This is a genomic window from Nocardia sp. JCM 38205 (assembly GCF_058222935.1).
The window spans coordinates 1,440,935-1,485,917 of sequence record NZ_JBYHFL010000001.1 but is presented as its reverse complement, the minus strand read 5'-3'; the positions used below and the strand labels follow the sequence as shown (position 1 = coordinate 1,485,917).

The window sequence follows — 44,983 nt, the reverse complement described above, 5'->3', positions numbered from 1 at the left end:
TCATCCACCCCGCCTCCACCACCCACTCCCAACTCACCCCCGACCAACAACTCGCCGCCGGCGTCACCCCCGGCCTGGTCCGCCTCGCCGTCGGCATCGAAGGCATCGACGACATCCTCACCGACCTACGCGCCGGATTCGACGCGGCTCGATAGATCGCGCGCGCGGATTCGGTTGCGTCCACACCGAATCCGTTCCCCGCGAACCCGTATCGCGTACCGGTTGGTGAGGGGACCGGTGCGTCACCGGCCGATGCCGGTGTGACGGCCGCGGGAACACGCGGCCAACTGGCCGGGGCATCCATTCCGTCGGCGTACTGCCGGAAACCGGCGGGATGGACCCGGCCGAACCACGCGCGGATGCGCCCGCGAAGGCCCGGCTCCTGTTTGAATCCGAGGAGACGGTCCTGGTCGGGCGCAAGGTGGGAGGTCGTGGTGCGGAAGGTTTCCTCGCTGTTCCTAGCGGCACTGGTCGCGCTGATGTGCGGATGTGGCGATGCCGGGACGACGGCGCCGCCGAGCACCTCACCCGCGGCCGTCGATCCCCTGCGGATCAGCTACGGCGAGACCGACGACAACTTCGGCGATCTCTATCTCCCCGCGGGCAGCTCCGGCGACCTCCCGGTGGTCGTGCTCGTGCACGGCGGCGGCTGGGAACAGGTGCACGATCTGAGCTATACGGCGGTGCTGGCCGAGGATCTGGTCGCCCATGGTGTGGCGGTGTGGAATGTGGAGTACCGCAGGGTCGGCGGGGTGGGTGGTTGGCCGACGACACTCGCCGACGTCGACGATGCGACCGAGTCGCTGGCGACGGTGGTGCAGCAGCGCGCCGGTGGCCGGCTCGACCTGAGTCGGGTACATGTTGCCGGGCATTCGGCCGGCGGGCACCTGGCGGCGTGGCTGGCCGGGCGGCACACCATCGACGGCACCGATGCCCCCGGCGCCGACCCGAAGGTGCGTCTGGCCGGCGCGACCATCATGGCCGGGGTGCTGGATCTGCGGCTGGCCGCGATCACCGGCCACGACCGGTTCGTGCGCGATCTGCTCGGTGGCATGCCGGACGAGCAACCCGACCGCTACCGGATCGCCTCGCCCATCGAGCATCTGCCGGTGGGGCTGCCCGTCACCGTCGTCCACGGTGACAACGACGGCACCGTCTCGCCCGACCAGAGCCGCAACTACGCCGCGGCCGCCCGCGCGGCAGGCGATCCGGTCACGCTGCACCTGGTGCCCGGCGGCGGTCACGCCGACTTCGGCGACGTGCATTCCGCGGCCTGGGCTGCCGCGAAAACCGCACTGCTGGACCGGCTCGGCGCCTGAACCGGCCCGCCCACGGCCTACGGACGGGTTCAGCAGGTCGTGGGCCCCGGATCGGCGCCCGCGGTGACCGCGACCAGCCAGGCGACCGTGGCCAGTTCGGGGACCAGCTCCGCGCTGATGTGCTCGGAGGCCGGAACCTTGTGGTAGCGCAGGTTCACCCCGCGCTCGCAGTAGCGGCGCACCACATCGTCGATGGCCAGTTCGGCGGGCAGCAGCTGATCGGTCCACGAATGCCACATCAGCAGCGGCATGTCCGGGGTGTTCGCCGGATGGCCGAGGCTCGCGTCCCGGAGCACCTGCTGGACCACGGGGTCCGACAGGGCATCCGGGGAGGTGAGGTACTCGCGCACCGGACGCAGCAGGGTGGTGGCGACGGTGGTGTAGAGGCAGCGGTCGGATAGATCCGCGGCGACCTTCTTGCCGTCGGGGGTGAGGTAGCGATCCAGTACGGCGGCCATCTCCGGGTATTCGCGGGCCAGGCCGAGGATCGCGAGCCAGCCGGTGAAGTTCGCCTGCGGTTGCGTGCCCGAGATCGCGAACGGTGCGATCGCGGCCTTGTCGCCCGGGATACCGCCCTGAGCGCTCGCGCGGATATTCAGCTCGGGTGCGTAGCCGCGGTGCTGTTCGGCCGCCGCCGCCGAGGCATTACCGCCACCGGAATAGCCCCACAGGCCGACCGGCGCCGTCTCCAGACCGAGCCCGGCCCGCTGTGCGGCGCGGATGCCGTCGAGCACCATCCGGCCCTCCGCCGGCGACATGATGGCGTTGTTCTTTCCGTCGAAATCGGTGATCACCACCGCCGTACCCGCCGCAAGGAACTGGCCCAGCAGCGTCGTCTCCTTCATCAACCCGGCTCGCAGCGTGTAGGAGGGATTGCACTGCTGGCCGAGGCTGTCGATGGCTTCCTGATACGAGATCAGCGGGCGCGGCCCCGGGCCGAGCCACGGGATGCCCGGCATCAGCACCGTCGACGCCGTCGCCAGCGGTTCGCCCTGCGCGTCGCTGGAACGGACCAGCAGCTGGGTCGCGTGCACTGGAATGGGCACTCCGAGCAGATAGGTCTGCACGACCCGGGTCCGGATGACGTCGCCGTTGCGGTAACCGGCCAGATCGTCCGGGTCGGCGTACCACGGGTCCTGCTGCGGCGTCGGGAGCGGAATCGCCGGGTACACCTCGGCCTCGTTGGGCAACGGCGGCAGCGGGATATCGGCCGTCGCCGGTGCGGCGACGGCGCTGGTCGCCGCCAGCGCGGCCAGTGCGAGGCAGCGCGCGAGGCGACGGCCACGAGAGTGGTTGGGCAGCATGGACAACTCCGTTCGTCGCCTCCAAGCACACCGCGCGGGGGTATCGGCCGGCTATTCGCAAAGTCCAAGTCTTCGCCCCTGGCAGCTTGTGCATCTGCCCAAACGCAGCCCGTTTACCATTCCCGGGTGAGCGGATACGAGCACCTCGACACTTCGACGCTGCCGCCGCGGCAGCGTGACATCCTCGCCACCATCCAGCGGTGGGTGCTCGAGCGTGGCTATCCGCCCAGCACCCGCCAGCTCGGCGACGCGGTGGGGCTGCGGTCGGCGTCGTCGGTGTCGCGGCATCTGAAGGCCCTGGAGGAGAAGGGTTTTCTGCGTCGCGGGGAGGCGATGGCGCGGCCCATCGATGTGCGGCTGTTCCTGCGCGATACCGAACAGCGGGTCGCGGCCGAAGGCACCGTCGCGGTGCCGGTCGTCGGTGACATCGCGGCGGGCGCGCCGATCCTGGCCGAGGAACACACCGACGACATGCTCACCATCTCGCGCGAATTGGTCGGTCGCGGCACGGTATTCGGGCTGCGGGTGCGCGGCGATTCGATGATCGAGGCGGCCATCTGCGACGGCGACATCGTGGTGGTGCGCCGGCAGCAGGAAGCCAACTCCGGCGATATCGTCGCCGCCATGATCGAGGACGAGGCCACGGTGAAGGTGTACCGGCGCCGCAACGGGCACGTGTATCTGGAACCGCGCAATCCCGCCTACGACGTGATCGACGGCGATCGCGCGGTGGTGCTCGGCAAAGTCGTGTCGGTGATGCGGCGGGTCTGAGCCGGGGCGCCCGCGCCGCCTGGTCGCGACTGCCGGAGATAGCGAACAGGCGGCAAATTTATCTGTTCGTGACCTGCGAGTGGATAATGAGCAAAGGCTAGGCTAACCTTTTGGCTTTGGTCCGCTAGTTGCAAGGTAGAGCGCGATGAGATCGTCCGGCGATGTCGGTGAATCCCTGCCGTTGACGTCGGCGCAGCGGGAAGTCTGGTTTGCCCAGCAGCTGCTGGGCGAGGTTCCGCTGACCACAACGCAGTACATCGACGTCGTCGGACCGCTCGACCGCGAGGTCTACCAGGCGGCCGCGCGGCAGGCGGCCCGCGAGTTGGGCGCCTACCTGCGATTCGACGTCGAGCTCGACGGCCAGGTGCGGCAGTGGATCGACTACGACCAGTACGACGAGATCGGCTACCTCGATCTACGCGACGAACCCGACCCCGAATCCGCCGCGAGCGCCTGGATGCGCGCGGACCAGTGCACCCCGTTCGACCTGCGCAACGACCCGCCGGTGCAGACGACGATCCTGCACATCGGCCCCGACCGGCACTTCATCTACGGCCGCGCCCACCACATCGCCCTCGACGGTTACGGCGCCATGCGGTTGCAGCAGCGCCACGCCGAGCTGTACGCGGCGATAATGCGCGGCCAGCAGCCGCCCGCAGGCACCGAGCACGCGCCCGCCGACCTGGTCGACGCCGATATCGCCTACCTGCACTCGACCCGGTACGAGACCGATCGCCGATACTGGGCCGACAAGGTCGACGGCCTGCCCGAACCGGTGACGCTCGCGACCAGGCCGGGGCCTCCCGCCGCGCAGGCCATTGTCGTGGGTGGCGCGCTCGAACCGCAGCTGCACACGGCGCTGGAGCGGGCCGCGGGCGCGACCGGAACCGCCGCCGTGCTGGTGGCCGCGCTGGCCGGATACCTCGCCCGGATGACGGGTGCGCCCGAGGTGACGCTGAGCCTGCCGGTGACCGCACGCACCACAGCCGTCCTGCGTCGTGCCGGCGGCATGGTGACCAATGTGGTGCCGCTGCGCGTGGGCACCGGGCCCGCGACGTCCATCGCCGAGCTGTTCGCCGCCGCGCGCCGGGAGTTGAGCGGGGCGCTGCGCCATCAGCGGTTCCGCGGCGAGGAGGTCGCCAGGATCGCGCGGCGCGGCCCGGACGCGGGCGGATTCGGCCCGGCCGTGAACATCATGAACTTCCGTGCCGGCGTCGATCTCGGCGCCGCGACCGGCACTCTGCACCTGCTGTCCACCGGGCCGGTGGCCGACCTCGCCCTCAACATCTACCCGGCCGCCGACACCGGCCTGCGGGTGGAATGGGAGGCCAACCCGAACCGGTACACCCGCGCGGAGCTGACCGCCCAGCACCGGCGTTTCCTGGACTTCCTGAGCGAACTCGTCACCGCACCCGCCGACAGCGCCGTGCATGCCGTCGAGGTGCTGCGGCCGCAGGAACGGCGGCGGTTGGTGCCCTGGCAGGGATCCGACGCGGTGCCCGCGGTGCCGATGGCGGAGCTGATCGCGGCGGCAGTCGCGCGTAATCCGGACGGCACGGCCGTGGTGCACGGCGATCGGCGCTGGACCTACGCGGAATTCGACGCCTGGACCGACCGGCTCGCGCGTGCCCTGATCGCCGCGGGCGCCGGACCGGAGACCCTGGTCGCGATGGTGCTGGAACGTTCGGCGGAATCGGTGGCGGCCGTGTGGGCGATCAGTAAGGCCGGTGCCGCGTTCGTGCCGATCGATCCCGGCTATCCGGCCGAGCGCATCGCGCACATCCTCGGTGACAGTGCGGCCCGGCTCGGCGTGAGCACCGCGGCGTTGCGGGCGGGCCTGCCCGAGTCCACCACCTGGCTGCTGCTGGACGATCCGGCGACCACCGCCGGAATCGACGCGGGACCGGTCACCGATGCCGAGCGTCGGACCCCGCTGGACCCGGCCCATCCGGCGTATCTGATCTACACCTCCGGCTCGACCGGCACACCGAAGGGCGTCCTGGTCACCCATGGCGGCCTGGCCAATCTGGCCGCCGAACGCCGCGACCGCTACGACCTGCATCCGGGTGCGCGCACGCTGCATCACGCCTCGCCCGGATTCGATATGGCCGTCGGCGAGCAGTTGTGCGCGCTCGCCGGCGCCGCCACCCTCGTCGTCGCGCCGCGGTATGTGGTGGCCGGCGAGGATCTGGCCGAGCTGATCCGCCGCGAATCGGTGACCAACGCGATCATCACGCCCGCCGTGCTGGCGACGCTGGACCCGGCGGCGCTGCCGTCGCTGCGGGTGCTCGGGGTCGGCGGTGAGGCCATCCGCGCCGATCTGGTCGAGGCCTGGGCGCCGGGACGGCTGATGCGCAACGGGTACGGCCCCACCGAAGCCACCGATATCGCCACCATCGGCGAACTGGTCGCCGGCCGTCCGGTCACCATCGGCGCACCGCTGCGCGGCTTCGGCGCACTGGTGCTCGACGCGTTGCTGCGGCCGGTGCCGCCGGGGACGCCCGGTGAGCTCTACATCGGCGGCCCCGCACTGGCACGCGGCTATCACGGTAAGCCGGGCCTGACCGCGGCCCGTTTCGTGGCCGACCCGTATCGCCCTGGTGAACGGCTCTACCGCACCGGCGATCTGGTCACCGTCACCGAAGGTCGCGATCCCGCGCTGACCTACCACGGCCGCACCGACTTTCAGATCAAGGTGCGCGGGCATCGCATCGAACCGGGCGAGGTCGAGTCCGTCCTGACCGCGCGCCAGGAGATCGCGCGCGCCGCCGTCACCGTGCACACCGACGAGCGCACCGGACCACATCTGGTGGCCTACCTGGTCCCCGCGCCCGGCGCGAGCGTCGACCTCGACGCACTGCGGGCCGAACTCGCCGACGAGTTGCCCGCCTATCTGCGTCCGGCCGCCTACACCGTGCTCGACGCGCTGCCGCTGACCGCCAATGGCAAGCTCGATACCCGCAGGCTGCCCGCACCGGTCTTCGGCCGCACCGGATTCCGCGCACCGGCCACGCCGTCCGAACGCCGGGTGGCGGCGGTGTTCGCGCAGGTGCTCGGCCTCGAATCGGTCGGTGCGAGTGCGGATTTCTTCGCCCTCGGCGGCACCTCGCTGACGGCGACACAGGTCGCGGCGCGGCTCGGCACCGGTGTGCGGACGATCTTCGACGCCCCCACCGTGGCCGGTCTGGCTGCCCGCCTCGACACCCGCGCCGATGACGCACCCGCGCCGGCGATGCGGCCGCGCCCGGAACGCATCGCGCCCGCGCCGGCCCAACTGCGGCTGTGGCTGCTCAACCAGCTGATGCCGGAATCGTCGGCCTATCACCTGCCGGTCGCGCTCGGCCTGCGCGGGCCGCTGGATCCGGTGGTGCTCGCGGCCGCGGTCACCGCCGTGCTGGACCGGCACGAGGTGCTGCGCACGGTCTACCCGGAGACGTCGGCGGGGCCCTATCAGCGAATCCTGGCGACCACGCGCGCGGCCGAACTGATCGACCTCGCGCCGGTAGAGGCCGAACGCCATGATCTCGATCGGCGGCTGTCCGAACTCGCCGGCGCACCCTTCGACCTCACGCGCGATCTCCCGGTGCGGATGCGGTTGCTCCGGCTGGACGCCGAGGAGCATGTGCTCGCGCTCGTCGCCCACCACATCGCCGCCGACGGCTGGTCGTTCGGCCCCCTGATCGCCGATCTGACCACCGCCTACGCCGCGCACGCCGCCGGACGCACGCCCGGCTGGTCCGCGCTGCCGGTGCAGTACGCCGATTACGCACTGTGGCAGCAGGATCGGCTCGGCGAGCGCACCGACGCCGACTCGATCGCGGCCCGTCAGCTCGCGTACTGGACTCGCACGCTGGCCGGGGCGCCCGCGTATCTGCCGCTTCCCGCGGACCGCGACGGCGCGAGCGAAGGCCCCGGCGGCACCGTCGATATCGAACTGCCTGCGGTGACGGACTCCGCTCTGGCCGAGCTGGCCCGACGCCACGACGCCACCGTCTTCATGGTCACCTACGCCGCCTATATCGCACTGCTGCACGAACTGTGCGGCAGCACCGATATCACGATCGGCACCCCGGTCGCGGGCCGCGGCCATCCCGCGCTGGACCATCTGGTCGGCATGTTCGTCAATACCCTGCCGGTGCGCGTCGCGGTCGAGCCGGGGGAGCCGTTCACGGCGCTGCTGGCCCGGGTGCGCGAGGCCGCGCTCGCGGCGTTCGACAATGCCGACGTCCCGTTCCACCACATCGTCGAGGCGGTGAATCCGCCTCGTGCCGAGGGCCGTTCGCCGTTGTTCCAGACCGTGTTCTCCTTCGAGAACCTGCCGGCGCTGCCGGCTCTCGAACTGGTCGGCCTCCGGGTGGAGGTGCTCGACATCCCGCGGGACACCACCCATTTCGAACTCGCCCTGACGGTCCGGCAGGCGCCGGGGCGCGATGGTCTCACCGCCGAATTCCGTTATGCCACCCAACGTTATGACCGGTCGACGGTGTCCGATATCGCGCTGCGGTTCCAAGAGATGGTGGCGCGCATCGTCGGTGATCCGGCGAGCGCGATCGGTGGGCCGCGACGAGCGAAGGATGGGCTCGCCTCCTCGGCCGATCGGCAACCGGTCGGAACAGCCGGTGCCGGGCCTGCGCGTCAGCCCATCGCCGACGCCGGCTCCGCCGCCGTGCGCGGGAACGCTGCCGCCGCAGGCGAACCCGGCAACCTGCCGACCACCGACCGCGAAATCGCCGTGGCCGCGGTGTTCGCCGAGCTGCTCGGCACCGACGAGATCACCCTCGACGACACCTTCTTCGACCTCGGTGGCACCTCACTGCTCGTCTTCACCCTGCGCACGCGGCTGGCCGAACGACTCGGGATCGAGGTCGACCCGCGCACGGTATTCGAGCAGCCCACGGTGCGGGCGCTGGCCGCTGTCGAGCCGGCCGCCGAGCGCGACGACCGCTGGGTCGCCGAACTCGTCGCCGACACCCGCCTCGACCCCGCGATCGATATCGCCGGCCTGGTGCCGCCGGTGGACACCGGCGACGTCCTGCTCACCGGCGCCACCGGCTTCCTCGGCGTCCATCTGCTGCGGGAACTGCTCGACCGCACCGATTCCCGCATCTGGTGCCTGGTGCGGGGCCGCGACCACGCCGACGGCTTGCGCCGGATCACCGCCGCGCTGGCCCGCTATCGGCTGCCCCACCACGATCTGGCCGACCGAGTGGTGGCCGTGCCCGGTGATCTGGAGCAGCCGCGACTGGGACTGAGCGAAGCCGATTTCGCCGATCTGGCCGCCCGGATCAGCGTCATCCACCACAACGGCGCCCGGGTCAACCATCTGGAGTCCTACGCGGATCTGCGCGCGGCCAATGTCGGCGGCACCACCGAGGTGCTGCGGCTGGCGACGACCGTCCGGATCAAACCGGTGCACTTCGTCTCCACCCTCAACGCCGTACTCGGCACCGAAACCAGCGGAGTAGTGCTCGAGGACAGCGACATCCCCGCCGCCGAGGTCACCAGACACGGCTATGTCGCCGCCAAATGGGTGGCCGAGCAGCTGGTGCTGGAGGCGGGTGCACGCGGCGTGCCCGTCGCGGTCTACCGGCCCGGCCTCATCTGCGGCTCGGTCGAGACCGGCGTGATGAGCGCCGACGATTCGATGTGGACGATGGTGCGCGCGGCCGCCCTGCTCGGCGTCACGCCGGACCTCGGCGATACCGCCGTTTCGCTCGCCCCGGTCGATTACGTGGCCCGCGCCCTGGTCGCCATCGCCAATACCGGCCTGCCGGACTCGGACCGCTATCACCTGGTCAACACCACTCCGACCCGGGTGGCCGAGATCCTCGACGGGCTGGTGCGGATGGGCTACCGCATCGATACCGTCGACGTGGACGCGGCGAAGCAGCGACTGGCCGAACAGGCCGTCGACCACGACGACTTGATGCGCGCGACCCTGCTCATCGGCAACTACGCCGATCTCGGCGATTCGGGCGTCGCCGATGTCATCCTCGACGACAGCCGTGCGCGCGAGGCCCTCGAGCCGGCCGGGATCAGCTGCCCGCCGATCACCTCCGAGGTCATCGACCGCTACCTCGCCGCCTTCCGCGCCGACGGTGTGCTGCCCGAGCCTCAGGAGGTCGAGCGGGTCTCGACGTAATCCGCCGTGGTCTGCTGCTTGCGTGAGCGTGCGAACGCCACGGTCGCGATGCCCGCCGGGATGTTCATCAAGAATCCGTAGACCGCGGCGGGCACCGCCATCGCGTCGTTGTTCAGCACCGTCGCCGCGACCGCGATGGCAAGGGCGGCGTTGTGCACACCGATTTCCATGCTCGAGGCGATCGCGTCCTCGTGGCGCACACCGAACAGCCTCGGCACGCCGTACCCGATGCCGAGCCCGATGGTGCACAGCAGCAGCGCGATCGCGCCGAGTTCGCCGACATGGTCGGTGAAGGCGTCGAATTCGGAGAACAACGCGGCGCAGACCACCAGCACCAGCACCACTCCCGAGCCGATCTTGACCGTGCCCTGCCTGCGCAGCGCCCACGCGGTCCACCGGTTGCGCACCCACATGCCCAGCGCGACGGGCACCAGCACGATGGCGAAGACCTGCAGGAATTTGGCCGGTTGCAGCCCGAGGCCGGCGCCGTCATCGAGGAAGACCGAATACGACAGGCCGACCACGACCGGCAGCGTGAACACCGCGAGCACCGAGTTGATCGCGGTGAGCGTCACATTCAACGCCACATTCCCGCCCGCGAGATGGCTGAACAGATTGGCCGACGAACCACCGGGGGAGGCGGCGAGCAGCATCATGCCGACCGCGAGCGCGCCGTCGAGCCCGAAGATCCGCACCAGCCCGAAACAGATGATCGGCATCACTACCAGCTGGCAGGTCAACGCGACGACCGCCGCCTTCGGATAGGTCACCACCCGAGCGAAATCGGCGACGGTCAGCGTCAGCCCGAGGCCGAACATGACGATGCCGAGAGCGATCGGCAGCGCGACCGCGAAAACAGTTGAGCCCATGCGCGTCCTTCCGAAGCCGGCCCGTCGGCCGCTCGCCGATGGTGTCATATCGCGATGCTCGGTGCCGTCCCCAGGACCGGAGAACTACTGTGACGCGCCCCATTTCAAGCCACTGTGTCCGGCGTCACATTTCGTCGCTGAAGCGCAGGTCGGCACGGCGGTTCTCCTACCGGGTCTGGGTAGCGGGGTGTTTACTGCCGACCGGGAACGGGTAACGAAGTTCTTCGTGTCGAGCCCTCGGCCACCACTGCCGCCGATGGGCTGATCGGATCAGTGCCGGTCGAGCCAGCAGGGGTGGTTCGGCGGCCGGAGAGGACGTGCTCGTGACGGACCGGACACCGGAAGCCGGGCGAATCAAGAGATCGGTCGCCGCGTCGGCGATGGGCAATGCCACCGAGTGGTTCGACTACGGCGTCTACGCCGCGACGGCCACCTACCTCACCGATGCGTTCTTCCCGGGCGACCTGGGGACGCTCGGCACCATGCTCGGCTTCGCCATCTCCTTCGTGCTGCGCCCGCTGGGCGGCATGGTGTGGGGCCCGCTCGGCGATCGCATCGGCCGCAAGGCCGTCCTGGCCACCACGATCCTGCTGATGGCCGCGGCCACCGGTCTAATCGGCGTGCTGCCCACGCACGGCCAGGTGGGTGTGATCGCCCCGATCCTGCTGATCCTGCTGCGGGTGATCCAGGGCTTCTCCACCGGCGGTGAATACGGCGGCGCCGCCACCTACCTCGCCGAATGCGCCAACGATCGCAAACGCGGTTTCCTCGGCAGCTTCCTCGAATTCGGCACCCTGGGCGGATTCGTCGGCGGCTCGGCCGTTGTGCTGGCCTGCCAGCTCGCCGTCGGCTCGGAGGCCATGCACGACTGGGGCTGGCGCATCCCGTTCCTGCTGGCCATTCCGCTCGGCCTGATCGGGTGGTATCTGCGCGCCAAGCTCGACGAATCCCCGGTCTTCACCGAGGTCGCCGAGAACCCGCACCCGCCCACCGGGCTGCGCGAGCTGATCAGCCACTACCCGCGTGAACTGCTCACCCTCGCCGGATTGGTCGTCGCACTGAACGTGGTGAACTACACCCTGCTCACCTATCAGCCGACCTACCTGCAGAAGACCATCGGCCTCGACGAGTCGACCACCACCACGATGATGCTGATCGGCCAGCTGGTGATGATGGTGTGCATCCCGTTCTTCGGCGGCCTGTCCGACCGGGTCGGGCGCCGCCCGCTGTGGCTGGTCTCGCTGGTCGGGCTCGCGGTGCTGGCGGTGCCGATGTATTGGCTGATGGGGGTTGGCACCGGCTGGGCCGTGCTCGGCTTCGTGGTGCTCGGGCTGTTCTACATCCCGCAGCTGGCCACCATCAGCGCGACCTTCCCCGCCATCTTCCCGACCCACGTGCGCTACGCGGGGTTCGCGCTCGGCTACAACGTGTCGACGGCGGTGTTCGGCGGTACCGCGCCGCTGGTGAACGAGGCCGTCATCGAATCGACCGGCTGGTCGCTGTTCCCGGCGTTCTACATGATCGGCGCCACCCTGATCGGCCTGGTGGCCTGGGCGTTCCTGCGGGAGACGGCCGGCACTTCGATCCGTGGCACCGAGGTGCCCGACGCGAACACCGACGAGATCCCGCTGCCGGTGCGGGTGGCCACCGCCTGATCCGCCTGATCCGGGGGCGTCAGTGGGCCAGCTTCAGGCCCACCACACCGCCGACGATCAGCACCAGCAAGCCGATCTTCAGCAGGGAGACGCTCTCGGTGCCGGTGGCCATCGCGTACACGACGGTGAGGGCAGCGCCGATGCCAACCCACACCGCGTACGAAGTGCCCACCGGCAGGGTGCGCATCGCGTAGGCGAGGCCGATCATCGAGAAGATGAGCGCGACGGCGAATACCGCCGAGGGAACGAGCCGGGTGAAGCCTTCGGATTTGCCGAGCGCGGTGGCCCAGACGGCTTCGAGAACGCCGGAAACGATCAGTACTGCCCATGCCATGGCGGTGTCCCTTTCGGAAATACCGTCTTGTCGGTGCCCGGGTACGGTTTCGATCGTCCGGTCGGCCGCTGGGAGGTGGCGGCCTCGTTTCTCATGATAACCACCTACCGCGGGAGGCTCCGCCATGCCAGTATTGGCGCAGTGCCAATATCGGGGTACCGAGGGCACCCATCTGGTCCGGGCACCACGTCCGGGCGTTCGAGTCTGTCGAAAGGACTGTTGCGCATGAGCGAGGTCACCCCTCCCTTCGCCGAGATCGTGAACGCGGCGATGGAGCACACCATCCCGATCGCGCACACCATGGGGGTGCAGGCGGTCGAGGTGCGTCGCGGATACGCGGCCACCACGGTGCCCGTGGCGGGCAACGGCAACCACTTCGGGGTGATGTACGCCGGCGTGCTGTTCACCGTCGCCGAGATCCTCGGTGGTGCGATCGCCGTCGCCACCTTCGACAACTCGGAGTTCTATCCGCTGGTCAAGGATCTGCACATCTACTTCCGTAAGCCGGCCAAGACCGATGTGCGGGCCGAGGCGACACTGTCCGACGCCGAGATCGACCGGATCGTCGCGGAGGCCACCGCGGCGGGCAAGTCCGATTTCACCTTGACGGCGGTGGTCACCGACGCCGACGGCGTGGTGGTCGCGGAAACCGAAGGGCTCTACCAGCTCCGGGCGCACGGCAAGTAGCGTGCGGGCGGGCGGTAGGCGATGGCCCGCCGCCCGTCGTCGATCGTCAGTTCCCCTGGTTCAACCGGATGCGCAGCACATCGCCGCCCTCGGTGCCGGCGAACACCGTCGAGTCCGGGCCGGGGGACACCGCGAGCGCGGTGATCGGCTGGGTGGTGGCCACGGTGCAGGTGGCGCCGGTGGCGACGTCCACGCGGGCCAGCCTGCCGGTCGCGGTGCTCACATAGAGCATGCCGTCCGGGGCGATGGTGAGATCGTCGGGCAGCGCGGGCGGATTCGAATGCGGCGACAGATCGGCCACCACGCTCGGATGCGCCGGATCGGCGATCGGCACCCGCAGCACGCGCGCGGTCGGACTCGACAGCAGCGTCACATACAGCGCGTCGTCGTGCGCCACCAGGCCGTTGAGGCCGAAATCCTGTGGTGCGGCTGCGGTCCACTCACGATCGATGCTGCCGTCGCGGCGCACCCGGATGATGCCGCCGCCGGTGTCGGTGATGTAGAGGTAGCCGTCCTCGTCGAACGCGGCGCCATTGGCCATGCCGATGTTGTCGACGAAGACCTCCGGCACCGGGTTCGCCGCGGTCGGGTCGAACCGGACCACGCCGCCGGTCTTCATGATCGTGCTGGTGGTGATGTTGCCGAAGTTGACGTACATCAGCCCGTCCGGGCCGGGCCGTACGGCGCCGGGGAAGGTGACCGGCACGGTGGCGGTGAGGTTGCCCGCCCTGTCGTAGCGCTCGACGACATTGCGGAAGATGCGCGAAACCCAGAGGTTGCCCTCGGCATCGAAGCCGACGTTCTCCGACCAGTCCAGCAGCGGGACCCGCGCCGCCGTCGCCGTGGACACCGCGGCGGGCGGGCAGGAGGCCGGGTCGGCGAGGGCGGGAGCCGGTGCCAGGAAACCGGCAGCGACCGCGAGCAATGCGGCAGCGGGTGCGCCGAGGAGGCGGCGGCCGGTGAAGCGACGGCGCGGACTGCGGGGTCCCGGATGCGCGTTCGGCAAGACAATCCCGTCTCTGCTGGTGTTCGGTGGGCCGAGCGGGATCGTAGGATGCCGGGCGAGGCCCTCGCAACCCGTCGGGATGGGGGAGCGGGGGCGCGCGGAGTTCGCGGAAAGGTTGCCGCCGTGCGTTTTTGCGCGCCGCCCGGACCTGCTCCCCCCTCTCGGAACAGGTCCGGCCGGCATCGATGACGATGCCGCCGGACTCTCGAGACGGGCTTAAGACCGGCTTAAGGGGCCGCAGGCCCGATCACAGCACGGCTTGGGTCTGGGTCACCTTCGCGACGAGTTTGTCGGCGTCGTCGCGGATTTCGGTTTCCACCACGATGAACTTGCGGCCGGGGTGCAGCACGGTGCTGGAGGCGACCGCGTGGCCGGACCGGATCGCGCGCAGGAAGTTCGACTTGGACTCCACGGTCGTCGTACCGCTCGCGCCCTCGGGCAGGTTGAGGAACGCGCAGACCGCTGCCGTCGCATCCGCCAGCGACATGAGCACGCCGCCGTGCATCGCCCCGCCGAGGGTGCACAGCGACTCGTCCCAGGCGAGCCTGCTGCGGACCAGGCCGGGACCGTGTTCGAGTACTTCGACGCCGAGCCGTTCGGTGAACGGCATGGACTGGTGGAACAGCTGTGTACCTTCGGTATCGATCATGATCTCGAGTGTGCCGGACGCCGGTCAGCCGATCTTGGCGATCACCGCACGCGGCAGCCGGGGGAGGACGAGATCGAACAGCCGCCACGGCCATCCGGGTACACACGCACGCACCCGCTCGGCCTCGATCGCGGCGACCATCGCGGCGACGCCCTTGTCCAGCGGGGCGATCAACCGGGTGTCGCCGGCCTGGGTGACCATCTCGGTGGCGATGAAACCGGGCAGCAGGGTGGTCACCGCGATCGGCGAGGTGCGCAGTTCGGTGGCCAGCCCATCGCCGAGCGCGGCCAGCCCGGCCTTGCTCGCCGCGTACGCGGCCCGCTTGCCGGGGAATCCCCGGACGGCGCTCATCGAGGAGACCAGCACCAGGTGGCCGGAGTTCTGCTCACGGAAGATCTCCAGCGCGGCCTCCGCCTGGGCCAGTGCACTGACGAAATCGGTGGTGGCGGTCGCCAGATTGGCATCGGCGCGACCGGTGCCGACCTTGGCGCCCTTGCCGATCCCGGCGTTCACGATCACTCGATCGAGACCATCGAGCTCGTCGCGGAGTTCGCCGAACACCCCGGGGATCGCGGCGTGATCGTCGACGTCGAGCGCGCGCACCGCGACGGTGATACCGGGGTGCGCGGCCGTCAGTTCGTCGCGCAAGGCCTCGAGCGCGTCCACGCGGCGCGCGCACAGCGCGAGATCGCGGCCCTTGGCGGCGAATTGGCGCGCCATGCCCGCGCCGAGACCCGCGCTGGCGCCGGTGATCAGAATCCTGGTCCTCGTCATGGTTCGACCCTAGTGATGCTGAACAGTGCTCGATAGCGACCGGCGAGCCGGTGGCATTCGATCAGCCGCGGGTCGGGAGGGCGCCGGCGGACCCGCTGTTCGGCGGCGTGGGCAATTGTCGCCACGGACCGCAATTCACCGTTCGGAAGGCCACATCGTGCGCTTCGATCAATACCCGGACCGGCCGTTCGCGGGTGTAATTGTTGGCCCGGACATATCGCATATCGGTGTTGTCGCCCTCGACCTTCCACAGCCGCCGCCAATCGCAGCCGTGTGCCGGGTCGGGTGTGCCGGGCGCTTCCCACAATCCGGGGTTGATATCGACGCCGACGATATAGACGCCGTCGTGCGGCATCTCGGGGGCCGGTGCGGCGGCAGCGGTCCCACCGCCGAGCAATGTGGTGACCGAAGCGATGGCTCCGGCGATGACCAGCGTGCCTGCACGCATGACGATGTCTCCTCGAATCCCGCAAGGTCGCCGCCGGGAAGCGGCCGGTCTGAGATCCCCGAATCTCCCCGGCAGATCTACCAGACGGGTGCACCCCCATTGGGCGATTCGGGGAATTTCGTCGATTCGCACAATTTCCTCGATGTGAGTGATGTCACCGAGGCCGCGATGCGCGATATCTCTTACATGACAGGTCGTCGCTCGGCTCGAATGGTTTCCGGATCCGCGTGTGGGACGCGGTGCGCTCGTTTGTGCACCGACGACGGCCTGGCCTCCGTGCTGGCCGAGGACCGCGCATTACTGCACTGGCGCGCCATGCACGCGCTCGGCGATCAAGGGCTGGCCGAGCAGGCCGTCCAGGAGACGCTGCTGCGGGCCTGGCGTTCCTGTGCCCGCTTCGACGAACGTAAGGGCAGCCTGCGGACCTGGCTGCTGGCCATCGAGCGCAATGTCCTGATCGATATGGCGCGGGCGCGCGCGAGCAGGCCCGGCGACACCGGGTGGGAAGAGGTCTCCGAACTCAGCGATGTCCGCTATTCGCATCCGGACTTCGCCGACGGCCTTGTCGACGGTTTGCTGGTCGACGATCTACTCGCCCGATTGACCGATTCGCAGCGCGCCGCGGTGGTCGAAGTGATCCTGCGGGACCGCGCCTATCAGGAGGTCGCGGCCGAATTCGGCGTCCCGGTGGGCACGGTGAAGACCAGGGTGCACTACGCGCTGCGCACCCTGCGGCAGCTGCCGCAAGCCGCCTGACCTGCGCTGACACCCCTTCCTCCGGCCCCCGGCGCGAAACGGTCGTGGCTCAGATCACACTTCCGTAACGAGGGTTGCGCTGCGGTTGCCGCTGTGACCAGAGTGAACCACTGGGTTTGGTGTTGCTAGTGGGAAGCTAGTGGGAAGGGAGGGGCGCTCCGTCCCGGAGCGCCGACCGCATATGAAGCCGAACTTCGTCAAGGCTGGTCTCTGCGCCGTCGTCGGTACGGCCATGGCGCTCGCTCCGTCCGCCGTCACCGCGACCGCCGCACCGGTATCGCCCGACATGGCCACCAAACTGGCGGGCAGAACCGTCTTCCTCGATCCGGGCCACCAGGGGCCGAACCACACCGAGAACCTCGCGCGCCAGGTCAGCGACGGCCGCGGCGGCACGAAGGACTGCCAGACCACCGGCATGACCACCGTCAACGGCGTCGCCGAACACACCATCAATTGGAACGTCGCCCAGCTGGTCAAGACCTCACTGGAAAGCCTCGGCGCCCGCGTCGTGCTCAGCCGCCAGGACGACAGCGGTTGGGGCGGGTGCATCGACGAGCGCGCCGCGGCCGCCAACGCCTCCGGGGCCGCCGTGGCGGTCAGCATCCACGCCGACGGAGCGCCCGCGCAGTATCGCGGGTTCCACGTCATCGTGCCGCAGTTGCCGATCCCCGACCCCGCGGCCGACCGGGTGCAGTCGACGGCCGGGTTGGCGGCGTCGAAGGCGATGCGCGATGCCTACCTGTCGTCGGGCTTCCCGTCGGCGAACTACGCGGGCGTGGTGGACGGCTTGCAGACCCGCGCCGACGTCGCCGGGCCCGCGTTGACGACCGTGCCCGATGTGTTCATCGAGATGGGCAACGGCGCCAACCCCGAGGATGCCGCGCTGCTGGAATCCGGCGACGGGCAGTTGAAGCACGCCATCGCCATCACCACCGGACTGGTGAGCTTCCTGCTCGGCGCACCGCCGTCGGCCGATACCCCGGTCGGGGCGCCCGATACCGGCGTCGATACCCCCGCGGTGGCTCCTGCGCCGCAGGACCCGGCTCCGACGACGACCTCTGCGGCGCCGACCACGACCGCCGCTGCGGAACCGGCCCCGGCCGGGGCGCCGACTCCCGCGCAGACCACCGCGCCGGCGCCGACCACCACCACGCCACCGGCGGCTCCCGCGCAACGGCCTGGCGTGAACAACTCCCGTACGGCACCCGGCTCCGACGCGCCGCAGACCCGGTCCGCGCCGGCGACCACGCCGAAGTCGACGCCGAGCACCACCAAGGCGCCGAGCGGGTCCAGCAGCACCTCCCCGGAAGCGCGGACCGGCGATTCCGACGACGGCGTCGTCGGCACCGTGATGGAACTGCTGATGCCGCTGGCGAAGGCGCTCGGCATGGACGACACCGCGATCACCGCGGAGCTGATCAACCTGGCCTACACGCTGGCCGCCGCCCTGTTCGCGCCGACGGACTGACCCTAGGCCGCATCCGGCCGTGGGGAGAGGGTGTCGGCGGATGCCAGTAGGGTGTCCGGGTGGCCCAGTCGATTCCTGTCGTGATCGTCGCCGGGTTCCTCGGGTCCGGCAAGACGACATTGCTCAACCATCTGCTCCGCGATAATCGCGGCACCCGGATCGGGGTCGTCGTCAACGACTTCGGCGCGATCAATATCGACGCGATGCTGGTGGCGGGCCAGGTCGACGCCATGGTCTCGCTCGGCAACGGCTGCGTGTGCTGTGCGGTCGACGTCAGCGAATTGGATGAGCTCTTCGACCGGCTCGCCCAGCCGAGCGCCCGCATCGACGTCATCGTGGTCGAGGCCAGCGGCCTGGCCGAACCGCGCAACCTGATTCGCATGGTGGCGGCCAGCGAGAATCCGCGCATCCGCTACGGCGGCCTGGTGGAAGTGGTCGACGCCGAACAGTTCCCGGCGCACCGGGAGCGTCATCCGGAACTGGCCGATCATCTGCGGCTGGCCGATCTGGTGGTGGTCAACAAGGCCGATCGGGTCGAACCGGCGCAGCTCGCACCGCTGCGCGCGGAGATCGCCACGCTGATCGAGCCTGCCCCGGTGTACGCGACCAGCCACGGCCGGATCGAACCTGGCCTGCTGTTCGACGAACCGTTGCGCGAAGCTCCGCGGGTGGCCGAGCAATTGAGCTTCGACGAACTGCTCGCCGAGCATCAGCACGATCCCACCGACGGCCACCGCCATCTGCACGACGAGTACCTCACCGTGTCGTTCACCAGCTCCCGCGATCTGGATCCGAGGCAACTGATCGGCTTCTTCGAGGATCCGCCGCCGGGATTGTTCCGCGCCAAGGGATTCGCCGCATTCGCGGTCGCCGGTGAGCATCGCAAGTTCGTTCTGCACATGGTAGGAAGACATCTCGTATGCGAGCCGGCCGCATGGCGGCGCGGCGAGGATCGCCGCAGCAGGCTGGTTCTCATCGGTGCCGGTCTGGATACCGAACTGGCGCTGAAACGCCTGAACGAGACGGTGCACGCCGGCGAGCAATTGCTGGACGAGGCCTCGATGCTGCCGGTATGGCGATACGTGCCGCACTGAGTCGGCGGCCGGATAATCCGAAATTGGCGCGTTTATCACCAATGTGGCGCAATAGGCGCTGGCGCGACCGTGCCGGTCGCACAAAACTCGTCATCATGTTCGTCGTGTCGCCGCACTAGGCGTGTCGCCTCGTGGGCCCCCGGTGCACTGCGGACAGTTTCGAAGTTCGCTTGTTGACGAGGGGAGAGTGTCATGTACGCGACCAGGGAGACTGCCACTGCATATGTGATCGCCGCGCTGGAGGCCAAAGGTACGGCCACCCGCTACGATTTCGACGTACCGGCCATTGTCGCCGCGTCCCACGCGGCCGCCAGAAGCTGGGACTTCCGTTCCCTCGAGGGCGGCACCTTCTGGCGCATCGCCGCGCGATTCCTGAAATAACATCCGGACCGGTGCAACGTCGCCGGCCCCGGGTCGGGTCGGCGGCGTTCAGTCCAACTGCTCGCACCGGCGATGCGAGCCGGTGATCGACCAGCGTCGCGCCGCCCGCCGCAGCGAACCCGGATCGGTGTACCCGAGCAGCTGAGCCTGCCGGGCCCGGGTGATCGGACCGGTCGCGGTGGCCTCCGCGAGCCGCGCCGCGCGCGCCCGGTCCACCTCCTGACGCCAGGTCGTTCCGGCCTCCATGAGCCTCCGCTGCAGGGTGCGTGGGCTGGTCGCCATCCTGCGCGCTACCGCTTCCAGCGATACCTCACCGACTTCCAAGGCCTTGGCCAGAGCCGTCGCGACCTGCTCCGCCCAGGTGGTGGCCAGCGGCGGAGGCGGCGGCAGCGCGTCGGCCAACGGCTTGAGCACCGTGGCGAGAGTGGGATCGGTGGAGGTGAGCGGCAGATTCATATCGGCGGCGCGGAAGGTCACCGCGTCGATGGGTGCCCGGAATTCGATATCGGTGGTGCCGAAGAGTTCGACAAAGGCGTTCAGCGACGGCGGTGGCTCGCGCCGCAGCTGCACCCGTATCGGGATCACCGGCGCGGCGATCACCAGGCGGCTGCGCGCCACGACGGCGGCCAGCCCCCACAGATGAATCCGGTCTCGGCTGTAGCCATCGGTGTCGACCATCTCGATCGACAGCGTCACTTCGTCGTCGTCCTGGACCAGACCCCAGCGATGGTTGGTGGTCACGGCGGTGACATACGGCCCGAGAGTGCGCAACCCGGAGCCGAGATCGGGTGCGGTGGAGAACAGGTAGTCGTACAGGCCGAGCGCGCCCATGCTGTAGCGGTTCGCCACGCGCAGCGGGACGGCCGGATCGCCGAGCTCGTGTTCGGCGACCTCCCACAGGCGCGCGAAGATCTCGCTCGGCACATACGCCTCGGGGCTGGCAAGGGCCCATGACGGGAGCCCGATGTCCCGGATCAGTTTGTCTCGGTCCAATCCGGCCGCAGTGAGTTCGCCGATGACGAACCGATGCAACGTGACTTGGTCAGAACGCATGCCCTCTCCTGCGGGAGACCTACAAGCACCTGACGGTCACCGTATACGGGCATCCCATGACTCGTCACGAAACGAGACCAGAGTTTACCCGAAAGAATCCCCGCGTAAACACGGAAAATCTGTCTCGTATGCGACATCTCGCGAGCGTGTCATCCTGTCGCGGTAACGACAATCCGGCCGTGGCTCGAGTGCTCCGCCGCAGGTCGAACGCTCAGCCGCAGGCGTTGACCCATTCCGATAACCCGTCCGCGAACAGCTGTCGCTTCCAGATCGGCACCTCGTGTTTGATCCGGTCCACCAGTTCGGCACAGGCGGCGAAGGCTTCGGCCCGATGCGGCGCGGCGACGGCCACCACGATGGCGAGATCGCCGATCGTCAGGCTGCCCACCCGGTGTACCGCGGCCACCGGCAGCCCGGAGGCGTCGGCCTGCTCCGCGCAGCAACGACGCAGAAAGCGTTGCGCGTCCGGATGTGCCGAATACTCCAGCGCCGAGACCGCCTGCCCACCATCGTGGTTGCGTACCACCCCGGTGAACACGACCACCGCGCCGTGCTCGGGGCCCGCGACGGCGGCGTCGACCACCGCCGGATCCAGTGGCCGATCACTGATCTCGGCCAGCCGCACCAGATCACCCGTTGTCATGGTCACCGCCTCCCGCGACCTGAGCCAGCAGATGCCCGAGCAACGGCTCGAGCACCGCGATACCGTCTTTGACCCCGCCGGGGGAGCCGGGCAGGTTCACGATCACCGTCCGGCCGGCCAGTCCCGCCACCCCGCGGCTCAATGCGGCGAGCGGGAACTTCGCGGTGCCGCGCTGCCGGATGGCCTCGGCGACGCCGGGCAGCTCCCGATCCAGCACGGCGAGGGTGGCTTCCGGGGTGGCGTCGGTGGGGGAGGCGCCCGTGCCGCCGGTGGTGACGACCAGCTCGGGCGCGTCACCCAATGCCTCGGCCAGGCCGGCCGCGATATCGGCGTCGGCGTAGATCAGCGGGCCACGTACCGAGAACCCGAGGCCGCGCAGCCATTCGGTGAGGGCGGGACCGGTGGTATCGGTGCGCGTGCCCGCGGCCGCGCCGGTCGAGGCGACCAGCACGACGGCGGACTTGCCGGGCCGCGCGGACTCGGTGGACACCTCGGTGGCGCGCGCATCGGAGGGGGTGGCGGGAACCACCCGATCGGCGCCGCCGGACTCGGCCGCGGGCCGTTCCCAATGCCCGTGCTTGCCACCGTCTTTGGTGAGCAGTCGGACTCCGGTCAGCACGGCCGCCGGATCGACGGCCTTGACCATGTCGTGCAGTGTGAGCCCAGCGACGGCCACCGCGGTCAGCGCCTCCATCTCGACACCGGTGGGCCCCTTGGTCTTCGCGGTGGCCTCGATGGTGATCGAATCCTCGGTGAACCCGAAGGCCACCTTTACCGAGGACAACGCCAGCTGATGGCACAGCGGAATCAGCTCGGAGGTCTTCTTCGCGCCCGCGATGCCGGCGATCCGGGCGGTGGAGAGTACATCGGCCTTGGGCATATCGTCGGCGCGCACCAAGGCGACCACCTCGGCGGTGGTGCGCAGCTCACCCGCCGCGACCGCGACCCTGGTCGTCTCGGCCTTGGCGCTCACATCAACCATATGGGCGCGGCCCTCGGCGTCCACATGCGACAACTCGTTCACAGCGACCACACTCGCACAGTCGCGCCGACCGGCAGAGCATCGACCTCGGCGGGCACATCTATGAGCACATCGGCCGCCGCCATGCTCGCGACCAGGTGCGAGCCGGGCCCGGACACCACCTCCACCGCGCGCGGCCCGCCCGCGGTGCGGGCCAGCCGGCCCCGAAGGAATTGGCGGCGGCCCCGTGGTGAACGGATGGCGCTCAGCAGGGGCAGTTCGAAGACCTCCACCTCGGGCAGCCCGGCCAGGCGGCGCAGCATCGGACGGGCGAACACCTCGAACGAGACCATCGCGCTGACCGGATTACCGGGGAAGCTGAGCACCGGAACGCCATCGACCACGGTCGAACCCTGCGGGCCACCCGGCTGCACCGCCACCGAGCCGAACTGCCCGCCCATCGGTTCCAGGACGTCCTTGACCACTTCGAAATCGCCCTTGGACACCCCGCCGGTGGTGAACACCACGTCGGCCGAACGCGTTGCGGCCGACAGTATCCGGCGGAACTGCGCGGGCTGGTCGCCGCTGTGTTCGACGCCGGCGACGGCGACGCCGTTCGCGGTGAGCGCGGCGGCCAGCGCGATGCCGTTGGAGTCGTAGATCTGGCCCGGCGCCAGCGCGGTGCCCGCGGGGACCAGTTCGTCACCGCTGGTGATCACCACCGCCCGGATCGGCTCGAACACCCGCACCGACGGCAGGCCGACCGCCGCCAGCGCGGCGATATGCCGTGGCGCGAGCAGCGTCCCGGCGGGGACCAGTTCGTCACCGGCCCGGACGTCGGTGCCCGGTTCCCGCACGAACTCGCCCCGGCTGCGCCCGCGCTCGACGACGACGGCACCCGCCTCGCCGCGCGCGTCTTCCACCGGGACCACGCAGTCGGCGCCCGGCGGCACCGGCGCACCGGTCATCACCTTGCGCGCGGTGCCAGGCGCCAGCGGCTCCAGGCCGGGATCGCCTGCCGCGACCACGCCCGACAGCGGCAGTGTCACCGGTGTGACGGCCACGTCGGCGGCGCGCACCGCGTAGCCGTCCATCGCGGAGTTACGGAAGACCGGCAGGTCGACGGGGGCGCGCACGGTGTCGGCCAGCTGCCTGCCCAGGGCGGCGGACACGGCGACGGTCTCGACCGGTCGCGCCGCGAGCGGACGCAGCAGCGTCTCGATGCTGTCGCGATATTCGTCGACGGACCGGACGGCGACGGTGGCGGACCGGGTAGTCATGCGCTCAGCCTAATCGCAGGTCGCGGCCATGGTCGCGGCCATCGTCTCACCCCTGGACCGCGGCGATTGTGAGGTGTGGCGACGGTGACGGCGCCGTGGTGCCCAGCGGCCGACGGGTCATAATGGAGGGGTGACGCTGGTCGAGATGGGCATCCCCGCCGTGCGGTCCGGGCGTCCCTCGCTCGACGGCCGCCCCGAAACACCGCTGCTGGTGGACCGATTCGGCCGCGTCGCCCGCGACCTCAGGGTCTCGATCACCGAGAAATGCTCGCTGCGCTGCACCTACTGCATGCCGGAAGAGGGCCTGCCCGCCATTCCGCACGAGGAATTGCTGACCGCCGCCGAGATCGTCCGGTTGGTCGCGCTCGCCGTGCGTGAGCTGGGCATATGGGAGATCCGCTTCACCGGCGGCGAGCCGCTCATGCGCCGCGATCTGGAAGAGATCATCGCGGGCTGCCATGCGCAGGTACCGCAGACGCCGCTGGCCATGACCACCAACGGGGTCGGTCTGGAACATCGCGCCGAGGGACTGGCGCGCGCCGGGCTCGGCCGGGTCAACGTCTCGCTCGACACCGTCGACCGCTTCGGCTTCGCCACCCTCACCCGCCGCGACCGGCTCGACTCCGTGCTCGCAGGCATCCGCGCCGCCCGCGACGCCGGCCTGGCCCCGATGAAGGTCAACGCGGTGCTGATGCGCCAGACGCTCGCCGGTGCGCCCGACCTGCTGCGCTGGTGCCTGGACGAGGGCTGTGAGCTGCGGTTCATCGAGGAAATGCCGCTGGACGCCGATCACGAGTGGGCGCGCACGAACATGGTGACCGCGGCCGAACTGCTCGAGGTGCTCGGCACCCGATTCGAACTCACCGCCGCCGGGCGATCGGATCCGTCGGCGCCGGCGGAGCGCTGGCTGGTCGACGGCGGGCCCGCGACCGTCGGCATCATCGCGTCGGTGACCAGGAAGTTCTGCGATACCTGCGACCGCACCCGGCTCACCGCCGACGGCATGCTGCGCTCCTGCCTGTTCAGCGATCAGGAGTTCGACCTGCGCGCGGTGCTGCGCTCGGGCGCCGATGATGCCGAGATCGCCCAGCTGTGGCGGGGCGCGATGTGGAACAAGTGGGCGGGCCACGGCATCGACGCGGCCGGTTTCGTCCCACCCGAACGGACGATGGGAGCCATCGGTGGTTGAGGTCCGCTATTTCGCCGCCATCGCCGACGCGGTCGGCAAGGACACCGAAACGCTCGACCTACCCGCCGGGGCCACCGTCGGTGACCTGCGCACCGCCCTGGCCCGCGAGTACGGCCCCGACCTGGACAAGATGCTCGACGTCTGCGCCTATCTCGTCGGTGACGAACTCACCCGCGATGCCGCCGTCGCGTTGCCCCCGCGCGTCGACGTCCTGCCGCCGTTCGCCGGCGGCTGACCGGTTTTCGCACGGGCGTGAGCGGCCGGGCAGGCTGATCCGCATCGATGTCGGCAGCGATGTCGAGAACCGCGATCGTCATCCGTCGTGCTGATGAGAGGGGTATCGGGCTCCTCCGATTCGAGGAAGGATGACGCCATGCAGTACCTGGCATTGCTCGTCGGGCGCGATGACGATCCGGAAGCACTTCCGGGCAGCGCGGAGTTCGACGCGGAGGTCCAGCGGTACGCGGAATTCGAGGAGCGGGTCGCCGCCGCCATCGCGGGCGGTGCGGCGCTGTATCCGTCCAGTACCGCGGTGAACGTTACCCGTGACGGTGACACCACACTGCTCACCGACGGCCCGTTCGCCGAGGGTGCCGAGGTGGTCGGCGGGTTCTACGTCTTCGACGTGGCCGACCTCGACGAGGCCATCGGACTCGCCAGGCAGCTCCCCGCGGTCGAGACGGGTGCGGTCGAGTTGCGCCCGCTGGTGCAGTGGACCCCGCACGACACACCAGGGGCCGATTGGTGGATGGCGCTGCTGTGGGATCGCGCCGACGCGGTGATCGTCCCGGACACCCCGGAATGGGCGGCCGCGCTCACCGAGCACCAGCGCTTCGCCGACCGGGTCGGTGCGGCGAAACGCGGGGGCGGTGCGCTGCGGCCACCGTCATCGGCGACGACCTTGCGCATGCGGGAGGGCGAACTGTCCATCACCGACGGCCCCTTCGCCGAAACCGCGGAGGTGGTCGACGGGTTCTATCTGTTCGCGGCCCCTGATCGGCAAGCGGCCTCGGAGATCGCCGCCCAGATCCCGCTGGGCGCCAAGGGGCGCACCGAACTGCGCCAGATCGTCGACCTCGGCCAGTAGTAGCACTGTGTCCGTGACCACCGAGCCGGCCGAATTCGATCGCGTCTACCGCGCCGAGTTCGGCCGGGCTGTCGCCACGCTCGCTCGGCTGACCGGCGATGTCGGTCTGGCCGAGGACGCCGTTCAGGAAGCGTTCGCCGACGCGCTGCGCACCTGGCCCCGCCGCGGCAGTCCCGACAACCCCGGCGCCTGGATCACCACCGCCGCCCGGCACCGGGCCCTCGACCGTCTGCGGCGCGAATCCTCCCGCGAGGCCAAGGAATACGCTGCCGCCCGACTCGCACCCGAGGACGAGGAGCCGGATGTGGGCTCGATCGCCGACGATCAGCTGCGCATGATCTTCACCTGCTGTCATCCCGCGCTGGCGCCGGAATCCCGGGTCGCACTGACCTTGCGGCTGGTGTGCGGGCTGCGCACGGCCGAGATCGCGCGGGCGTTCCTGCAACCGGAATCCACGGTCGCGCAACGCCTCAGCCGGGCCAAGGCCAAGATCCGTGACGCGGGCATCCCGCTGCGGGTGCCGCCCCCGCAGCTGCTGCCCGAACGCACTCCGGCCGTGCTGGCCTGCATCTACCTGGTGTTCACCGAGGGCTATTTCGCCACGTCGGGCCCTGAGGCGGTGCGAGATGAGCTGTGCGATGAGGCGATTCGGCTCGGCACCCTGGTGTGCGAGCTGATGCCGGACGAGCCGGAGGCCAGGGCCCTGCTGGCGTTGATGCTGCTGACCGACAGCCGCCGCGCCCAACGTCGCGGTGCGGGCGGTGAGCTGATTCCGCTGGAGGAGCAGGATCGCCGCCGCTGGCACCGGACGAAAATCCGGGCGGGCCTCTCGTGTCTGGTCGCGGCCGCCGAGGAGGGCGGCGGCGGAAAGTACCTCGCGCAGGCCAGGATCGCCGCCTCACATGCCGTCGCCCCGAGCTGGGAGCAGACCGATTGGGCCGCCATCGTTTCCGCCTATGACGAGCTGAAGGCCGGTGCCTGGACACCCGCGATCGAGGTGAATCGCGCCGTCGCCATCGGCTTCCTCGACGGCCCGGAGGCCGGGCTCGCGGCCCTGGACGAGATCGCGGACCATCCGCGGCTCGCGGGCAACCATCTCGTCTCGGCCACGCGTGCGGACCTGTTGCGCCGGGCCGGTCGACATCGTGCGGCGGAGCGGCACTACCGCCAGGCCCTGGCGCGGATCGGCACCGATCCGGCGGCGCGGTTTCTGCGACGGCGCCTGGATGAGGTGATCGCCGCGCAGCAGGCGCACCCGGAGCAGCCGGAGCCGTCGAACTAGCGGCCGCTCAGCGCGTCGCGCCGGCGGAGTTCGGCGAGTCGCGCGGCTCAGCGCCACCAGTCGTCGAGCGGGGTGACCGGCACCGTGCGCTTGTGCCGGGTCTTCAGGAAGATGTCCTCCACCCGCTGCGCCACCTCCGCGCTGACCTCTTTGCCCTCGAGGTAGTCGTCGATCTCGCTGTAGCGCAGGCCGAGTGCTTCCTCGTCGGGCAGGGCGGGGCGATCGTCTTCCAGATCGGCGGTCGGCACCTTGGACCAGACCGAGGCCGGTGCGCCGAGCTCCTGGAGCAGCGCCGCGCCCTGACGCTTGGTGAGGCCGGTGAGCGGAGTCAGGTCGACGCCACCGTCACCGAACTTGGTGAAGAAGCCGGTGACCGCCTCGGCCGCGTGGTCGGTGCCCACCACCAGCAGATTCTCCTGACCGGCGATGGCGTACTGGATCACCATCCGTTCCCTGGCCTTGATATTGCCGCGCACGAAATCGCGCAGCTTCGGCACCTGCAATCCCGAGGCGACCTCGGCGGCAACGGCATTGGCGCCGGGGCGCACATTGACCACTACCGACCGCTGCGGCGCGACGAAGTTCATCGCGATCCGCGCATCGGCCTCATCGGCCTGCACGCCGTAGGGCAGCCGCACCGCGATGAAGGTGGCCTCGACACCCTCGGCCAGCAGCTCCTCGGTGGCGAGTTGGCACAGCCGCCCGGCCAGCGCACTGTCCTGGCCGCCGCTGATGCCGAGGACGTATCCCTTCGCCGGTGTGGCGCGCAGATAGTCCTTGAGGAAATCGATCCGGCGCCGGACCTCGGTTTTCGGCTCGATGGACGGCTGGACGCCGAGCTCGGCGATGATCTGTGCACGCAGGTTCCCCATAGCCGCTCACTCTACTGGCGGATGGGGCCCCGCCACACGCCGAACGAGACCTTCCCAGTGATCGCCGATCTGCTCTCTGGTGTAGCCCTGAGCGCGGATCTGGTACAGCACCAGCGCGGCGCTCAGCGCGGCGAGCAGCGCATCGGCCAGCAACGGGATGTCGCCGGGAGTCACCGCCTGCCGCAGCAGCATCGAGACGTGGGTCTTGAGCAGGTTGTAGGGCCGTCCGCCGTACCGTTCGTCGGCCGAGCCCATCTCCGCCGCCCGGTGCAGTTCGCCCTCGACCTCGATGTCGAGCAGTCGCGCCCGCCCGAAGGCCACCAGTCGCTGCACCGGCGGGGCGCCCGGGCCCAGCGGCGGCGGCCCGAACATGAACGCCTCCTGGAACTTGCGTTCGGAATGGTCGAGCAGGGCGAGCATCAGCCCGGTCCGGTTGCCGAAGCGGCGAAAGACCGTGCCTTTGCCGACGCCGGCACGCTTGGCCAGCGCGTCCATGGTGAGTCCGTCGACGCCGTGCTCGCGCACCAGCTGCTGGGCGGCATCGAGCAGGAGCGCACGGTTGCGCGCGGCGTCGGCGCGTTCGGTGGGTTCGCTGATTCCCGGCAGCGGCGCGCCGATGTGGAGCAGCGGTCCGGCATCGCCCGCCCTGGCCGAGGTGTCGGCGGTACCGGGTATGAGGGGTTCGGGCACAGGGGTGTTGTAGCTCACTGGTGGCACGCCTACTTCGGTAGGAATTATTCGGACCACGGTCCGGTTATCAACCCATAGCTTACATCGGCAGTCGCTACCAGTAGACCAGGAGAAGACATGAGCACGACCCGCATCCTCACCCTCGTCGGCAGCCTCCGCGCCGGCTCGATCAATCGCCAGCTCGCCGAGGCCGCGGTGCAGATCGCCCCGGACGACGCCGCGATCTCGATCTACCAGGGCCTGGCCGAGATCCCGTTCTACAACGAGGACCTCGACGTCGAGGGTTCGGTGCCGGCCGCCGCGCAGGCGCTGCGGGCCGCGGCCGCCGAGGCCGACGCCCTGTTGCTGGTCACCCCCGAATACAACGGCACCTTGCCCGCCGTGCTGAAGAACGCCATCGACTGGCTCTCGCGCCCGTACGGCGCCGGTGCCATCAAGGACAAGCCGGTCGCGGTGGTGAGCGCCTCCATCAGCCCCAACGCGGCGCGCTGGGCGCACGGCGACGCGGTCAAGTCCGTCGGCGTCGCGGGCGGGCGGATCGTCGAGACCGCGCATCTGCACTTCGCCACGATCGGCGAGCGGTTCGGCGCCGCGCATCCGCGCGAGGACGCCGAGGCGTTGACCGCCCTGTCGGCCACGATCGCCGAGCTGGTCGGCGCCGCGCGAGACGAGCTCGTCTCGGCCTGATCCCGCGTACCGCCGACGGTGCCGCCCGCTTCCTTCGCCGGATGCGGGCGGCACCGTCGTTTCTGGGTCGCGACGGCCTCATGCGAGGGTGGTGACGATGGGGCGGGATAGGCGCAGGAGGCGCTCGAGGCGCTTGTGACCGACGTGATGCAAGGGTTTGCTGGGGAAGCGCCGAAGTATCGAATTGTGATCTGTGACACGGTCGTGTCGGCTTGCGAATCGACTGTCCAGGGACTTACGGCGACGAAATTTCATTCTTGTGACTCGCAACATGTCGTGTTGTTCCAAAGTGTCGGCCACTAGGTGTAGTGTCTTCGGTACTGGAGCGGGGCAAGCGAGAGCACCTAGCCCGACCCAGTGAGGACCGGCCCGAGCAGGGGATTTCGGGCCAGATCCAGGAGTTTGCGCAGCAACCAGGATCTTGCTGTCACAGGCACTGCATACGGATCACCGGCTGTGGATCAGGCATAGGAGAGAGGGACATCATCAATGACCATCACCGTGTACACCAAGCCCGCTTGCGTCCAGTGCAATGCCACCTACAAGGCCCTCGACAAGGCCGGGGTGGACTACGAAGTCATCGACATCTCCGAGAACGCCGAGGCGCGTGATTACGTCATGGCGCTGGGTTACCTGCAGGCCCCCGTGGTCGTCGCGGGCGACGTGCACTGGTCCGGTTTCCGGCCCGACCGCATCAAGTCGCTGGCCGTCGCGGCCTGATCCGACGCATCCGTCCTTCCGATGTGAGAGGGAGGTGGCCATGTCCGAGTCCTCCGACGCCTCGGACAACGCGCTGGTCTACTTCTCCAGCGCGTCGGAGAACACACATCGTTTCGTCGAGAAGCTGGGTCTCCCGGCGACTCGCATACCACTGCACACCGCCGATTCGCTGCGCGTCGACGAACCCTACGTGCTGATCGTCCCCACCTACGGGGGCGGTCGGCACGTTCTCGGGGGGAGCCGGTCCGATAAGGACTTCGTACCGCGGCAGGTCGCCAAGTTCCTCAACGATCCGCACAACCGCGCCCTGCTGCGCGGAGTCATCGCGGCCGGCAACACGAACTTCGGCGAGACCTTCTGCTATGCGGGAGAGGTGATCTCGCGCAAATGCGGGGTGCCGTACCTGTATCGCTTCGAACTCATGGGAACCGCGGAGGACGTCGAGCGCGTCCGAGAGGGATTGGGATTGTTTTGGCAGCAACAACGACAGCACCGACCGGTAAGACGGCCCGCCTAGAGCAGGCCCCCATCCGGGGCGCGGAGGGCGGCGAGGTACTCGATTACCACGCCCTCAACGCGATGCTGAACCTGTACGGCCCGAACGGCGAGATCCAGTTCGACAAGGACCGTGAGGCCGCCCACCAGTACTTCTTGCAGCACGTCAATCAGAACACCGTCTTCTTCCACAACCTGGACGAGAAGCTGGACTACCTGATCGACGAGAACTACTACGAGCGCGAGGTACTGGGTCAGTACAGCCGCGAGTTCATCAAGAGCCTGTTCCAGCAGGCCTACGCCAAGAAGTTCCGGTTCCCGACCTTCCTCGGCGCGTTCAAGTACTACACCTCCTACACCCTCAAGACCTTCGACGGTAAGCGCTACCTGGAGCGGTTCGAGGACCGTGTGTGCATGGTCGCGCTGACGCTGGCCGCAGGCGATGAGCAGCTGGCCCGCGAGCTGGTCGAGGAGATCATCGACGGCCGCTTCCAGCCGGCCACCCCCACCTTCCTCAATTCGGGCAAGAAGCAGCGCGGCGAACCGGTGTCGTGCTTCCTGCTGCGCATCGAGGACAACATGGAGTCCATCGGACGCTCCATCAACTCCGCCCTGCAGCTGTCCAAGCGCGGTGGTGGTGTGGCGTTGCTGCTCAGCAACATCCGTGAGCACGGCGCGCCGATCAAGAAGATCGAGAACCAGTCCTCCGGCGTCATCCCGATCATGAAGCTGCTGGAAGACTCCTTCTCCTACGCCAACCAGCTCGGCGCGCGGCAGGGCGCGGGCGCGGTGTACCTGCACGCGCACCACCCCGACATCTACCGCTTCCTCGACACCAAGCGGGAGAACGCGGACGAGAAGATCCGCATCAAGACCCTCTCGCTCGGCGTGGTGATCCCCGACATCACCTTCGAACTGGCGAAGAAGAACGAGGACATGTACCTGTTCTCGCCGTACGACGTAGAACGCATCTACGGCAAGCCGTTCGCCGATATCGACGTCACCGAGAAGTACTACGAGATGGTCGACGACAAGCGCATCCGCAAGTCGAAGATCAAGGCGCGCGAGTTCTTCCAGACCATCGCCGAGCTGCAGTTCGAGTCGGGCTACCCGTACATCATGTTCGAGGACACGGTGAACCGGGCCAACCCGATCGCGGGCAAGATCACCCACTCCAACCTGTGCTCGGAGATCTTGCAGGTCTCCACGCCGTCGGAGTTCAACGACGATCTGTCCTATTCGAAGGTCGGCAAAGATATCTCCTGCAACCTCGGCTCGCTCAACATCGCCAAGACGATGGACTCGCCGGACTTCGCCAAGACCATCGAGACCGCGATCCGGGCGCTCACGGCGGTCTCGGACCAGACCCACATCTACTCGGTGCCCTCCATCGAGCAGGGCAACAACTCCTCGCACGCGATCGGTCTCGGGCAGATGAACCTGCACGGTTTCCTGGCGCGCGAGCGGATCCACTACGGGTCCGAAGAGGGCATCGACTTCACCAACATCTACTTCTACACCGTGGTCTACCACGCGCTGCGGGCGTCGAACCGGATCGCCATCGAGCGCGGTAGCTACTTCGGCGGTTTCCCGGAATCGAAGTACGCCAGCGGCGAGTACTTCGACAAGTACACCGATCAGGTGTGGGAGCCCAAGACCGATCGGGTGCGGCAGCTCTTCGACGAGGCGGGCGTGCGCATCCCCACCCAGGACGATTGGCGTGAGCTGAAGGCCTCGGTCATGGAACACGGCATCTACAACCAGAACCTGCAGGCCGTGCCGCCCACCGGCTCGATCTCCTACATCAACCACTCCACCAGCTCGATCCACCCGGTGGCGTCGAAGATCGAGATCCGCAAGGAAGGCAAGATCGGGCGCGTCTACTACCCGGCGCCCTACATGACCAACGACAACCTCGAGTACTACGAGGACGCCTACGAGATCGGCTACGAGAAGATCATCGACACCTACGCCGCGGCCACCCAGCACGTGGACCAGGGCCTGTCGCTGACGCTGTTCTTCAAGGACACCGCCACCACCCGCGATCTCAACCGGGCCCAGATCTACGCCTGGCGCAAGGGCATCAAGACCTTGTACTACATCCGGCTGCGTCAGATGGCGTTGCAGGGGACCGAAATTGAGAACTGCGTCAGCTGTATGCTATAAGTGCTGCTCGTCGTAGGCGAAGGGCGGGGGTTCTCATGGATAGGCCAGCTCATGGTGTTATCTATGGAGTTCGCCTCTGTGCTGAGTCGAAGCCAATCCCAACTTCGGAAAATTCGGTCACGCGCACCCGCGGTTCGGACACGCGATGCCGGCGGAATCCCGGCAGCGACTATCGGAGATGCGAACGGGCGCGGGAAATCCGAACTACGGGCGGGCAGCAGGCACTGAGACTCGGGCAAAGATGTCTGCCGTTCGAAAGGGCCGACCGATGCCGTCGAGTAAGCGTAGCGCGCACACGCGGTATCACACGAACATGGGCAGGTTCAAACAGTCTTGTATGTACTGCGTGGAGGATCTGGCGAACCAGAACGCCTCTCGACCGGACGGGTCGGTGAACTCGGCCGTCAGCCCAGGTCCTGAGACGTCGACGTAGGCCCAGCGGCACTGGCATCGGCACCGGCCCGGCTGACCACGGCAGCGGCCGCACCGGCGCGCTCGTCGGTGGCGCGGATCGGTGAACACCGGTCCCCGCCATTTCTTTTGGCGACGTTGTCGGTGGCCGGCGCTATTGTGGTCGCATAGGGAGTGTGTGTGACCAGAGGGGTGGCGGCCGTGGGTGATGTTGTATTCGTGATCGATGGCGGTGGTCGCCGTGGCCCGGACTGGCTCGATCAGGTCACCGGCGAGCTACGCGCCGACCTCGAGGAGATCCGCGGGGTGCGGGTGCGCTCGGTGCCCGTCGCCGTGCCAAAGGGCGCGAAATCCGGTGTGGTCGAACAGATCGGCCAGCTCGCCGTATCCGGCGGTGCGCTCGGCACCGCCGCCTGGGTGGTGCGCGATATCGTGGCCAAATTCATCGACCGGGCGGGGGCACGGTCGATCACCATCAAGAAGGGTGAGGACGAGCTCACCATCACCGCGGCCTCGGCCGAACAGATCGACCGGCTGCTGGATCTGCTCACCGATGAATAGCCCGGCCGGACAACGCATCGCGCTGTTCATCGCCAACGACACCTACCATTTCGACGGGCTGTCGCGGCTCTACGCGCCGGTCTCCGATGCCGAGCAACTGCGAGAGTTGTTGCGCGATCCGGAAATCGGCGGCTTCCGGCCCACCGATCTACTGATCAACGAATCCAAGGCCGAAATCGAGCGCAGCATCGAGCGCCTGTTCCGCGGGGCAGGCCCCGACGACGTGGTGCTGCTCTACTTCTCCGGCCATGGCCTGCGCACCCGGCAGAACCTGTACCTGGCCACCAGCAATACCGATCCGCAATTGTTGTCGAGCACGGGGATCTCGGCCACGTTCATCCGGGAGCTCATCAAGGATTCGGCGGCCGCGGCGAAGGTCATCCTGCTCGACTGCTGCTACAGCGGGGCCTTCCTCGGCGCCGACGTGATGAAGTCGACGCCGACCATCGACGACGTCGGCCAGGAGCTCGCCGCCGGTGAGGGCATCTGCGTGCTCACCGCGACCAGTGCGGTGGAAACCGCCGAAGACGGGCGCGGCGGTGCCGATCAGTCGGCGCCGCTATCGATCTTCACCGCTGCCATGGTGAAAGGCATCGGCACCGGCCTGGCCGACAACGGCAGCGGCCGCATCAGCGCCCACGACCTGTGGACCTACACCCTCGCCGAAGTGCGCGCCCGCACCAGCAGGCAGACGCCGAACCACTACGGCCTGCTCAAGGACGAGGTGTACATCGCCAAGGTGCGGCGCAGGCATCCCGGTGCGGTCGAGGTGGGCGACCGCGTACAGCTCGGCGGCCTGCTCGGGCGGCTGGAGCAGGACGCGACCCTCGGGCTGCGGGCCGAAGCCTGGTGGGGCACCGGACGATTGAAGGTGCCGGTCGGGCAGGAACGCCGCACCGACGGCGCCGCCGGGGAGACCGTCTGGCTGGACCTCGCGGGCCCCGACGGCAATCTGCTCGTCGTCGGGCGCGCCGGCGCGGGCAAGAGCACGCTGCTGCGCACCCTCACCGGCTCGCTCGCGCTCACCCACGCACCCGACGAAGCGCAGATCTATGTCCTGGAGTCCAGCAATCGGCTCGGGTCGATGGGCGCGCTACCACATATCGCCGGGGTGGCCGGCGACGACGAACCCGAGCAGGTGCTCTCACTGCTGCAGACCATCGTCGCCGAGATCCGTTCCCGCAAGAAGATGTACCGCGCCAACAACATCGACTCGCCGGCCAGCCTGCGCGCGGCGCGGTCGGTACTGGTCGGCGGGCCCGCCGCCGATATCTTCCTGCTGCTGGACCGGTGGGGCGATTTCTGCGAGCAGATCCCCGATTTCGCCGCCATCCTGCGCCAAGTGGCCAGCGCCGGCCCCGAATACGGCGTGCACGTGGTGGCGACGGTGCGCGATTGGAGCGAGGCGCCGGATTGGCTCGCGGATCTGCTGCCCTCCCATATCGAGCTGCGCCTGCACCGCCCGCACGAATCGCGGATCCACCCGGAGCGGGCCGCCCGCCTGCCCGACGGTCCCGGTTGGGCCCTGTACCGCGGCCGCCCGTTCCGCATCGCCATGCCCGACCTGCGGGAACTGCCGCCGGACAAGATGGTGCTGCCCGATCTGGCCGACGGCGCCGCCGAACTGGTCAGCCGGGTCGCGGCGGCCTGGCCGGCTCGCCGGGCCGACGGCGAGATCCGCCGCCCCTCCTTCGACGGCAACGTCGATTTCGCCGACCTGTTCGGTATCGGCGCAGACGACCGGCTCGACCTCGAAGTGGCCTGGCAGCACCGTTCCAAACACGAGCGGTTGCGCATCCCGATCGGCGTCACCCATCTGGGTGAGACGGTGGAGCTGGATCTGAAACAGGTCGGCGAATCGGGGATGGGTCAGTACGGGCTGGTGGTCGGCGCCGCCGGATCCGGTAAATCGATGCTGCTCAAGGACATCGTGCTCGGTTTGGCGGTCACCCATCCGCCGGACGCGGTGAACTTCCTGCTCGTCGACTTCCGGGGTAGCGAAACCTTCGACGGACTCCAGCCGCTGCCGCACGTCTCGGCCGTGGTGAACGACCTGGCCGCGGAATTGCCGCTGGTGGATCGGCTGATGGCCACCCTCGCCGGTGAGATCGAACGGCGCAGGCAGGTGCTGCGCAGGCACAATTACGCCGATATCGGCGCCTACGATTCCGCCCGCAGGCGCGGCCGCGATCTCGAGCCCCTGCCCGCCCTGGTCCTGGTGATCGACGAGTTCACCGAATTGCTCGCCCAGAAACCGGATTTCGGCGACACCCTGGTCGCCATCGCCCGCCGCGGCAGGGCGCTCGGTCTGCATCTACTGCTGTCCTCGGCGCGTCTCGAGGGCTATCGGCTCGGTCCGTTCGAGGCCTACCTGTCCTTCCGGATCGGGTTGCGGATGTTTTCGGCGGCCGAATCGCGCATGGTGCTCGGGGTACCTGACGCCTACGAGTTGCCGAGTACGCCCGGCTTCGCGTACCTGAAAGCCGATGCCGCGGCACCTATCCGATTCAAAACCGCCTATCTGGCGCGGCCGGAGCGGCGCCACGACCAGGATGCCGAGGCGCGCGGTGTGCAACGGACCCTCCTCGATTCGCTGGTATCGCAGGTGCGCGCGGCCGGTGTGCCCGCCCGCCGGATCTGGCTGCCGCCGCTGTCGGAGCCTGCCACCATCGACGAACTGATCACCGATCACCGCTGGGCGCCCGGCGGTTTCGGCATGCTGGAACTACCGGTCGGGGTGGTGGACGATCCGTTCGAACAGCTGCAACGTGCCCTGGTGCTGCCGCTGGCCGGCGAAGACGGCAACGTCGCGGTGGTGGGCGGGACGCGCTCGGGCAAATCCACCACCTTGGCCACGATCGTGCTGTCGGCGGCCGCCACCCACACACCCGAGCAGGTGCAGTTCTATGTGCTCGATATCGGTGGCGCACTCGCCGACCTCGAGCAGGTGCCGCATGTGGGTGCGGTGGTCGGGCGCGGCGAGCCGGACCGTATGCGCCGCACCGTCGCCGAAGTCGCCGCGGTGCTGAGCAACCGGCGCCAGCTGTTCCAGGAACTGGGGATCGCCTCGATGGCCGAGTACCGGCGACGGCGCGCGACCATGCCGGATCCGGCGCGGGCGGACGCGTTCGGCGATGTCTTCCTCGTCGTCGACGACTGGGGCTACGCTCGCCGGCACGACGAGGCGCTGGAACAGCATCTGATCGATCTCACCGCCGATGGCCTCGGCTACGGGGTGCACGTCATCGTGTCGGCGGTCCGGTGGGCCCATCTGCGCCCGGTGTTCCGTGAACGTTTCGGCACCAAACTCGAACTGCGCCTCGACGATCCGGGCGAATCGGAGTTCAACAAGAACGACGCTGCGCGCGTGCCAGGAACGCCGGGCCGGGGGCTGGTCCGCGCCGGAACGCGGATCAAGGCCATGATGATCGCGATGCCGCGGCTGGAATCGGGCGCCGAGCTGAGCGCCCCGGCAGGTGATCTGCTGTCCTCCGGCCGGATGCTCGCCCAGCGTTACCCGGGCAGGCGCGCACCCGAGGTGCGGGCGTTGCCGATGCGGGTGGCGCGGGAGAATCTGCTGGCCATCGCCGACGCGGAGGGGATCGAGCAGAGCGCCCGCCATGTGGTGATCGGCCTGCGGGCGACCGATCTCGCCCCCTTGGTGCTGGATTTCGCCAAACAGCCGCATTTCGTGGTCTTCGGCGACGCCGAATCCGGGAAGACGACGCTGCTGGCCAATATCGTCGACGGTCTCGGCCGCGCGGCCACCAAGGACGAGGCGGCGCTGGTCATCATCGATCCTGCGCGCCGGTTGCTGGAGATGTCCTCCGGGCTGCCGCAGGTGGCGCGCTATTCGCCCACACCGCAGACGATCACCGAGGCCGTCGACACCGTCGTGCAGTTCATCGAGAAACGCACCGCAGGCCCGGACGTTTCGCCGCAACAGTTGCGTGACCGCAGCTGGTGGCGGGGGCCGGAACTGTTCGTCATCGTCGACGATTACGAGCGGGTCTGCGCCGCCTCCACCGGCAACCCGCTGGCGCCGCTGGCGGAATTCCTCGCCCAAGGCCACGACATCGGCCTGCACGTGATCATCGCCCGCGCCAGCGCCGGCGCCGCACTCGCCCTGCACGACCCGGTCCTCGGCCGGCTGCGCGACCTCGGCGCCGACGGCCTGGTCCTGAGCGGTTCCCCCGAGGAAGGCGCGCTGCTCGCCAACGTCCGCCCCACCACCCAACCCCCCGGCCGCGGCACCTTCGTCACCCGCTCCCGCCCCCCGGAATTGGTCCAGCTCAGCTACCTGCCGCAGCTGTGAAGGGTGGTCCGCCTCATCCTGGCGGGCCGGCAATCGCGGCCATGCCGAGTAGCCGGGGCTCGACAGAGTCCGCCAGGCCCGGAGTGGCTTCTGGCTGCGTCAGCCCGGCTGCCGGTGCGACGCCCGGCGGGTGTGACGGCGGCGACGCGGGGAGCTGTTGTCCGACACGCCCGGGGTGTGAAACGCCGTGTGACGAACGTGTCGGTGCGCGGGTGGGACAGATGGGATGTATCCTGCACGGGAATGCGTTTGCATAAGAACCGGCGGGCGTCCGCTTGCCGGTAGTGGGGACCGGCCGCGATATGACGCGGCGGCGAATTCCGGAGGAGGTGGTGTTGCGATGCGCAGCGAACCTCCCAGTCGAAGGCCGCGCGGCGCCGCGCCTTCGCGTTCCCGGTAGCAGGTTCTTCCGGCGGTAGCGACTGGCGTGAGCGCCCGCGGTGTGATGTCGATTTCCGATTCACTCGCCAACTCACTGCTGTGCCGAGGACTTTGCCATGTCGCAGACCGAACTGATCCACGAGCGTCCCACGCTGTCGGAATCCCTGCAGGATGTCGTCGAACGCCACCGCGTCGACGCGGCCCTGCACTGGCTCGACACCCACCCACCCCACGTCATCGCCGACGAGATCGCCCGCATGGACGCCGTCGGCGCCGGTGTCGCGTTCCGGCTGCTGGACAAGGACCTCGCGCTGGCGGTGTTCGAAGAGCTGGAGCCGGTCGACCAGCAGCAGATCCTGCAGGGCATGCGGGATCAGAGTTTCCGCGAACTGGTCGAGGCCATGGCGCCCGACGACCGTGCCCGGATGCTGCGCGAGGCACCGGCCAAGGTCGCCAAGAAGGCGTTGGCGGGGCTGAGCCCGCGGGAACGCCGGATGACCGCCGCCCTGCTCGGCTACCCGGAGGGCTCGGTCGGCCGGTATATGACGCCGGAAGTCGTTGCGCTGCCGGGGAATCTGACCGTCGCCGAAGCCTTGCGCACCGTGCAGCTCAAGGGTGCGGGCGCCGAAACCGTCTACACCCTGCCCGTGGTCGACACCGGACGCCGGTTGCGCGGCATCGTGGAACTGCGGGAGCTGGTGCTCAGCAGCCCCGAGACGATGGTGGCCGATCTGGTCGTCACCGAGCCCGCGTTCGTCCGCGCCACCGACTCCGCGGAGAAGGCGGCCCGGTTGATGCGCGAGACCAACGACCTCAACCTGCCCGTCGTCGACAGTGAGGATCGCCTCGTCGGGCTGCTGACCTTCGATGACGCGGTGGAGGTCATCGAGGCCGCCGACACCGAGGACGTCGCCAAGCAGTCCGGTTCGGCGCCGTGGGAAGGCCACTACATGGCGGCGGGGGTCTTCCAGCTGGCCCGGTACCGGGCGCTGTGGCTGCTGCTGTTGCTGCTGGCGGCCACCTTGACCGTCAGCGTGACCGATTTCTTCGAGGGCACCCTCGAACAGGCCGCGCAACTGGCGCTGTTCATCCCGCTGCTGATCGGAGCGGGTGGCAATGCGGGTGCGCAGGCCGCCACCGCGTGCGTGCGCGCGCTGGCGGTCGGTGAGGTTCGTGGCAGCGATCTGCTGAAGGTGATCTGGCGCGAATGCCGGGTGGGGCTGGTACTCGGGGCCATGCTGGCCGGGGCAGGCGTGGTGATCGGGGCCTTCTTCGTCGGCCCGCGCATCGCGGTGGTCGTCGGCGTCACGCTCATCATCATCTGCGGGTGGGCGGCGACCATCGGCGGCACCATGCCGCTGCTGGCCAAGCGGTTGCGGATCGACCCGGCCGTGGTGTCGGCGCCGATGGTGACCACGCTGGTGGACGCGACCGGCCTGATCATCTACTTCACCACCGCGAAGCTGGTGCTCGGGATCTGAGCCGGACCGCCGCGCTCAGGGCAGCGGGTACATGGTCATCAGCTGGTCGCGGGCCCGCTCGACCTCCGGCTGATTCTTACCGAGCACGGTGATCACGGGCAGTGCGCCGCCGGGCAGCTCCGGGCCCACCGCGAAGGTGTAGCCGATGAATTGGCCGCCGCCGACGCGGCCGACGTAGACGGTGCGGTTGTCCATCGTGACGGTCTGATCGCGGCGGATCTCGTCTTCGGCCTGGTAGCCGTACTCGATGGCGGTGGGCGCGTCGGTGGTGCCGAACCGGCAGGTGTGGGCGGTCTGATAGTCGTGCACGGGCAGTGGGGTGGCGGCGAGCTTCGGCAGCGCCTCGCACGGGTCGGCGCCGGTGAGCACGGTGCGCACCGAATCCGGCGAGGTGCCGTAGCCGGGGCTGCTCGGCAGCTGCTCGATCGCGGTGTCGATCAGCGCGTTGCCGATCGCGCAGGTGTCGACCGGAGTCGGCGCCTCGACGGTCAGCACGATCTGTGCCATCGACGGGAATTCCGCGGTGGCCCAGCACTGTTTCGGCTCCGCGGTGGACCCGAGATCCTCCGGTGAGAGCACCTCGACCTTGACCTCACCGACCCGCCGGGTCTCCTGGACGGTGCTTGCGGCCGGCGCCCACGCCAGCGCCCAGGTGGTGTCGACCGCCGATCCGCCGGCGTCGAGGCGGGCCCGGCAGCCGTTGATCGTCTGCCCACCGACGTGCACCTCGCCGACGGTCCCGTGCTCTTGCAGTGCCGACCGCGGTATCAGGGCGCACGGATCGACCGTGCGGATGCGCTGGAACACCTCGGAGACCTGCGCCTCGGAGACGGCGGGGGTGAACCAGATCTCATCGACCGGACTCGACGCGCTCTGCTGCTGACAGCCGACGCCGCCGATCACTACTGCGGCAACGATGGCCAGGCGACGCAACAACGAAACTCCCTCGGGTGGGCGCCGACCCACCGAGGGGGACCGGTCTTCGGACAAAATAACTCGAGCCCGACGCCACGATCGAATCGTGGACGCCGGGCTCGAGCAGACCGCCGGTTCTAGAACTCCCAGTCTTCGTCTTCGGTGTTGACGGCCTTGCCGATGACGTAGCTGGACCCGGATCCGGAGAAGAAGTCGTGGTTCTCGTCGGCGTTGGGCGAGAGCGCCGACAGGATGGCCGGGTTGACTTCGGTTTCGTCCTTGGGGAACAGGCCCTCGTAGCCGAGGTTCATCAGCGCCTTGTTGGCGTTGTAGCGCAGGAACTTCTTGACGTCTTCGGTGAGGCCCACCTCGTCGTAGAGATCCTGGGTGTATTCGACCTCGTTGTCGTAGAGCTCGAACAGCAGCTCGAAGGTGTAGTTCTTGAGCTCGTCGCGTTCGGCCTGGGTGACCTGCTCGAGGCCCTTCTGGTACTTGTAGCCGATGTAGTAGCCGTGCACCGCCTCGTCGCGGATGATCAGCCGGATCATATCGGCGGTGTTGGTGAGCTTGGCCCGCGATGACCAGTGCATCGGCAGGTAGAAACCGGAGTAGAACAGGAAGCTCTCCAGCAGGGTTGAGGCCACCTTGCGCTTGAGCGGCTCGTCACCGCGGTAGTAGTCGAGCACGATCTCGGCCTTGCGCTGGAGGTTGCGGTTCTCCTCCGACCAGCGGAAGGCATCGTCGATCTCGCGGGTGGAGCACAGCGTGGAGAAGATCGAGCTGTAGCTCTTCGCGTGCACCGATTCCATGAACGCGATGTTGGTGAGCACCGCCTCCTCGTGCGGGGTGAGCGCGTCGGGGATCAGGCTCACCGCGCCGACGGTGCCCTGGATGGTGTCGAGCAGCGTGAGGCCGGTGAAGACCCGCATGGTCAGCTGCTTCTCGTCGGCGGTCAGGGTGTTCCACGACGGGATGTCGTTGGACACCGGCACCTTCTCCGGCAGCCAGAAGTTGCCGGTCAGCCGGTCCCAGACCTCGGCATCCTTCTCGTCGGGCACCCGATTCCAGTTGATGGCCGACACCCGATCGATCAGTTTCATCCTGCCTCCACGCCTTTCCCGCGCACATCCGAGCACGCTGCTGTCACGGAATTCCCTACACCCAGAACACTACTCCTTGTGGGTGACAACTCCGGACAACACAACACCTTGTGTCGAGCGGCCATCCTCACCGGCTAGGTGGGGAGCTGTGGCGGCCGCTGCCGTGCGCCCTATTGTCCGCCATCGCCGGGCCGGGGCGTGCATCGGTGCCGGGTGCGTCGCGCGCGATCGCGGAGGATTTGCCAGACCCGCAGGTGGGGCGCCTCGGCGACCGGGGACCGGGGCGGGATCGCTCAGTTGCCGGGCTGCGGGCGGGTGCCGCCGGGCGGTGGCCCCGGCGGGCGGCCGTTGCTCGCGCCCGGTGGCATCCCGCCGGGGGCGCCGCCGTCGGGGGAGGTGTTGGCCGATTTTTCCGCGACGCCGATGGTGAGGGTGGCGGTGAGGCCGGTGGCGGGGGAGCCGGTGACGTCGGCGAGCTCGGCGTCCCAGCCGTCGCCGAAGACCATGTCCGAATCCAGCGATACCGCCGACAGATTCGGGATGCTGGCCGAATAGCCGGAGTCGTAGGCGTAGACGGCTTCGCAGGCGTCCTCGGGCAGTGCGATCTGTGAGGTGAGGCGGGCGTTGTCGCCGGCGACCGCGGCTTCGAGGGAGTCGTAGACCTCGAAATGCAGGTGCGGCCAGCGGCCGTCGTAGCAGGCCGGGAAGATCGAGGCGAAGGTGATCTTGCCCGCACTGTCGGCGATCTGGACTCCGCGCAGATAGTTCTGTTCGGTGACGCCGTCGCTGTAGAGCGAGTAGCGGCCTTCCCGGTCGCACTGCCACAGATACAGCGCCATGCCCGCGCCGAGGGTCCCGGCGGCCAGATCGTGCAGGGTGAGGTCGATGGTGAGCGGCACACCCTCCGCCACACCGGTGTAGGCGCCGAAGCTGCCGGTGATATCGGAGCGGACGACGCCGGATTCGATCAGCACGTTCGGGCCATTGGAACCGTCGCCGGGGTAGGGGCCGGCGGTTTCGGCGGGTGCGGCGACGGGCGTCTCGGTCGACGCCGCCGTGCTCGTCGTCACGGCCTCGGCGCCGTCGTCGCTCGCGCACCCGGCTGCCACCGCGGCAGCCCCCGCGGCGCCGGCCGCACCGAACATCCACAGCGCCCGTCGACGCGACATCACCCGCAGATCGTGCGCGAGCCCCAGATCGTGCTCGTGCTCGCCGCCGCGCCTGTGCTGTCTGCCCACGAGATGTCCTTCCCTCGATCCACGTTGTCGCTTTCGACGCTATGGCTGCCGGCTCCGGCCGGGCTGGGCATTCGCTGGGAGTCGGCTGTGAGCCGGGAGGGTCAGCGCCGGCTGGCCCGCCGGTACCCGATGGTGGCCGGTACCGCGAACAGCACGATCGCGGCGGCCGACCACAGCAGGGTCAGGGTGAGCGGCCGGGCCAGTTCGCCGCCCTTGGCGAGGGCGCGCATGGTGTCCACGGCGGTCGACATGGGCTGGTTGTGCACGATCGGTTGCAGCCACTGCGGGTAGGCGGCCAGTGGGACGAAGCCGGTGCTGAAGAACATCATCAGCGAGGTGAGGATCGTAATCGCCTCCACCAGGGTGGCTTTGGCGGTGTAGACCGCGACGGCGGTGACCACGGTGGCGAACGCCAGGCCGAACAGGGTGGGCACGAGCAGAAACGCGACCGTCGCGGCCAGACCCTGCTGGAAGCGGAAGCCGAGCAGGTAGCCGACGATGACCACGGTGACGGTGCCGGCGAAGATCCGGCAGCCCTCGGCGAGAATCCGCGAGGCCAGGCCCGACGCTCGATGCACCGGCAGTACCCAGAACCGCGCCAGCAGCCCGGCATCGCGTTCCCGTCCGAGCAGCACCCCGCCGGCGACCGCGCCCGAGAGCGCACCGACGACGGCGACCATCGGGACCGAACCGTAGAGCGCGTCCTGGCCGGTGAACTTCTGGATCTGCCCGCCCACCACGATGTCGAGCATGAGCAGCAGCAGGCAGGGGATGAGCAGGGTCTCCAGCAGGGTGATCGGGTTGCGCGCCCAGCGCAGCAGCAGCCGCTGGGTCTGGATGACGGTGTGCCGGATCAGCGCGGTAGCCGAGGTTTCCGGCGCGGTGCGCAGGTCGGCGGGGTCGGCGGCGGGCAGGGTCATCATCGCCTCCTGGCACTCAGCCGCACCGCCGCGGGCGCGCAGACCGCGAGGATGCCGAAGGCCCAGGCCAGCGGCGGCCCCATGAGCGACCACGACACGTCGCCGGCATTGCCGAGGGTGTCGCCGGCCAGCGCGCGCAAGGCGATGACGAACTGGGAGACCGGCTGGTTGCGCACGAACGGTTGCACCCACTCCGGGAATTGGGCCGCGGGTGCGAGTCCGGTGGACAGCATGCCGAGGATCAACGGCGGCAGCACCAGCGCCTGCGTGGTGGCCTCCGGGCTCTTCGACAGTGTGCCGATGACGTCGGCCGCCAGCGTCAGCGCGATGCCAACGAGCAGCGCGAACAACAGGAACCCCAGTGTGTGCACGGCATCGAGGCGGAACCGGAACCCGATGACGTACCCGCAGACCAGCGCCGTGGTGAGCGCGATGACCAACCGGAAGACGTTGCCTGCCATCCGCGCGGCGACCGGAACGAACGGGTTGATCGGCATGGCGCCGAAGCGGCGGTTGAGTCCGGCGACGGCGTCGGTGGCCGCCCGGAACGCCGCCGAGATGGCCGTGAACGCGGCCGCCTGCAGGATCACGATCGGCATCATGAACTGGGCGTAGCTGCTGAATCCGGTGCCCGCGAACATCATCACGGTCTTCAGCGGCAGATAGAAGCTCGCGGTGAAGGCCGCCGGTGCGAGGATCGAGGACAGGATCTCACCGGACCGCACCGACGGCACGATGAACCGGGCGGTGAGCACCCACCACTGCGCGGGGGTCACCTGCCGGGCCCGTGTGCCCGTCAACCAGACCGCGGCGGTCATGGCAGTGCCTGTGCCGCAGCGGGTTGCGGCTCGGCCTCGGACTCGGTGGCGGCGAGGTGGC

At 69.0% G+C, this 44,983-nt stretch carries 40 protein-coding genes and 1 riboswitch (1 of these 41 only partly in view); of the genes, 21 read left to right on the top strand and 19 right to left on the bottom strand.

All coding sequences use genetic code 11. The features are described 5' to 3' along the window. A partial coding sequence (locus AC4HOU_RS06855; RefSeq protein ID WP_194992994.1) for a PLP-dependent transferase occupies positions 1-155 on the top strand: 155 nt, incomplete at its 5' end. 324 nt (positions 156-479) lie between these two features. After that, the gene (locus AC4HOU_RS06850) at positions 480-1,319 is read left to right on the top strand and encodes an alpha/beta hydrolase family protein (protein ID WP_163816951.1); all 840 of its coding nucleotides are present in this window, start codon (positions 480-482) and stop codon (positions 1,317-1,319) included. A 29-nt stretch (positions 1,320-1,348) separates the two neighbouring features. On the opposite strand, the gene AC4HOU_RS06845 is transcribed toward AC4HOU_RS06850, so the two are convergent. Next, a complete protein-coding gene (locus tag AC4HOU_RS06845) occupies positions 1,349-2,623 on the bottom strand; it encodes a lipase family protein (protein ID WP_490724237.1) in 1,275 nt (424 codons plus the stop codon). A 126-nt stretch (positions 2,624-2,749) separates the two neighbouring features. Between AC4HOU_RS06845 and lexA the strand changes: the two genes are divergently transcribed. Both lexA and AC4HOU_RS06835 read left to right on the top strand, forming a co-directional pair. Then, positions 2,750-3,394, top strand: coding sequence for a transcriptional repressor LexA (gene lexA / locus AC4HOU_RS06840; RefSeq protein ID WP_194992373.1), 645 nt, complete (start codon positions 2,750-2,752; stop codon positions 3,392-3,394). A 145-nt stretch (positions 3,395-3,539) separates the two neighbouring features. Then, positions 3,540-9,536 carry an amino acid adenylation domain-containing protein gene (locus tag AC4HOU_RS06835; RefSeq protein WP_490724236.1) on the top strand — a complete coding sequence of 1,999 codons (5,997 nt, stop codon included), beginning with the start codon at positions 3,540-3,542 and terminating at the stop codon, positions 9,534-9,536. On the opposite strand, the gene AC4HOU_RS06830 is transcribed toward AC4HOU_RS06835, so the two are convergent. Then, the gene (locus AC4HOU_RS06830; RefSeq protein WP_194992446.1) at positions 9,509-10,405 is read right to left on the bottom strand and encodes a bile acid:sodium symporter family protein; all 897 of its coding nucleotides are present in this window, start codon (positions 10,403-10,405) and stop codon (positions 9,509-9,511) included. The two genes, AC4HOU_RS06835 and AC4HOU_RS06830, sit on opposite strands and share 28 nt — an antisense overlap. 380 nt (positions 10,406-10,785) lie before the next feature. Between AC4HOU_RS06830 and AC4HOU_RS06825 the strand changes: the two genes are divergently transcribed. After that, positions 10,786-12,060, top strand: coding sequence for an MFS transporter (locus AC4HOU_RS06825; RefSeq protein ID WP_163816953.1), 1,275 nt, complete (start codon positions 10,786-10,788; stop codon positions 12,058-12,060). Between the two features lie 19 nt (positions 12,061-12,079). On the opposite strand, the gene AC4HOU_RS06820 is transcribed toward AC4HOU_RS06825, so the two are convergent. Beyond that, positions 12,080-12,394: a DMT family transporter gene (locus AC4HOU_RS06820; RefSeq protein ID WP_163816907.1), complete on the bottom strand. Its 315-nt coding sequence runs from the start codon at positions 12,392-12,394 to the stop codon at positions 12,080-12,082. Positions 12,395-12,410: 16 nt separating this feature from the next. Then, positions 12,411-12,482, bottom strand: a riboswitch (guanidine-III (ykkC-III) riboswitch). A 137-nt stretch (positions 12,483-12,619) separates the two neighbouring features. Between AC4HOU_RS06820 and AC4HOU_RS06815 the strand changes: the two genes are divergently transcribed. Further along, complete coding sequence (locus AC4HOU_RS06815; protein WP_195019801.1) at positions 12,620-13,081, top strand: PaaI family thioesterase; 462 nt, start codon at positions 12,620-12,622, stop codon at positions 13,079-13,081. A gap of 46 nt (positions 13,082-13,127) precedes the next feature. Here AC4HOU_RS06815 and AC4HOU_RS06810 read toward each other — a convergent pair whose 3' ends face one another. The 4 genes from AC4HOU_RS06810 to AC4HOU_RS06795 all read right to left on the bottom strand — a co-directional run bounded on the left by AC4HOU_RS06810 (position 13,128) and on the right by AC4HOU_RS06795 (position 15,958). Continuing rightward, positions 13,128-14,087, bottom strand: a complete 960-nt coding sequence (locus AC4HOU_RS06810) for an SMP-30/gluconolactonase/LRE family protein (protein ID WP_195019800.1) — start codon at positions 14,085-14,087, stop codon at positions 13,128-13,130. Positions 14,088-14,334: 247 nt separating this feature from the next. Next, positions 14,335-14,736: a PaaI family thioesterase gene (locus AC4HOU_RS06805; protein WP_163816911.1), complete on the bottom strand. Its 402-nt coding sequence runs from the start codon at positions 14,734-14,736 to the stop codon at positions 14,335-14,337. Between the two features lie 24 nt (positions 14,737-14,760). Then, a complete protein-coding gene (locus AC4HOU_RS06800; protein ID WP_163816913.1) occupies positions 14,761-15,510 on the bottom strand; it encodes an SDR family oxidoreductase in 750 nt (249 codons plus the stop codon). A gap of 61 nt (positions 15,511-15,571) precedes the next feature. Further along, positions 15,572-15,958, bottom strand: a complete 387-nt coding sequence (locus AC4HOU_RS06795; protein ID WP_195019798.1) for an Rv1352/Rv1906c domain-containing protein — start codon at positions 15,956-15,958, stop codon at positions 15,572-15,574. A gap of 249 nt (positions 15,959-16,207) precedes the next feature. Here AC4HOU_RS06795 and AC4HOU_RS06790 point away from each other — a divergent pair, with 249 nt between their 5' ends. The 4 genes from AC4HOU_RS06790 (at position 16,208) to AC4HOU_RS06775 (ending at position 19,657) form a co-directional block, all read left to right on the top strand. Next, entirely contained in the window at positions 16,208-16,714 is a 507-nt protein-coding gene (locus AC4HOU_RS06790) for a sigma-70 family RNA polymerase sigma factor (protein ID WP_228806743.1), read from the top strand. A gap of 181 nt (positions 16,715-16,895) precedes the next feature. Continuing rightward, the gene (locus AC4HOU_RS06785; RefSeq protein WP_195019797.1) at positions 16,896-18,182 is read left to right on the top strand and encodes an N-acetylmuramoyl-L-alanine amidase; all 1,287 of its coding nucleotides are present in this window, start codon (positions 16,896-16,898) and stop codon (positions 18,180-18,182) included. 59 nt (positions 18,183-18,241) lie between these two features. Beyond that, positions 18,242-19,276: a CobW family GTP-binding protein gene (locus tag AC4HOU_RS06780; RefSeq protein ID WP_195019796.1), complete on the top strand. Its 1,035-nt coding sequence runs from the start codon at positions 18,242-18,244 to the stop codon at positions 19,274-19,276. 192 nt (positions 19,277-19,468) lie between these two features. Further along, positions 19,469-19,657 (top strand): hypothetical protein, encoded by a 189-nt coding sequence (locus AC4HOU_RS06775; RefSeq protein ID WP_163816922.1) that lies wholly within the window; start codon positions 19,469-19,471, stop codon positions 19,655-19,657. Between the two features lie 48 nt (positions 19,658-19,705). Here AC4HOU_RS06775 and AC4HOU_RS06770 read toward each other — a convergent pair whose 3' ends face one another. The 4 genes from AC4HOU_RS06770 to AC4HOU_RS06755 form a co-directional block, all read right to left on the bottom strand. Then, positions 19,706-20,710, bottom strand: coding sequence for an AraC family transcriptional regulator ligand-binding domain-containing protein (locus AC4HOU_RS06770; RefSeq protein ID WP_163816924.1), 1,005 nt, complete (start codon positions 20,708-20,710; stop codon positions 19,706-19,708). A 211-nt stretch (positions 20,711-20,921) separates the two neighbouring features. Beyond that, complete coding sequence (locus AC4HOU_RS06765) at positions 20,922-21,353, bottom strand: molybdenum cofactor biosynthesis protein MoaE (RefSeq protein WP_195019795.1); 432 nt, start codon at positions 21,351-21,353, stop codon at positions 20,922-20,924. Then, positions 21,340-22,335: a bifunctional molybdenum cofactor biosynthesis protein MoaC/MoaB gene (gene moaCB, locus AC4HOU_RS06760; RefSeq protein WP_228815571.1), complete on the bottom strand. Its 996-nt coding sequence runs from the start codon at positions 22,333-22,335 to the stop codon at positions 21,340-21,342. Before moaCB ends, AC4HOU_RS06765 begins: the two co-directional genes overlap by 14 nt. A 38-nt stretch (positions 22,336-22,373) precedes the next feature. Continuing rightward, positions 22,374-23,594 (bottom strand): molybdopterin molybdotransferase MoeA, encoded by a 1,221-nt coding sequence (locus tag AC4HOU_RS06755; RefSeq protein WP_195019794.1) that lies wholly within the window; start codon positions 23,592-23,594, stop codon positions 22,374-22,376. 130 nt (positions 23,595-23,724) lie between these two features. Here AC4HOU_RS06755 and moaA point away from each other — a divergent pair, with 130 nt between their 5' ends. From moaA to AC4HOU_RS06735, 4 genes are all read left to right on the top strand, one after another. Further along, entirely contained in the window at positions 23,725-24,783 is a 1,059-nt protein-coding gene (gene moaA, locus AC4HOU_RS06750) for a GTP 3',8-cyclase MoaA (protein ID WP_195019793.1), read from the top strand. Continuing rightward, on the top strand, positions 24,776-25,018 hold the full coding sequence (locus AC4HOU_RS06745) for a MoaD/ThiS family protein (protein WP_163816931.1): 243 nt from the start codon (positions 24,776-24,778) through the stop codon (positions 25,016-25,018). The genes moaA and AC4HOU_RS06745 overlap by 8 nt, the downstream gene beginning before the upstream one ends. A 138-nt stretch (positions 25,019-25,156) precedes the next feature. Further along, entirely contained in the window at positions 25,157-25,870 is a 714-nt protein-coding gene (locus AC4HOU_RS06740; RefSeq protein WP_163816933.1) for a YciI family protein, read from the top strand. 13 nt (positions 25,871-25,883) lie between these two features. Beyond that, the gene (locus AC4HOU_RS06735) at positions 25,884-27,152 is read left to right on the top strand and encodes an RNA polymerase sigma factor (protein ID WP_195019792.1); all 1,269 of its coding nucleotides are present in this window, start codon (positions 25,884-25,886) and stop codon (positions 27,150-27,152) included. A 47-nt stretch (positions 27,153-27,199) separates the two neighbouring features. Here the strand turns inward: AC4HOU_RS06735 and nadE are convergent, their stop codons facing one another. After that, positions 27,200-28,024, bottom strand: a complete 825-nt coding sequence (nadE, locus tag AC4HOU_RS06730) for an NAD(+) synthase (protein ID WP_163816938.1) — start codon at positions 28,022-28,024, stop codon at positions 27,200-27,202. 6 nt (positions 28,025-28,030) lie between these two features. Next, positions 28,031-28,651: a TetR/AcrR family transcriptional regulator gene (locus tag AC4HOU_RS06725; protein WP_228806544.1), complete on the bottom strand. Its 621-nt coding sequence runs from the start codon at positions 28,649-28,651 to the stop codon at positions 28,031-28,033. A 180-nt stretch (positions 28,652-28,831) separates the two neighbouring features. Here AC4HOU_RS06725 and AC4HOU_RS06720 point away from each other — a divergent pair, with 180 nt between their 5' ends. From AC4HOU_RS06720 to mgtE, 7 genes are all read left to right on the top strand, one after another. Then, the gene (locus AC4HOU_RS06720) at positions 28,832-29,401 is read left to right on the top strand and encodes an NAD(P)H-dependent oxidoreductase (RefSeq protein ID WP_195019791.1); all 570 of its coding nucleotides are present in this window, start codon (positions 28,832-28,834) and stop codon (positions 29,399-29,401) included. 489 nt (positions 29,402-29,890) lie between these two features. Further along, the gene (locus tag AC4HOU_RS06715) at positions 29,891-30,121 is read left to right on the top strand and encodes a redoxin NrdH (RefSeq protein ID WP_163816944.1); all 231 of its coding nucleotides are present in this window, start codon (positions 29,891-29,893) and stop codon (positions 30,119-30,121) included. A 40-nt stretch (positions 30,122-30,161) separates the two neighbouring features. Then, the gene (gene nrdI / locus AC4HOU_RS06710) at positions 30,162-30,638 is read left to right on the top strand and encodes a class Ib ribonucleoside-diphosphate reductase assembly flavoprotein NrdI (protein WP_163816946.1); all 477 of its coding nucleotides are present in this window, start codon (positions 30,162-30,164) and stop codon (positions 30,636-30,638) included. 11 nt (positions 30,639-30,649) lie between these two features. Next, on the top strand, positions 30,650-32,782 hold the full coding sequence (gene nrdE, locus AC4HOU_RS06705; protein ID WP_490724264.1) for a class 1b ribonucleoside-diphosphate reductase subunit alpha: 2,133 nt from the start codon (positions 30,650-30,652) through the stop codon (positions 32,780-32,782). A gap of 612 nt (positions 32,783-33,394) precedes the next feature. Continuing rightward, positions 33,395-33,754, top strand: a complete 360-nt coding sequence (locus AC4HOU_RS06700) for a hypothetical protein (RefSeq protein ID WP_228815128.1) — start codon at positions 33,395-33,397, stop codon at positions 33,752-33,754. After that, the gene (eccCb, locus tag AC4HOU_RS06695; protein ID WP_280212963.1) at positions 33,747-38,069 is read left to right on the top strand and encodes a type VII secretion protein EccCb; all 4,323 of its coding nucleotides are present in this window, start codon (positions 33,747-33,749) and stop codon (positions 38,067-38,069) included. The genes AC4HOU_RS06700 and eccCb overlap by 8 nt, the downstream gene beginning before the upstream one ends. A 497-nt stretch (positions 38,070-38,566) precedes the next feature. Further along, positions 38,567-39,931, top strand: a complete 1,365-nt coding sequence (gene mgtE, locus AC4HOU_RS06690; RefSeq protein WP_163816198.1) for a magnesium transporter — start codon at positions 38,567-38,569, stop codon at positions 39,929-39,931. A 15-nt stretch (positions 39,932-39,946) separates the two neighbouring features. Here the strand turns inward: mgtE and AC4HOU_RS06685 are convergent, their stop codons facing one another. From AC4HOU_RS06685 to AC4HOU_RS06660, 6 genes are all read right to left on the bottom strand, one after another. Next, a complete protein-coding gene (locus AC4HOU_RS06685; protein WP_195019788.1) occupies positions 39,947-40,867 on the bottom strand; it encodes a hypothetical protein in 921 nt (306 codons plus the stop codon). Between the two features lie 116 nt (positions 40,868-40,983). After that, positions 40,984-41,946: a class 1b ribonucleoside-diphosphate reductase subunit beta gene (gene nrdF, locus AC4HOU_RS06680; protein ID WP_014352279.1), complete on the bottom strand. Its 963-nt coding sequence runs from the start codon at positions 41,944-41,946 to the stop codon at positions 40,984-40,986. A gap of 293 nt (positions 41,947-42,239) precedes the next feature. Continuing rightward, positions 42,240-43,115 carry a dioxygenase family protein gene (locus AC4HOU_RS06675; protein WP_490724263.1) on the bottom strand — a complete coding sequence of 292 codons (876 nt, stop codon included), beginning with the start codon at positions 43,113-43,115 and terminating at the stop codon, positions 42,240-42,242. A gap of 170 nt (positions 43,116-43,285) precedes the next feature. Beyond that, a complete protein-coding gene (locus AC4HOU_RS06670) occupies positions 43,286-44,107 on the bottom strand; it encodes an ABC transporter permease (RefSeq protein ID WP_194992217.1) in 822 nt (273 codons plus the stop codon). After that, positions 44,104-44,922: an ABC transporter permease gene (locus AC4HOU_RS06665; protein WP_490724235.1), complete on the bottom strand. Its 819-nt coding sequence runs from the start codon at positions 44,920-44,922 to the stop codon at positions 44,104-44,106. The genes AC4HOU_RS06670 and AC4HOU_RS06665 overlap by 4 nt, the downstream gene beginning before the upstream one ends. After that, positions 44,919-44,983: the end of an ATP-binding cassette domain-containing protein gene (locus tag AC4HOU_RS06660; RefSeq protein ID WP_163816189.1), read on the bottom strand. Its footprint extends 937 nt past the window's final position; the window shows 65 of its 1,002 coding nt (coding positions 938-1,002); its start codon lies beyond the right edge, outside the window; the stop codon is at positions 44,919-44,921. The genes AC4HOU_RS06665 and AC4HOU_RS06660 overlap by 4 nt, the downstream gene beginning before the upstream one ends.

Excerpts from the sequence above, each read along its gene's own strand:
- AC4HOU_RS06850 (WP_163816951.1), top strand. The coding sequence starts at position 480 with ATGTGCGGATGTGGCGATGCCGGGACGACGGCGCCGCCGAGCACCTCA.
- AC4HOU_RS06845 (WP_490724237.1), bottom strand. The coding sequence starts at position 2,623 with ATGCTGCCCAACCACTCTCGTGGCCGTCGCCTCGCGCGCTGCCTCGCA.
- AC4HOU_RS06835 (WP_490724236.1), top strand. The coding sequence starts at position 3,540 with ATGAGATCGTCCGGCGATGTCGGTGAATCCCTGCCGTTGACGTCGGCG.
- AC4HOU_RS06830 (WP_194992446.1), bottom strand. The coding sequence starts at position 10,405 with ATGGGCTCAACTGTTTTCGCGGTCGCGCTGCCGATCGCTCTCGGCATC.
- AC4HOU_RS06825 (WP_163816953.1), top strand. The coding sequence starts at position 10,786 with ATGGGCAATGCCACCGAGTGGTTCGACTACGGCGTCTACGCCGCGACG.
- AC4HOU_RS06820 (WP_163816907.1), bottom strand. The coding sequence starts at position 12,394 with ATGGCATGGGCAGTACTGATCGTTTCCGGCGTTCTCGAAGCCGTCTGG.
- AC4HOU_RS06815 (WP_195019801.1), top strand. The coding sequence starts at position 12,620 with ATGAGCGAGGTCACCCCTCCCTTCGCCGAGATCGTGAACGCGGCGATG.
- AC4HOU_RS06805 (WP_163816911.1), bottom strand. The coding sequence starts at position 14,736 with ATGATCGATACCGAAGGTACACAGCTGTTCCACCAGTCCATGCCGTTC.
- AC4HOU_RS06800 (WP_163816913.1), bottom strand. The coding sequence starts at position 15,510 with ATGACGAGGACCAGGATTCTGATCACCGGCGCCAGCGCGGGTCTCGGC.
- AC4HOU_RS06795 (WP_195019798.1), bottom strand. The coding sequence starts at position 15,958 with ATGCGTGCAGGCACGCTGGTCATCGCCGGAGCCATCGCTTCGGTCACC.
- AC4HOU_RS06785 (WP_195019797.1), top strand. The coding sequence starts at position 16,896 with ATGAAGCCGAACTTCGTCAAGGCTGGTCTCTGCGCCGTCGTCGGTACG.
- AC4HOU_RS06775 (WP_163816922.1), top strand. The coding sequence starts at position 19,469 with ATGTACGCGACCAGGGAGACTGCCACTGCATATGTGATCGCCGCGCTG.
- AC4HOU_RS06770 (WP_163816924.1), bottom strand. The coding sequence starts at position 20,710 with ATGCGTTCTGACCAAGTCACGTTGCATCGGTTCGTCATCGGCGAACTC.
- AC4HOU_RS06765 (WP_195019795.1), bottom strand. The coding sequence starts at position 21,353 with ATGACAACGGGTGATCTGGTGCGGCTGGCCGAGATCAGTGATCGGCCA.
- moaCB (WP_228815571.1), bottom strand. The coding sequence starts at position 22,335 with ATGGTTGATGTGAGCGCCAAGGCCGAGACGACCAGGGTCGCGGTCGCG.
- AC4HOU_RS06755 (WP_195019794.1), bottom strand. The coding sequence starts at position 23,594 with ATGACTACCCGGTCCGCCACCGTCGCCGTCCGGTCCGTCGACGAATAT.
- AC4HOU_RS06740 (WP_163816933.1), top strand. The coding sequence starts at position 25,157 with ATGCAGTACCTGGCATTGCTCGTCGGGCGCGATGACGATCCGGAAGCA.
- nadE (WP_163816938.1), bottom strand. The coding sequence starts at position 28,024 with ATGGGGAACCTGCGTGCACAGATCATCGCCGAGCTCGGCGTCCAGCCG.
- AC4HOU_RS06720 (WP_195019791.1), top strand. The coding sequence starts at position 28,832 with ATGAGCACGACCCGCATCCTCACCCTCGTCGGCAGCCTCCGCGCCGGC.
- AC4HOU_RS06715 (WP_163816944.1), top strand. The coding sequence starts at position 29,891 with ATGACCATCACCGTGTACACCAAGCCCGCTTGCGTCCAGTGCAATGCC.
- nrdI (WP_163816946.1), top strand. The coding sequence starts at position 30,162 with ATGTCCGAGTCCTCCGACGCCTCGGACAACGCGCTGGTCTACTTCTCC.
- eccCb (WP_280212963.1), top strand. The coding sequence starts at position 33,747 with ATGAATAGCCCGGCCGGACAACGCATCGCGCTGTTCATCGCCAACGAC.
- mgtE (WP_163816198.1), top strand. The coding sequence starts at position 38,567 with ATGTCGCAGACCGAACTGATCCACGAGCGTCCCACGCTGTCGGAATCC.
- nrdF (WP_014352279.1), bottom strand. The coding sequence starts at position 41,946 with ATGAAACTGATCGATCGGGTGTCGGCCATCAACTGGAATCGGGTGCCC.
- AC4HOU_RS06675 (WP_490724263.1), bottom strand. The coding sequence starts at position 43,115 with ATGTCGCGTCGACGGGCGCTGTGGATGTTCGGTGCGGCCGGCGCCGCG.
- AC4HOU_RS06670 (WP_194992217.1), bottom strand. The coding sequence starts at position 44,107 with ATGATGACCCTGCCCGCCGCCGACCCCGCCGACCTGCGCACCGCGCCG.
- AC4HOU_RS06665 (WP_490724235.1), bottom strand. The coding sequence starts at position 44,922 with ATGACCGCCGCGGTCTGGTTGACGGGCACACGGGCCCGGCAGGTGACC.